The 57,325-nt window shown below is 56.3% G+C and carries 53 protein-coding genes and 1 CRISPR repeat array (1 of these 54 cut by a window edge); of the genes, 28 read left to right on the top strand and 25 right to left on the bottom strand.

Translation table 11 applies throughout. The features are described from left to right. Window positions 1-98 precede the first annotated feature (98 nt). From ACED87_RS07885 to ACED87_RS07905, 5 genes are all read left to right on the top strand, one after another. On the top strand, window positions 99-1,829 hold the full coding sequence (locus ACED87_RS07885) for an McrB family protein (protein WP_449082424.1): 1,731 nt from the start codon (window positions 99-101) through the stop codon (window positions 1,827-1,829). Window positions 1,830-1,831: 2 nt separating this feature from the next. Further along, a complete protein-coding gene (locus tag ACED87_RS07890; protein ID WP_449082422.1) occupies window positions 1,832-3,397 on the top strand; it encodes a 5-methylcytosine restriction system specificity protein McrC in 1,566 nt (521 codons plus the stop codon). Between the two features lie 190 nt (window positions 3,398-3,587). Beyond that, window positions 3,588-4,319, top strand: coding sequence for a glycerophosphodiester phosphodiesterase family protein (locus tag ACED87_RS07895; RefSeq protein WP_449082420.1), 732 nt, complete (start codon window positions 3,588-3,590; stop codon window positions 4,317-4,319). 77 nt (window positions 4,320-4,396) lie between these two features. Then, window positions 4,397-5,890 (top strand): DUF1846 domain-containing protein, encoded by a 1,494-nt coding sequence (locus ACED87_RS07900; protein WP_449089857.1) that lies wholly within the window; start codon window positions 4,397-4,399, stop codon window positions 5,888-5,890. A 254-nt stretch (window positions 5,891-6,144) separates the two neighbouring features. Further along, window positions 6,145-7,311, top strand: coding sequence for a cytochrome P450 (locus tag ACED87_RS07905; RefSeq protein WP_449082416.1), 1,167 nt, complete (start codon window positions 6,145-6,147; stop codon window positions 7,309-7,311). Window positions 7,312-7,421: 110 nt separating this feature from the next. Here the strand turns inward: ACED87_RS07905 and ACED87_RS07910 are convergent, their stop codons facing one another. The 3 genes from ACED87_RS07910 to ACED87_RS07920 form a co-directional block, all read right to left on the bottom strand. Then, window positions 7,422-7,700, bottom strand: coding sequence for a cupin domain-containing protein (locus ACED87_RS07910; RefSeq protein ID WP_449082430.1), 279 nt, complete (start codon window positions 7,698-7,700; stop codon window positions 7,422-7,424). Between the two features lie 35 nt (window positions 7,701-7,735). Continuing rightward, window positions 7,736-8,353: a lytic transglycosylase domain-containing protein gene (locus tag ACED87_RS07915; protein ID WP_449089858.1), complete on the bottom strand. Its 618-nt coding sequence runs from the start codon at window positions 8,351-8,353 to the stop codon at window positions 7,736-7,738. Between the two features lie 103 nt (window positions 8,354-8,456). Next, complete coding sequence (locus tag ACED87_RS07920) at window positions 8,457-11,309, bottom strand: multicopper oxidase domain-containing protein (protein ID WP_449089859.1); 2,853 nt, start codon at window positions 11,307-11,309, stop codon at window positions 8,457-8,459. 96 nt (window positions 11,310-11,405) lie between these two features. Between ACED87_RS07920 and ACED87_RS07925 the strand changes: the two genes are divergently transcribed. From ACED87_RS07925 to ACED87_RS07945, 5 genes are all read left to right on the top strand, one after another. Further along, on the top strand, window positions 11,406-11,909 hold the full coding sequence (locus ACED87_RS07925; protein WP_449082411.1) for a DUF456 domain-containing protein: 504 nt from the start codon (window positions 11,406-11,408) through the stop codon (window positions 11,907-11,909). Window positions 11,910-11,927: 18 nt separating this feature from the next. Then, complete coding sequence (locus tag ACED87_RS07930; protein ID WP_449082410.1) at window positions 11,928-12,410, top strand: hypothetical protein; 483 nt, start codon at window positions 11,928-11,930, stop codon at window positions 12,408-12,410. Window positions 12,411-12,494: 84 nt separating this feature from the next. Beyond that, window positions 12,495-12,746: a hypothetical protein gene (locus tag ACED87_RS07935; RefSeq protein WP_449089860.1), complete on the top strand. Its 252-nt coding sequence runs from the start codon at window positions 12,495-12,497 to the stop codon at window positions 12,744-12,746. 14 nt (window positions 12,747-12,760) lie between these two features. Continuing rightward, entirely contained in the window at window positions 12,761-13,639 is an 879-nt protein-coding gene (locus ACED87_RS07940; RefSeq protein WP_449089861.1) for a CPBP family intramembrane glutamic endopeptidase, read from the top strand. Between the two features lie 10 nt (window positions 13,640-13,649). Beyond that, entirely contained in the window at window positions 13,650-14,954 is a 1,305-nt protein-coding gene (locus ACED87_RS07945; protein ID WP_449082407.1) for a M18 family aminopeptidase, read from the top strand. Between the two features lie 82 nt (window positions 14,955-15,036). Here ACED87_RS07945 and ACED87_RS07950 read toward each other — a convergent pair whose 3' ends face one another. Both ACED87_RS07950 and ACED87_RS07955 read right to left on the bottom strand, forming a co-directional pair. Next, window positions 15,037-15,402: a GNAT family N-acetyltransferase gene (locus tag ACED87_RS07950; protein WP_449082405.1), complete on the bottom strand. Its 366-nt coding sequence runs from the start codon at window positions 15,400-15,402 to the stop codon at window positions 15,037-15,039. A 95-nt stretch (window positions 15,403-15,497) separates the two neighbouring features. Continuing rightward, window positions 15,498-15,953 carry a carboxymuconolactone decarboxylase family protein gene (locus tag ACED87_RS07955; RefSeq protein ID WP_449082404.1) on the bottom strand — a complete coding sequence of 152 codons (456 nt, stop codon included), beginning with the start codon at window positions 15,951-15,953 and terminating at the stop codon, window positions 15,498-15,500. 94 nt (window positions 15,954-16,047) lie between these two features. Here ACED87_RS07955 and ACED87_RS07960 point away from each other — a divergent pair, with 94 nt between their 5' ends. Next, the gene (locus tag ACED87_RS07960) at window positions 16,048-16,692 is read left to right on the top strand and encodes a phosphatase PAP2 family protein (RefSeq protein ID WP_449082402.1); all 645 of its coding nucleotides are present in this window, start codon (window positions 16,048-16,050) and stop codon (window positions 16,690-16,692) included. On the opposite strand, the gene nadE is transcribed toward ACED87_RS07960, so the two are convergent. Further along, window positions 16,661-17,485, bottom strand: a complete 825-nt coding sequence (gene nadE, locus ACED87_RS07965) for an ammonia-dependent NAD(+) synthetase (protein ID WP_449082401.1) — start codon at window positions 17,483-17,485, stop codon at window positions 16,661-16,663. The genes ACED87_RS07960 and nadE overlap by 32 nt on opposite strands. A gap of 167 nt (window positions 17,486-17,652) precedes the next feature. Here nadE and ACED87_RS07970 point away from each other — a divergent pair, with 167 nt between their 5' ends. Beyond that, window positions 17,653-18,156, top strand: coding sequence for a DUF4870 domain-containing protein (locus ACED87_RS07970; protein WP_449089862.1), 504 nt, complete (start codon window positions 17,653-17,655; stop codon window positions 18,154-18,156). A gap of 529 nt (window positions 18,157-18,685) precedes the next feature. Next, the gene (locus tag ACED87_RS07975; protein ID WP_449089863.1) at window positions 18,686-19,504 is read left to right on the top strand and encodes a hypothetical protein; all 819 of its coding nucleotides are present in this window, start codon (window positions 18,686-18,688) and stop codon (window positions 19,502-19,504) included. A gap of 148 nt (window positions 19,505-19,652) precedes the next feature. Here ACED87_RS07975 and ACED87_RS07980 read toward each other — a convergent pair whose 3' ends face one another. Genes ACED87_RS07980 through vapB form a run of 3 tightly spaced genes read right to left on the bottom strand, consistent with a single transcriptional unit; the run spans window position 19,653 to window position 22,334 of the window. Next, window positions 19,653-21,629 (bottom strand): M13 family metallopeptidase, encoded by a 1,977-nt coding sequence (locus ACED87_RS07980; protein WP_449089864.1) that lies wholly within the window; start codon window positions 21,627-21,629, stop codon window positions 19,653-19,655. A gap of 10 nt (window positions 21,630-21,639) precedes the next feature. Further along, entirely contained in the window at window positions 21,640-22,098 is a 459-nt protein-coding gene (gene vapC / locus ACED87_RS07985) for a type II toxin-antitoxin system tRNA(fMet)-specific endonuclease VapC (RefSeq protein ID WP_449082394.1), read from the bottom strand. Next, a complete protein-coding gene (gene vapB / locus ACED87_RS07990) occupies window positions 22,098-22,334 on the bottom strand; it encodes a type II toxin-antitoxin system VapB family antitoxin (RefSeq protein WP_449089865.1) in 237 nt (78 codons plus the stop codon). Before vapB ends, vapC begins: the two co-directional genes overlap by 1 nt. Window positions 22,335-22,489: 155 nt before the next feature. Between vapB and ACED87_RS07995 the strand changes: the two genes are divergently transcribed. Then, window positions 22,490-23,368, top strand: coding sequence for a ChaB family protein (locus ACED87_RS07995; RefSeq protein ID WP_449089866.1), 879 nt, complete (start codon window positions 22,490-22,492; stop codon window positions 23,366-23,368). A 75-nt stretch (window positions 23,369-23,443) separates the two neighbouring features. After that, the gene (locus ACED87_RS08000; RefSeq protein ID WP_449089867.1) at window positions 23,444-24,439 is read left to right on the top strand and encodes an aldo/keto reductase; all 996 of its coding nucleotides are present in this window, start codon (window positions 23,444-23,446) and stop codon (window positions 24,437-24,439) included. A gap of 146 nt (window positions 24,440-24,585) precedes the next feature. Here ACED87_RS08000 and ACED87_RS08005 read toward each other — a convergent pair whose 3' ends face one another. Beyond that, window positions 24,586-25,023: a hypothetical protein gene (locus tag ACED87_RS08005; protein ID WP_449089868.1), complete on the bottom strand. Its 438-nt coding sequence runs from the start codon at window positions 25,021-25,023 to the stop codon at window positions 24,586-24,588. A gap of 241 nt (window positions 25,024-25,264) precedes the next feature. On the opposite strand from ACED87_RS08005, the gene ACED87_RS08010 reads away from it, so the two are divergent. Next, window positions 25,265-26,560: an adenylosuccinate synthase gene (locus ACED87_RS08010; protein ID WP_449082385.1), complete on the top strand. Its 1,296-nt coding sequence runs from the start codon at window positions 25,265-25,267 to the stop codon at window positions 26,558-26,560. A 113-nt stretch (window positions 26,561-26,673) separates the two neighbouring features. Here the strand turns inward: ACED87_RS08010 and ACED87_RS08015 are convergent, their stop codons facing one another. The 4 genes from ACED87_RS08015 to ACED87_RS08030 all read right to left on the bottom strand — a co-directional run bounded on the left by ACED87_RS08015 (window position 26,674) and on the right by ACED87_RS08030 (window position 31,085). Further along, window positions 26,674-27,807, bottom strand: coding sequence for an ABC transporter ATP-binding protein (locus tag ACED87_RS08015; protein WP_449089869.1), 1,134 nt, complete (start codon window positions 27,805-27,807; stop codon window positions 26,674-26,676). Between the two features lie 21 nt (window positions 27,808-27,828). Then, complete coding sequence (locus ACED87_RS08020; RefSeq protein WP_449089870.1) at window positions 27,829-29,130, bottom strand: ABC transporter substrate-binding protein; 1,302 nt, start codon at window positions 29,128-29,130, stop codon at window positions 27,829-27,831. 73 nt (window positions 29,131-29,203) lie between these two features. Next, the gene (locus ACED87_RS08025; protein ID WP_449089871.1) at window positions 29,204-30,148 is read right to left on the bottom strand and encodes a carbohydrate ABC transporter permease; all 945 of its coding nucleotides are present in this window, start codon (window positions 30,146-30,148) and stop codon (window positions 29,204-29,206) included. After that, on the bottom strand, window positions 30,138-31,085 hold the full coding sequence (locus ACED87_RS08030; RefSeq protein ID WP_449082377.1) for a carbohydrate ABC transporter permease: 948 nt from the start codon (window positions 31,083-31,085) through the stop codon (window positions 30,138-30,140). The genes ACED87_RS08025 and ACED87_RS08030 overlap by 11 nt, the downstream gene beginning before the upstream one ends. Before the next feature lie 139 nt (window positions 31,086-31,224). Between ACED87_RS08030 and ACED87_RS08035 the strand changes: the two genes are divergently transcribed. Continuing rightward, a complete protein-coding gene (locus ACED87_RS08035; RefSeq protein WP_449089872.1) occupies window positions 31,225-32,157 on the top strand; it encodes a dihydroorotate oxidase in 933 nt (310 codons plus the stop codon). Between the two features lie 17 nt (window positions 32,158-32,174). Here the strand turns inward: ACED87_RS08035 and ACED87_RS08040 are convergent, their stop codons facing one another. The 5 genes from ACED87_RS08040 to ACED87_RS08060 all read right to left on the bottom strand — a co-directional run bounded on the left by ACED87_RS08040 (window position 32,175) and on the right by ACED87_RS08060 (window position 36,736). Further along, on the bottom strand, window positions 32,175-33,728 hold the full coding sequence (locus ACED87_RS08040; protein ID WP_449089873.1) for an MFS transporter: 1,554 nt from the start codon (window positions 33,726-33,728) through the stop codon (window positions 32,175-32,177). Window positions 33,729-33,885: 157 nt separating this feature from the next. Continuing rightward, complete coding sequence (treR, locus tag ACED87_RS08045) at window positions 33,886-34,620, bottom strand: trehalose operon repressor (RefSeq protein ID WP_449082372.1); 735 nt, start codon at window positions 34,618-34,620, stop codon at window positions 33,886-33,888. Window positions 34,621-34,873: 253 nt separating this feature from the next. After that, complete coding sequence (locus ACED87_RS08050; protein WP_449089874.1) at window positions 34,874-35,680, bottom strand: methyltransferase domain-containing protein; 807 nt, start codon at window positions 35,678-35,680, stop codon at window positions 34,874-34,876. 154 nt (window positions 35,681-35,834) lie between these two features. Beyond that, entirely contained in the window at window positions 35,835-36,278 is a 444-nt protein-coding gene (locus ACED87_RS08055; RefSeq protein WP_449082368.1) for a DUF3021 domain-containing protein, read from the bottom strand. A gap of 20 nt (window positions 36,279-36,298) precedes the next feature. Then, the gene (locus tag ACED87_RS08060) at window positions 36,299-36,736 is read right to left on the bottom strand and encodes a LytTR family DNA-binding domain-containing protein (RefSeq protein ID WP_449082366.1); all 438 of its coding nucleotides are present in this window, start codon (window positions 36,734-36,736) and stop codon (window positions 36,299-36,301) included. A gap of 241 nt (window positions 36,737-36,977) precedes the next feature. Between ACED87_RS08060 and ACED87_RS08065 the strand changes: the two genes are divergently transcribed. Continuing rightward, window positions 36,978-38,183, top strand: coding sequence for an RNase H family protein (locus ACED87_RS08065; RefSeq protein WP_449089876.1), 1,206 nt, complete (start codon window positions 36,978-36,980; stop codon window positions 38,181-38,183). Between the two features lie 117 nt (window positions 38,184-38,300). Here ACED87_RS08065 and ACED87_RS08070 read toward each other — a convergent pair whose 3' ends face one another. From ACED87_RS08070 to cas6e, 5 genes are all read right to left on the bottom strand, one after another. Beyond that, on the bottom strand, window positions 38,301-38,927 hold the full coding sequence (locus ACED87_RS08070) for a DedA family protein (protein ID WP_449082362.1): 627 nt from the start codon (window positions 38,925-38,927) through the stop codon (window positions 38,301-38,303). Window positions 38,928-39,299: 372 nt separating this feature from the next. Further along, window positions 39,300-41,829: direct repeats of the CRISPR family, unit length 29 nt; unit sequence GGAAATACCCCCGCGAGTGCGGGGAAGAG. A gap of 21 nt (window positions 41,830-41,850) precedes the next feature. Further along, entirely contained in the window at window positions 41,851-42,162 is a 312-nt protein-coding gene (cas2e, locus tag ACED87_RS08075) for a type I-E CRISPR-associated endoribonuclease Cas2e (protein WP_449082360.1), read from the bottom strand. 2 nt (window positions 42,163-42,164) lie between these two features. Continuing rightward, window positions 42,165-43,103, bottom strand: coding sequence for a type I-E CRISPR-associated endonuclease Cas1e (gene cas1e / locus ACED87_RS08080; protein WP_449082358.1), 939 nt, complete (start codon window positions 43,101-43,103; stop codon window positions 42,165-42,167). Then, on the bottom strand, window positions 43,100-45,730 hold the full coding sequence (gene cas3 / locus ACED87_RS08085; RefSeq protein ID WP_449089877.1) for a CRISPR-associated helicase Cas3': 2,631 nt from the start codon (window positions 45,728-45,730) through the stop codon (window positions 43,100-43,102). The genes cas1e and cas3 overlap by 4 nt, the downstream gene beginning before the upstream one ends. A 9-nt stretch (window positions 45,731-45,739) precedes the next feature. After that, complete coding sequence (cas6e, locus tag ACED87_RS08090; RefSeq protein ID WP_449089878.1) at window positions 45,740-46,429, bottom strand: type I-E CRISPR-associated protein Cas6/Cse3/CasE; 690 nt, start codon at window positions 46,427-46,429, stop codon at window positions 45,740-45,742. Window positions 46,430-46,687: 258 nt separating this feature from the next. Here cas6e and ACED87_RS08095 point away from each other — a divergent pair, with 258 nt between their 5' ends. From ACED87_RS08095 to ACED87_RS08125, 7 genes are all read left to right on the top strand, one after another. Further along, window positions 46,688-48,313: a type I-E CRISPR-associated protein Cse1/CasA gene (locus ACED87_RS08095; RefSeq protein WP_449082352.1), complete on the top strand. Its 1,626-nt coding sequence runs from the start codon at window positions 46,688-46,690 to the stop codon at window positions 48,311-48,313. Further along, window positions 48,303-48,920: a type I-E CRISPR-associated protein Cse2/CasB gene (locus ACED87_RS08100; protein ID WP_449082351.1), complete on the top strand. Its 618-nt coding sequence runs from the start codon at window positions 48,303-48,305 to the stop codon at window positions 48,918-48,920. Before ACED87_RS08095 ends, ACED87_RS08100 begins: the two co-directional genes overlap by 11 nt. A 12-nt stretch (window positions 48,921-48,932) precedes the next feature. Further along, the gene (gene cas7e, locus ACED87_RS08105) at window positions 48,933-49,997 is read left to right on the top strand and encodes a type I-E CRISPR-associated protein Cas7/Cse4/CasC (protein ID WP_449082349.1); all 1,065 of its coding nucleotides are present in this window, start codon (window positions 48,933-48,935) and stop codon (window positions 49,995-49,997) included. Further along, a complete protein-coding gene (gene cas5e, locus ACED87_RS08110) occupies window positions 49,994-50,707 on the top strand; it encodes a type I-E CRISPR-associated protein Cas5/CasD (protein WP_449082347.1) in 714 nt (237 codons plus the stop codon). Before cas7e ends, cas5e begins: the two co-directional genes overlap by 4 nt. Before the next feature lie 156 nt (window positions 50,708-50,863). Beyond that, window positions 50,864-51,985 carry a pirin family protein gene (locus tag ACED87_RS08115; RefSeq protein WP_449082345.1) on the top strand — a complete coding sequence of 374 codons (1,122 nt, stop codon included), beginning with the start codon at window positions 50,864-50,866 and terminating at the stop codon, window positions 51,983-51,985. Between the two features lie 397 nt (window positions 51,986-52,382). Continuing rightward, a complete protein-coding gene (locus ACED87_RS08120) occupies window positions 52,383-53,222 on the top strand; it encodes an NlpC/P60 family protein (protein WP_449082343.1) in 840 nt (279 codons plus the stop codon). A gap of 237 nt (window positions 53,223-53,459) precedes the next feature. Beyond that, window positions 53,460-54,596 (top strand): trans-sulfuration enzyme family protein, encoded by a 1,137-nt coding sequence (locus tag ACED87_RS08125; RefSeq protein ID WP_449082341.1) that lies wholly within the window; start codon window positions 53,460-53,462, stop codon window positions 54,594-54,596. A 62-nt stretch (window positions 54,597-54,658) separates the two neighbouring features. On the opposite strand, the gene ACED87_RS08130 is transcribed toward ACED87_RS08125, so the two are convergent. Beyond that, window positions 54,659-55,180, bottom strand: a complete 522-nt coding sequence (locus tag ACED87_RS08130; protein ID WP_449082339.1) for a hypothetical protein — start codon at window positions 55,178-55,180, stop codon at window positions 54,659-54,661. A gap of 480 nt (window positions 55,181-55,660) precedes the next feature. Here ACED87_RS08130 and ACED87_RS08135 point away from each other — a divergent pair, with 480 nt between their 5' ends. The 3 genes in view from ACED87_RS08135 to ACED87_RS08145 are tightly spaced (at most 56 nt apart) and all read left to right on the top strand, a layout consistent with a single transcriptional unit that may run on beyond the window. Then, complete coding sequence (locus tag ACED87_RS08135; RefSeq protein WP_449082337.1) at window positions 55,661-56,479, top strand: transporter substrate-binding domain-containing protein; 819 nt, start codon at window positions 55,661-55,663, stop codon at window positions 56,477-56,479. Window positions 56,480-56,535: 56 nt separating this feature from the next. Beyond that, window positions 56,536-57,213, top strand: a complete 678-nt coding sequence (locus ACED87_RS08140; RefSeq protein ID WP_449082335.1) for an amino acid ABC transporter permease — start codon at window positions 56,536-56,538, stop codon at window positions 57,211-57,213. Further along, a protein-coding gene (locus ACED87_RS08145) for an amino acid ABC transporter ATP-binding protein (RefSeq protein WP_449082334.1) crosses the window boundary here: on the top strand, window positions 57,206-57,325 show its beginning. It continues 630 nt past the right edge of the window; the window shows 120 of its 750 coding nt (coding positions 1-120); it begins with the start codon at window positions 57,206-57,208; its stop codon lies beyond the right edge, outside the window. Before ACED87_RS08140 ends, ACED87_RS08145 begins: the two co-directional genes overlap by 8 nt.

The raw sequence follows: 57,325 nt of genomic DNA on the forward strand, positions 1-57,325 counted from the left end.
CATATTTTTGCCGCGGGTGGGGCCGTTGTCTAGTTGGTGGGTGTGGGGTGCGTGTCTACTTTTGAATAAGCCTCATTTTTAAGCAAAAGGAGAAATAGTTGAGAAAAGATTTTATATTTTGCAACAAAAATATAGATAACCATATGAAGGAGGGAAAAAGCCAGAAAAGTTATAAGCATCCAACAATTGATCAAGATCGAAGTTACTTTATAACAAAATTTCCTGCAGAGTCCCTTTCTGCGAAGGAGTTTATAAAGCGTTTTAATACCTTTCAGGATTCTGGGTCTGGCATGAAGAAGTACTGTATTCCGGAATATGATGAGTTTTCAATTAGGTTTTCTCACGAAATTCGGGAGTCTCTGGAAAACTTGAGAGAAGAGTATTCAGGTGCGTATTTATTCAGGGTATACGATGATATTCGTAAGGAATCGAATTTAGATATTCCCTATAGTTCGACTAACTCTGCCCCTGGTGTGGTCAAAAACCTTGTTCAAATGTTTGAAAACTACAGTCAATTCTCAGATAATTTGGATTCAATAATGATAAGTGCAAAATTAAAAACAGATGCTAATGGGAATCCTAAAGATGGGATTTTTAAAAGTGATCTAAAGACAGCGGGAAGACTCCCTGAGGAGGAAGAATCTGTGATGGAGATGGTTGATCTATTGAAATTCCAGAAAAATGCCATCGTGGAAGGTGTTGCCGGCTCTGGCAAGTCTCACATGCTTCAGAAACTGCGTGAAAGCGGGGAGTATGGTGAAAACGGCAGTCAGATTGAGGTTGTTGTCCTTCACCCCTCCACTTCTTATGAAGAGTTTGTTTCCGGTATTCGTCCGAACTTTACGAAAAAGGAAGGCGAAGGAGAATTTGTAACTCAAGAGGGCATCTTCGTACAGATGTGCAACAGAGCAGCCGCCAACCCAGATAAGAAATTCTTACTCTTCATTGACGAAATCAATCGCGCAAACACCTCCCGAGTCTTTGGCGACCTCATGCTGGTCATCGAAGATTCAAAACGTGTGGACTTCAGTAAATTCACCACTAAATCTCCTGAAGATGAAAATTTTGAAACAGAAAATAAACCTAAAGTAACTTCTTTGGGTGCTGACGAATCAGCAGACGGACAAGTTGCTAAGAGCGAAAAATATCCTTTGAAAGCTTACCAATATGGTGCTCTCTTCTCCTCAGAGACAACGATTCCATCCACCGAAGATGGGAAGTCTGCCGAATATGTCCGCCTGCAAAATCCTATTATTAAGCAGGGAATTGAGTTTAGTAAACTCGCGGTCCCTTCTAACCTGCACGTCCTGGGCACCATGAACACCACTGACCGTTCCGTGGGCACCATTGACCTGGCTCTGCGTCGTCGCTTCCATTGGATTACCCAGGAGCCCATGAATGATAGGGATAAACTGCTCACGGCTTTGGAGCTTTCAGGTGATAAGGGTAAATCAGTTGATTTAGTGGCTGATTGGTTCATACATGCAAATGAAGTTTTAGGCTCAAAGGTTGGCCCTGACGCCCGCCTGGGACACGCCTACTTCTTCGGTAAAGACGGCGACGCGAAAGCTATCGCCAAAGCTCTCATTACCCAGCTCCTAGAGATTATCTTTACCTTCAATGTCAAGGAAGATGTCCTAGAAAAGATTGGACTTCCAAAACTTAAGGCGTACAACGACAAGAAACTTGACTATGAAGGTAAGGGGCTGGGTCGCCGTCCCATCGTTAAAGAAGATAAAGGTAAATCTCCAACACTCGACGGGGGCAGTGACTCTGAGAACGAGGTTTCTGACAACACTGATTCTGAAAATAGCCAGGGCGACCAGTAGTCATGACCGCCTACCGCTATTTCCGTGTGAGCGGGAAGGGCAACGGTGTCGGAATCACCGTGCTGAGGCTGGTGGGGGAAGAAAACCCCACCGGCCCAACCACCCTTACCCTGCACGTCCTCCCCAAAATCTGGTCAGACTATAAGCTCCTACGCACCCTCCCAGACCTCAGCACCTCAGAGCACGAGGGGAAAGATACTTGGCACAGCTATCTCTACGAGATGGACACCCTCCAACTTCCGGACGAGTGGGCTAAATGCCTAGCTGCCGCCACCCCAAACTCAACTGAATTTGAAGAAGAAACCCAAGAAACTGAGCTTGTATCAGAAGTAAAACAACACGGTGAGGAAGACGACAGGGAAGACGGCGAGGTAGACCCTCTCTGGCAGGAAGTCACGCAACCCGGAAAAGACCATCACAAAGTCGAACTCAAGCCCTTAGAGGACGACCACGCCAAGCTTATGTGGGACATGCTCTCCCACTACGACCAGCACCCCAGCAGGGTTGCCGGTCACCGCGACTTCCCACCAGCAGGTACAGAACTCTTCCCCCATATTCCTGCTATGCGTGAAGTCTTTTACGCCCAGTTCGTCCGTTACGCCCTTGAAGCTGTTCGCCACCGTAAACCCACCTTCTTACCTATTCAGGAAGAGCTGGGGTTTGTGCGGGGACGCATGGTGCCAAGAGGGCTCGTTGACCGTAAAGTCCAGCGACGCATGCCTATCCTGTGTGAGTTTGATGCTCTCACAACCGATAGTTACATCTGGCAGGTCATTCGCGCCGCCACCCAGCTTGCTGCCACCAGCAACAACCAAAGAACCCTGGACGCCGCTGTTGAAGTTGATGCCCACATTCGAGACGTCCGCCTGGTTCAGCCGTCAACACTCCTGACGAGCGGCATCGCCGCTAATGACCTAGCTCGCTTGAGCGCAGACTTGAAGAAGGCTTATTTCCTGGGGCGGGCAATGATCAGCGAGAACTTCGGGATCGGCGTTGAAGAACCCCTCACGGAGGGGGGTGTCATCGCCAACATCAAATACACCACCAGCGACCTGTGGGAAAAGATTGTTGCTGGTTACATGCGGCAAAGCGTCGATGAGGCTACGGTGGATGAGCAAAAGAAACTCTATCTCTACTACGACGGTAAGAAGAGCGCTTTCGTTACCCCCAAAACACCTGACCTAATCGTTACTGCCCAGCAGAAGACCACGGTGTTTGACGCCAAGTATAAGTTCCCTAAGGAGTCTATTACTCAGGCCAGTATGAGTGACCAGTACCAGCTCACTACCTACTCCTACCGGATGGGGTGCAGCGCATTCTTGGTCTATCCAGAGCTGGAGGTCGAGCAAAAGACGTCCGGCGGAGGATCTCAGTGCAACAAGGTTTCCTCTCTCTTCCTGGCACCTCCGGGTTATGGCATCAAGGGAATAGAGGGGCAGCCCCAAAAGTCCGAGGGCTGGAGCCGCATCGGCGTCCTTTCCCTGCCCTTTCCTAGTCCTGGTGCTGCTGACTTCAGCTTGGCTGAGGTATATCGGGAACGTATTCGTGAGATCTTTAGTGGCTCTTAGCCAGCTGTTCTCCTGAGAGCCGTATCCGACCTGTGCAGGCTTCTGAGCCTGTGTGCACAGTTTTCCCTGCACACAGCCCAAGGAACCCTGCACAGCCTCACGCTAGCGCCGGGGGAACTTTGCCCAGTGGGAACCTCCCGTTAACCCCCTGGCCCCATGCTGGTTAACCTCCCTGCCCCATACTGGTGCCATGCGTATTTTTGCTCACCGCGGGGCGTCCGGAACTTACCCTGAAAACACGCTTGCCGTTTTCGCCGCAGCCGCAGATTCTGGGGCGACCTGGGTTGAAACTGATGTTGATGTGGCAGCCTGCGGCACCCCCGTCCTGCTGCACGATACGCAGCTGCGGCGCACCACTAACCTGGCCGGGTCCGTCTACGATTACACTGCCGTGCAGTTGCAGGGTGCGGACGCCGGCGCCTGGTTTTCAGCCGCAACAGCAGGTCAGGCGGTGCCGACCTTGCGGCAGCTTGTCGATTTGGCGAATGAGCGGGGTTTGAACCTGAATGTGGAGCTGAAAACGAATGAGCAGGGTGCGGTGCGCTCGCGTCTTCTGGTGAGCCGGGTGATTGAGGAGCTGGAACGGCTGCACCCGGGCCGTGAGGTGATTGTTTCTTCTTTTAATCACCTCTTGCTGGCTGAGTTTAAGCGTCTGGCTCCGCAGTATGTGGTGGGTGCTTTGTTTGAGCGCCGCATGTTTCAGCCGGGGTGGCGGTCCATGCTTGAGCTGATGCAGGCGTCTGCGGCGCACCTGTCTGATGCTGATGCGACCTGCCAGCGGGTGCGTGATGTGCGCGATGCCGGGTACGAGGTTAATATTTGGACGGTCAATAGCCCCGCCCGCGCCAATGAGCTGAAGAACTGGGGCGCCACTGGTATCTTTACTGATTACCCTGAGCGGCTACTTCATCTAGAACACTAAAGCGTGCCCGCTCTCACCGCCGCCACGCGGTCGAGGCGCGAGCGCTTGCACACATGGTCTTGATAGGCTTGAATTCCATGGTGAACAAAATTGGTTTTGACCGTGAGAAGTACATCGAGATGCAGTCTCGACACATTCAGGAGCGCCGCGAAGAAATCGGCGGCAAGCTTTACCTCGAAATGGGTGGCAAGCTTTTTGACGACATGCACGCCTCCCGTGTGCTGCCAGGCTTCACGCCCGATAATAAGATTGCGATGCTGGAGCAAATCCGCGACGAAGTGGAGATCCTGATCTGCCTGAACGCCAAGGACCTGCAGCGCAATAAAATCCGTGCTGACCTGGGCATCACTTACGAGGACGACGTCCTGCGCCTGGTCGATGTTTTCCGTGACCGCGGCTTCCTGGTCGAGCATGTGGTGCTCACCCAGATGGAGGACGACAACACCAAGGCTGTTGCCTTCAAGCAACGCCTGGAGCGCCTGGGTCTAAAAGTTTCGCGTCATCGCGTTATTTCGGGTTATCCCACCAACACTGACCTGATTGTCAGCGAAGAGGGCCTGGGCCGCAACGAGTTCGCTGAAACTACCCGTGACCTGGTGGTGGTGACGGCCCCCGGCCCCGGTTCAGGTAAGCTGGCAACTGCCCTGTCGCAGGTCTACCACGAGAACAAGCGCGGTGTGAAGGCAGGCTACGCTAAGTTTGAGACCTTCCCCATCTGGAACCTGCCCTTGGAGCACCCCGTTAACCTGGCCTATGAGGCCGCTACCGTTGATCTTGATGACGCTAACGTCATTGACCACTTCCACCTGACTGCTTACGGTGAATCTACCGTCAACTACAACCGTGACGTTGAGGCCTTTCCCCTGCTGAAGGTGCTCTTGCAGAAGATGACCGGCACCACCCCTTACCAGTCGCCCACTGATATGGGTGTGAACATGGCCGGTAACTGTATTACTGATGATGCTGCCTGCCGTTATGCTTCTGAGCAGGAGATTATTCGCCGCTATTTCAAGGCCCTGGTGGATGAGGCCCGCGGCGGGCTGGATTCTACCCAGTCAGATCGTGCTGCTGTGGTCATGGCTAAGGCTGGTATTAAGGAAACTGACCGCCCGGTGGTTACCCCCGCCCGCCTGCGCGAAGAGACCACCGGTGCCCCCGGTGCGGCTATTGAGCTAGCTGATGGCACTATTATTACCGGCAAGACCACTGATTTGCTGGGCTGCTCGGCTGTTGCCCTGCTGAATGCGCTCAAGCACCTGGCTGGTCTGGACGACGCCAAGCACCTGCTCTCTAAAGAGGCCCTGGAACCTATCCAGCACCTGAAAACCCTGCATCTGGGCAGTCAGAACCCCCGCCTGCATACTGACGAGGTGCTGATTGCCCTCTCAACTTCGGCGGCACATGATGAGGACGCCCGCGCTGCCCTTGAGCAGATTAAGAACTTGCGTGGGGCGGACGTCCACACCACCACGATCTTAGGTTCAGTTGATGAGGGAATTTTCCGTTCCCTGGGCATGCTGGTCACTTCTGACCCTAAGTTCCAGAAGAAGGCCCTCTACCAGAAGCGCTAGACTGCCCGCCGTCCTGAGGTCCAAGATCCACTTAACCCCGCACTTAACTGCGGGGTTTTACGTTTAACTGCGGGGGAAACCCGGGGTGCTCGAAACCCGCCCCCTGTGAAGCCCCTGTTTATGCTCCTGCCCACGCACCTGTGTGGTTGAGTAGACGGGCGAGGTAGGTGCGCTTGCTGTATGACTTCTGATAGGTTCAAAACAGCAGTAATTTGCATACCTAATACCAATGACCGTTATGTCAGGGGAGAATCATGGCTCAACACGTTGACGAAACACACTACGACTGGAACTCCCGCTCGCCCGAAGTGCAAGAAGACCAGATCGCAGCCTACGATTCTATGCGCGCTCGGTGCCCTGTTGCTCACGATGAATTTATGGGCTACACCCTCTTCAAAAATGAGGATGTCCGGTATGCCCTTGAACATCCTGAACTGTTCTCTAACCGGGTGTCGACCCGCCACATAGCGGTGCCCAACGGAATGGACGCACCCGAACACACTGCTTTCAGAGCGATCAACGATAAGTACTTTACCCCAGAACGTATGCAGGCTTTTGAACCTCGAATCCGTAAGGTGGTGCACCAGCTCGTCTGCGATATTCCGCGCGGTGAAACGGTCGATATCATGGAAGAATTTGCCACCCGCTACGCCATGCGCGTGCAAAATGCTTTCATGGGGTGGCCAGAGAGTCTTGAAGAAGCTTTGATTGCCTGGATGAACAAGAATCGGTCTGCCACCCTCAAACGTGACCGGGCTGAGATTGCCTCGGTTGCTGTGGAATTTGACGGCTATATTCGGACTCTTCTGAACGAGCGGCGGATGAACCCTACGCTTCAGGACGTCACCGCCGAGCTCCTGCACGATCGTGTGGAGTTGCCGGGGCAGGAACCTCGCGTCATGACGGATGAAGAAATTGTCTCTCTTATTCGAAACTGGACGGTCGGGGAGCTGTCAACGGTTTCAGCTATCGTGGGAGTCATTGTGAACTTTTTGGGCGAGCACCAGGGTGAGGCTGACCGCTTGCGGCAGCATCCCGAATATATTGGTCACGCGGTGGAAGAGATTTTGCGTTTGCAAGATCCCCTCGTTGCTAACCGCCGTGTAACAACTGCAGATGTTGAAGTCGGCGGTCGTACGATTCCTGCTGGATGCCCGGTGACCATCAACTGGACGTCGGCTAACCGTGATGAGGACGCTTTTGAGGATGCCCTGGACTACCGTCCTGATCGTAATCAGTCGATGAACCTGACCTATGGCGCGGGAATTCACGCGTGCCCCGGGGCTCCTCTAGCTCGGTTGGAGCTGCGCGTACTGGTTGAAGAGTTGCTTGCAGCGACGGAGTCAATCACGGTGGAGTCTACCGTGAATGCTCAGTTCCCGGTGGCAGGTTATTCCTCGGTGAAGGTCGTCGTGAGGTAGGTGAGTGCGGCGGCGTCCGCAATGTGTCGGTGTCCTGTCGCTCCAGCGTCCACTTAACCCCGCACTTAACTGCGGGGTTTTACGCTTAACTGCGGGTGCCCCCCGGGGTGCTAGACGGTGTAGGTGGCGTCGTCAACGGGTGCACCCCAGTTGACGAACTTCCCGTCCTTGTTGAAGGGGATGACGGCGATGTGGGTCATGGGGCCATCGCTGGTGGCTCCGTGCCAGTGGTTAATGCCTGGTTCGAAGAAGGCCTCACCGGGTGTGAGGGTCTGGGGTTCCTGGCCTTCGAGCTGGTAAATGCAGATGCCGGAGGTCACCACAATAAGCTGGCCGACGTCGTGGGTATGCCAGTTAGTGCGGGCTTCGGCCTCGAAGGTAACAGCCAGGGACTGTAGCTGGCTGCTGGGTGCCTACGACTCCCCTAGCGCACCAGGGTAGCCTGCTTGAAGCTGGGGTCAGGCACACAGGTCACCGCGTATTTAGTGGAGGCTAGCTCATCAATTTTGATCACGTAGTTCTGGGTCTCAAAGTAAGGTGGGATGCCGCCAAATTCCTCCACGGCACCGGGCCCAGCATTATAGCCGGCCAAAACAATATCTTGTAGGGAGGCCTCATCTGAGACGTAGGGTGCTAGGTACTCTGAGAGGTAGGCCAGGTAGCGGCCCTGGGCGGCGATGGAGTCTTCGGGGCTGTTAATATCGCCCTTGCCCCAGATGTCCCAGGTGTCCTGGGTGAACTGGGCTAGGCCGTGGGCGCCTGCGTGTGACTGGGCGGTGGTGACCCAGCCGGATTCGGTTTCTAGCTGGGCGGCTAAGAGGCCTGCCCGGAACCCAGATACTTCTGCGGCGGCTTCAATATCGTCCCATAGTTGTGGGGGAGCGTAGGTGAGGTCGGTCTGCCCGCAGTAGTCCTCGTAGGTGGCAGAAAGCCCCACCACACCGGCTGACATTAGCACCGCTGATGCCACAATCTGCCAGTGCGCTACCAGGCCTGCGCCGAGGCGCAGGGCAAGGCTGGGCTTAGTACGTTCACTTGTCATCAGGTCAAGATTACTGGAAAACCCTCCTGCCCGTCAGGTGCGCGCCCGCCGCACACACCCAAAGGTGACGCACCCAACCTGGGCACGTCACCCTCAGAGGAGGCTACTGGCTTACCTGGATCCGCCCGCGGGCGCCACGCTCTGCGGCAGCGAAATCATGGTTGACGAAGGTGTAGGTGCCTGGCTCAACAAAGACCATTTCTACGAACCCGCCTTGTGAGGCTGAGAAATCAACGGCCTGGGACCCACCTGTTGCCTGCCCGAAGGGGTCACGGCCTTCTTGGACCAGGTAGCCACCTTCCTTATAGACGGTGTCGAACTGGGTGCCAACGATGTGGAAACTCAGCTCACCGCCAGGGCCAGCATTCAGAACCCAGATGCGCACGCGCTCACCCACGCGAGCAGTGAGAGGGCTGTGCATGTACTGGGTGGCGTGCCCGTTGAAGAGGGTGAGGGTAGGTGCAGGGGCCTGGTTGGCTGGCAGAATATCGGTCAGGACGCTCCCCCCGGCCTTCTGCTCTTGCTCTTCAGCGGTGGTGCTCTCGGTGTTACCTTCAGCGGCTGGGGTGAGGGCCATCTCTGACTGAACCAGCAGGTATTCGCGGTCTACCGGGGGCAGGCCAGGTGGGTCAATGACCACGGCGCCGAACATGCCTGCACCCATGTGGGCACTGACCGGTGCGGTGCCGCAGTGGTAGAGCCAGATACCTGAGCGTACTGCTTCAAAACGGTAGACCAGTTCTTCCCCCGGTGCAATGGTGCGCATGGGCTCATTGGGGGCGACAATACCTGCGTGGAAGTCGACCGAGTGCCCCATGGTGCCATTGTTGACTAGGGTTATTTCGAAGATGTCCCCGACCTGCCCGTGCAGGGTGGGGCCCATGTAGGAGCCGTTGTAGGTCCAGGTGTTCAAATCAACTCCTGGGGCGATTTCACGGGGTAGCTCTTGCACATCTAGGGTCTGGCGGTGAACGGTGCGGCCATCAACGACGTCACCCTCAGGGACGGGGGCTAAGACCGCGTCACGGGTCTGATAGTCAGGTGAGATCTCGCCTTGGAAGTCAATATCACCGGGTGTCAATGCTAGGGTGCCGGTGCTACCACCTGCCGCAGTAGCAGGGTGAGAGCCGTGGCCCAGGTTGCCGGTGGCTGTAGCTTCTTCACCGCTTGCTTTCACGGTAAAGACCATGCCCATGGCCTGGTGGCCAATAATGGAGCACCAGCCCTCAAGATCACCGGTGATAAGACCAGCATCTACGGTTTTAGTTTCCCCCGGTGCGATACGGCCGGTAGTGGTTCCGTTAGCGAAGGTCAAATCGTGGGCGTTGGTGGCATCAGCGTTCGTGACCTCAACGATGAGGCGGTTACCTACTGGCACCTCTACAAGGTCGGGGGTGAAGCGCATGTCGGCGGTTGCTTCTACTGCCACGGTGGTGGTCTGGCCGGTGGCCTGTGTGGCGGCGGTAGGTGCGGTGAGGCGTCCGCGCGCAGCCGGATCAGCAAGAACCCCTAGCCCCACTACCAGGGCCACGGCGAGCGCACCGATGAGGGCGTTGCGCAGGTGGGGGAGGGGTGTGGGGGTGAGGGCTTGTGGGTCGGGGGTGGGGGCTTCGCCGCGGGCTCTGGCTTGTACCATGGCTTTGCGGATGGCTACTGATTTTTTGACTCCGCGGAGCATGAGGGGGATGAAGGCGAAGAGGATGAAGGCTCCTACCAGGGAGGCGCCGGTGCGGACCCAGGAGCCTGTCCAGGAGACGGGCAGGATGAAGATGAGCAGTGATAGGTTGACCATGACGGCGCGGCCTGCGGCGAAACGGTTGAATTCGTGGTTGGCTGCGCGTACGGCTTTGGGCCCGCCGCCCATGCGGGCGGGGAGTAGATAGGTCATGGCCCCTAGGAGTACTTGGGCGAGGAAGCCGACGGTAAAGATGGGGGTGATGGGGCGCAGGGTGAGGGAGGCGAAGGGGGTGGTGGCTACCAGGTAGGCGGCCATGAGCACACCGATCAGTAGCCAGATCATGCTGGCTGCTACTGAGAAGGTGCCGTAGTCGGCGGGTTTTTTGGCGGTGGTGGTGCGCACCATGAGGATAAGGACGAGCACTAGGGCCCCGGCGTAGATGAGCAGGCCGGCGGTAGCTAGCCAGGTGAGCCCGGTCAGGGCCCCGGCTACGGTGAGGGTTAGGCCTGCGCAGAGGCCGGTGAGGGCGCGCAGGGAGCGGGTGACGGCGTCTGGGGCCATGATAGTGCGTAGCATGGTGGGCCAGAGGGTCATGAGGGTGCCTACTACTGTGATGCCTACAAAGCCCAGTATGTTAGTTGCTTCGTGGGCAAGGAGTAGGCGGCCGTACCAGGTGGCGTTGATTCCCTCGTGGGCTAGTAGGGCGCCGAAGGTGGCCCCTACTGGTAGGAGCCAGGATGCTGCGATGTAGTAGCGGACGGTGGCCCCAAAGCGGGCGGGTAGGGCGGTGCGCATCTGCTGGAGGAGAGCGATTCCGTGCCAGGTGACTGTTGCCCCTAGGCCGATGGCACCTAGGAGGGTGAGGGGGTAGAGGGTGAAGACTATTCCGACCATCAGCACCACTATGGAGGTGTTGAGGGTGTAGATGCGGGCTAGTTGTAGGGGGCGGGCGGTGTCGGGGAGCCGGTTTTTTAGGAGGGCTTCGGTGAAGTGTTGGGACCAGATCAGGATGGAGTTGGTGATGAGGCCAAGGGCTACCATGTGTACCATGAGCCAGAGGGATTCGGGTACCCAGCGGTGGGTCATGAGGAGGATGAAGAGGGCGAACATCCATAGGGAGACTGGTTTGGAGGCTTTGCGGTGCCAGGTGTGGCGGCCGCTGGCGATGTCGCGGGCTTGTTTGTCGGTGACGGGGGAGCCGGGGGCATCGAGCGGACGCGCCCCTAGGGTAAGTTGCTCGCGGTGGCCGGGCCGGGGTGCGGCGTCCTTTTCAGTCATCACTACTCCAAAACTTGTATAGGTCATGCCGATTATAGCAAGGGTAGTTTCACCCACGCTGGGAGAAGTAACAGAGCGACAAGTAGACTAAAAACCATGACCCTAGCCATCATTATCACCCTCCTAGCCGCTACCCTCATCGCCCTCGGTATCGTAGGCATCGTCTACCCTATTCTGCCTGGCTCCCTTGCAGTGCTGGGTGGCACCCTACTGTGGGGCCTGACCCTGCGCGGGCCTGAAGGCTGGTGGCTACTTGGCCTAGGCCTACCCATCATCATCGCAGGAATGGTCGCCCAAGCCGTCCTTACCGGCAAAACCCTCAAGCAGCGAGCCATCCCCAACCGCTCTATCCTCTGGGGCGTGCTCGGTGCAGTCATTGGCATGTTCGTTATCCCCATAGTAGGTCTCTTCGTGGGTTTTGCCCTTGCCCTACTCCTGAGCGAAACCCTACGCAGTCAAGGGGACATCGCCACCTCCACACGCAGCACCCTAGCCGCCCTCAAATCCATGGGCCTGGGCATACTCATTGAACTAGCCGCCGCCCTGACCACCGGCACCATCTTCACCATCTGCGCCATCACCTACTTCGCTACTGCCTAACCGGTAGACTAGTTCCCCATGAAAACTCTGCCAGCCTCCCTGCTCCTTGCCGCCACCGCCATCGTCCAGGCCCTCGGCATCTTCCGCTACACCGAAGACACCATGGCTCTTTCCGGCCACATCTTCTTCCCCGTCCTCTTTGCGCTCATGGCCATCTACATCACCTGGCGCAACACTGAGAACAACGGCGCCTTCCCCCTGGCTCACATCATCATTGCCGCCCTAGCTGTCGTTGCCCTGGGTGCCACCATCGCCGGCTGGAACGCCAGCCTCTACTACTTCTACCCCTCCTACTACGTCTTCTACGCAGCGCTGGCCCTGCTCGCGATTGAACTAGCCCTGCGCATCGCCGCCCTGCCCAAGAAGCCCACCGCTGAATCCTCCGAGAAGGTCGGCCACCGCCTGCCCGGTCGCGCCAAGACTAAGCGCGGTACCAACCTGGTCGCCGTCCGCAAGACCCCAGAGCAGCAGGCAACGGCCCCAACCCCCACCGAAAAGTAACCCCCAGTGCACCTTGTGAGACTCGGTACTGGCCTATCTGCCCACCTTCACACGCAGCGAGGCGGCTTTCGCTAGGGTAGAGGTATGAGTACTCCGAAGGACCCCCGCATCCCCTGGCAGACCCCTGCCCAGAATTCACCGCAGGCTGCGGCACCTACCCCCGCCCGAGCGTCCGCCCACCTACCAGACCAGGTGCCCTCACCTGCCTTACACCCGGTGCCAATGCCCCTGCCGCCGGTCGGCTGGCGCCCCGGCTACCAGCAAGAGCAACAGAAACTGGGCTACCACCGGCTTTCTCTGGCTGACCCCAAACACCGCTGGTACACGCCCTGCTAGAAGCCCTGATTGGGGTGCCAATCTACCTGGTGCTCTCTGTGCTGCTGGCTCTTGCTTTCTTTTTCGTTCTCTTAACAGAACTTGACCCCTGGCTGCTTACTGATGCCACCTCCTTCTTGCATGCTATGGATGCAGAAGCTCTTGAAGATGGGGCCCTGCAAAGCCCCTCCACTTTCATCTTTCTCTTTGGGTCTATAGCACTCATGTTCCCTGTCCTCTGGCTTGCCCGAATCATTGTGGGCCCTAAGCCCTGGGGGCTGATTCACTCGGTCGCCGGGCGGATGCGCTGGGGCTGGCTAGCAACCTGCTGTGGTTTAGCGGCTCTGCTCATTGTGGCCCTGCCGCTAGCCTTCGATTTCGCTCTAGGGGCACGCTATGTTCCTAGCCCCACCCTACCTACCGGCGGTCTGATCGCCATACTGGTAGCCATTATTCTGGTGGTACCGGTGCAGGCCTACGCCGAAGAGCTGGTCTTCCGCGGCTACCTCATGCAGAGTATCGGCCGCTGGCTCAAACACCCGGCCTGGGCAATTATTATTCCCGCCCCGCTCTTTATGCTGGGGCACCTCTACGATGTGTGGGGCCAACTTTCCGTGCTGGTCATGGGCCTGGCTGCCGGGTACATTACCTGGCGCACCGGTGGGCTCGAAGCGGCTATTGCTCTGCACGTGGTCAATAATCTGCTGGCTATGAGCTTTGGTGTGCTGGGCATGGCAGACCCCTTCTTGCAGCAGGGCTCTACCGCGGGCATGTTTATCTCGGCACTGGTATCGAACGGCCTGTTCGTGCTGGTAGTTATCTGGGTGGCCCGTAAGAAGGGCATAGAACGCACCCGTACTGCCCAGGTATGGGTCAAGGGCGGCCACCCTGAGGGCGCACAGCCTGTCCGGTAAAATGTGGTCTATGACTCTTTCACAGACTTTCGATGCCCGAGCTAATATTGATGATTTAGCTGCCTTTGTGACCGCCTCCCCCACCTCCTTCCACGCGGCGGCCGAGGTTGCCCGACGCCTGACCGCCGCCGGCTTCACCGAGCTGAGCGAGCAGGACGTCTGGGGCAGCTCAGCAGCGACCGGCAAGCACTTCGTGGTGCGCGATGGTGCCATCATCGCCTGGGCCGGTAGCGCTCAGCATGAAAGCTACCGGGTGCTGGGGGCCCACACCGATTCCCCCGGCTTCAAGGTCAAGCCCAAACCCTCAGTGCGCACCCTCACCTGGAACCAGGTGGGGGTCGAAGTCTACGGCGGGCCCCTGCTCAACTCCTGGCTGGACCGCGAACTGCGCCTGGCCGGTCGCCTGACTGCGCTGGTGGACGGGACGCTGGAAACCCGCCTGGTTGCCACCGGACCCATTGCCCGCATCCCCCAGCTCGCCATCCACCTGGACCGTACCGCCAACGAGGGCCTCAAACTCGATAAACAAGAGAACATCTACCCCATCTGGGGCTTTAGTGACTCCACCGGCGATGTGCTGGCCTACCTGGCTGAACGCACCCAGGGCGGGCCGGTTAGCCCTGAAAGCATCGTGGGCTACGACCTCATGTTCGCTGACACCCAAGAACCCCGCGTCCTAGGTGAAAATGGTGAGCTTTTTGCCTCCGGGCGCCTAGATAACCTCAGCTCCGTTCATGCAGGCCTCACCGCCCTGATTCGCTACGCCGACTCAGGGGAAGAAACCGCCCATACTGCTATGCTGGCTGCCTTCGACCACGAAGAAATCGGCTCCGGCACGCGCTCTGGGGCCGCCGGGCCCTTCCTTGAGGACGTCCTGGTGCGGCTCTCTGAAGCCCGCGGCGACTCCGCCGAAGCCTACCGCCGCTCCATCGCAGAGTCGGTCTGCCTCTCATCCGACGCCGGCCACCTAGTCCACCCCAACTACGCAGGGCACCACGACCCAGCCGTCCGCCCCCTACCCGGCGGTGGGCCCCTGCTCAAAATCAACGCCAACCAGCGCTACGCCACCGACGCCATCGGCGCCGGAATCTTCGCCCAGGCCTGCGCCCTAGCCGGTGTGCCCTACCAGGAGTTCGTCTCCAATAACAAGGTGCCCTGCGGCTCAACCATCGGCCCCATCACCGCAACCCGCTTAGGTATGCGCACCGTAGACGTGGGAGTGGGACTGCTCTCCATGCACTCAGCCCGCGAACTCACCACCGTAGCCGACATGGCCTACCTAACCCGCGCTATTGAGGGGTTCTACCGGGTCTAAGGCGGAAAGAAGCGACGAAGGGTGCGGGCAGACGGCACTCCGCCTGCCCCTCGCGCCTGACCAGTTCTGAAGGGGCTAAGTTTTAGCCGCGCATAGCCTGTGCCAAAAAGCGCAGGTGGGCAGGTTCGGGCTTGCGGGTCTTCTCGGCGTAGTCGGGGTGCTTCTCCACCCAGGCCTTGATGTAGGGGCAGACAATGACCGGCTCGTACCCGGCCTCAATGGCCTGGTCGAGGGCGCTCTTGACGAGCTTGGAGGCCAGCCCGTGCCCGCCGAATTCTTCCTTCACCACCGTGTGGGGGAAGATACGCTGGTTGCCCCCGCCCTCTGTGTAAGTGAAGAACTCGGTGAAGCCCGCTGGGGTACCGGAGCTATCGGCAAAGATTTCGTAGGAGCCGCGGCCACTTTCTTCGCGTTCGGTAATAACCGGGTTCTCAAGGGTTGCGTTCATGGGAAAGTCCTTTCATGAGACTTATCTAAAAAGCTAGGTGAAGCAGGCTCACAGCGAGCGTGAGCCTGTGTAACCTGCTGAATAAGGGCGGGCGGTTAGGCCGGGTGCTGGGACATGATAGAGATACGGTTAGCTGCGTTCATTGAAATCGCCAGCCACTGCACAGCACTGTACTGCTCATCGGTCAGCACGCCCCGGGCGTAGATGCGGGCAAAATCGCGGTCCTCGGGGCAGGGTAGCTTGGTCACCGTCTCAGCCAAAAAGAGGGCAGCCTTTTCGGTCAGACTATATTCACTGCTTTCCTCCCAGACGCCCACCAGGGCCCGGCGGTTCTCGCTCAGCCCGGCCTTAATAGCGCGTTTGGTGTGCACCTTCAGGCAGTAGGCACAGCCATTAATCTGTGAAACGCGCAGACAGACCAGCTCAATCAGCTGATCATCAAGCCCCGCTGCGCGGGCTGAAGCACCAGCCTGCTTGCTCAGGGCACCAAAAGCTGCCCAAGCTGCCGGGTCGGACTTATCAAGATAAAACTCTTTAGGGATATCAGACATAGCACCAGCTTACTGGCCCGGCCCGGATACAGGCTGGGAAGCCCAGTCGGGCCAACCGGTATCCTAGAGGGTGCTCCTGTCAAGAGAGGTACCCGTGAACCACAGCCCCCAACAGCCCCACCTAGCCCGCACCGGCCTAGCGGGTCTACTGGTGTTTGTGTCGATGTGGCTGGTCAACGCCCAAGCCCTCACCAACCCTGTCGATGATGCCATCTGGCAGACCTCACTGACCTGGCGCACAGGACCGCTCGATACCTTTTTCTCGGCGCTCACCCAGGCTTTCAATACCCTGCCCATGACAATTTATGTGCTGATCGCCTTGGGACTCTTCACCTGGCGCTACCGGCACCCCTGGCCCCTGGCGACCCTAGGGGGAACCATGATTCTTGCCCCGCTAGCCGTCACCCTCATCAAAAATCTTGTGGACCGCCCGCGCCCCTCCCTTACCCACCGCCTGGTGGAGGAACTAACTTTCTCTTTCCCCTCAGGCCACTCCACCAGCACCGCTGCCTTCTGCGCTGCCCTCTTCCTCACCGCCTACCCTGCCCTCACACAGGGCGGACGCCGCGCCCTGGGGGTAGGGCTCGGCGTCCTTACAATGATTGTGGGGTTCTCCCGCATCTACGTGGGGGTGCACTGGGCAAGCGACGTGCTAGGCGGCCTGGGCCTGGGAATAGCTATCGCCGCCCTAGTGCACCTGGTAGTGCTTACCGTTTGTACCAGGAATCAAAAATTGTGACCGGGGTAGTGCGCTTATGACGGGAACGTAAAAACTTCCCCTCAATATTCTCAGCGGCCACCGGGTCAATCTCTTTACCCTCTAGATAATCATCAATCTGATCATAGGTGACCCCCAGCTCGTCCTCGTCGGTACGCCCCGGCTTACCATCAAGCAAATCAGCAGTAGGAACCTTCTCCCACAGGTGGGTATCAGCGCCCAACACCTTAAGCAGGGCCCGGTTCTGGCGCTTGTTCAAACCAAAGAGGGGGGTGACGTCCGCCCCGCCATCACCGAACTTGGTGAAGAAACCGGTCACAGCCTCTGCCCCGTGGTCGGTGCCCACCACCAGCAGATTCTTCTCACCAGCCAGGGCATACTGGGCGATCATGCGGGCACGAGCCTTCACATTGCCCTTATTGAAGTCAGCGATAGGGCGGCCGGTTGCTGTCTCAAAAGCTGATTCGAAACCGTCCACCGCCTCTGCGATATTGTAGGTGACAGTCTGCTGGGGCATGATGAAACGCAGGGCAGCCTGGGCGTCCTCCTCATCGGCCTGCACCTTATAAGGTAGGCGGACGGCAATAAATTCAGCCTCAACACCCTCTAGCTCTAGCTGGTCCACAGCTAGCTGGCACAGGCGTCCGGCCAAGGTGGAATCCAAGCCGCCGGAAATGCCCAGCACAAAGCCGCGGGTGCCGGTGGCTTTCAGATAATCCACCAGGAACTGGACGCGCTTGCGCACCTCCTCAGCCGGGTCGATGGAGGGCTTTACGCCTAATTCTTCAATAATGTGAGCCTGTAAATCGCGCATGACTCTATGCTACTGCCCGGCACACCCCAGTCCACCGTGAGGACGTAACAGGGCGGTTAACTCTCCACCCAGAGTATGAAATTGCAGGGAACACACCTACCCTCTCGCGCCCTCACCCGCCCCGGACTAAAGTGAAAGGTAGATAACTGGTATTTAGGAGAGCGGATATGACTGAACACAACCAGAACCCCTACGGTAACTACAATCAGCAGGGTCAGAATGGCCCCTCACACGCGCAACAAGACCAGCCCTATCAGCAGCCCGGCTTTGATGCCCCCACCTATGATGCCTACGGCAACCCTATCCCCGCAGACGCTAAGAGCATGGCCACGTTCGCCCACCTCTCGGGCCTACTAGGGCTAGTGTTCACCGCATCTTTTGCCAGTTTTGTGGGGCCTCTCATCTTCTGGGTTATCTATAAGGACAAGCCGGGGTACGGGTTCGTGCGCAGGGCTGCCGCCGGTGCCTTTAACTTCAGTTTCACCCTCTGGCTAGTGAATATTGCCGCCTGGGTACTGACATTTGTGACCTTGGGGATAGCAGGCCTATTTACCTGGCTCGTCTTTATCGCGGTATGGGTTGCCCTAATTGTCGTGCACATTCTTGCAGCAGTGAAAACCAATAACGGTGAAGTTTTCACCTACCCCATGACCTTGAAGGTGTTGAACTAGCTTTAGCGGCTATTTTCCCGTAATCTTCAGAGTTCTTCGACAGGAGCGATAGCTTTCCCCGCGCTCCTTGAGCTGAGCGTAATCGGTACTGAAGGCATCTGGAGCAAGTGCGCGGGGAAAAGCAGATGTAGCACGGTGCTTTACTCGGTTTCTACCATGACCGGGTCCATAGCGAACAGACGGGTTTCGGGGGCCGGGGCCTATGCGATGGCGATGATTGGGTTTCATACCCCTTACCTTTCACAGTTTGGTATCGGTGGTACAGATAAATGACGCATCACCATTGAGCGAATTACGCTAAATAACAAATAACTGAAGAATATGGTGTTTGTGGTGATAAATGAGGCTGTATTACCCTGGGCCTCTCTTTGTCAGATGTAACATCCATTATTAAAGATAGATTCAGAGGTGTTAACTTGCAATCATTAGTCCCAGACGCGGAGAATTTTTACACAGGTAGCCACTAAATTTGATTGTTTAGAGTGCTAGAAAGATTTCCTCACCCGCTGCGCCCACCCCTGGAGGCCCCATGCACCGCCTTATCCGGCTGTCACTGACAGCTTTGACCAGCAGCCTGCTACTTACAGGCTGCATCAGCATCACCGTACCTAATAATCATGCGGCAGAACCTAGTGAACCCACGTCCGCCCCGAGCGTCACAACCACCAGTAGCGCCCCATCTCCCAGCCCCACTGAAGACACCCCCGAACCTGAGCAAACGATTCTAGCTCAACCCGAGCAGGCCCCCGTGGTGGTTACACCAGCCCCTACCGAAACACCCGTTCAGGCTATCCAACCCCCGCAGGAAGCTAACCAGGCACCTGAGGTAGATAACCCCTGCCTGACAGACCCTGAATGCAAGGAAACCGGCTACATCGATGTTAATCACGCTACCCTGGGCCCGGTGCGGTTGGTGAGCTACTACAAATATATGACGCCGTATGCGGTCCCTGGTGGCGGTTACGGTTACTATGCGGTCTTCCAGAATGGGCGAACTATAGGGTTCGTTAAGTCCCCTGGCTATGCTCTGGGCAGTTTTAGCATGTCGGGTGTTTTTACTCCCAATATGACGGAGCGCCCTCAGGGGTGGAATATTGACCGTTACGGCCACATTTTTATGAACAGCGGAGGTGCCCTGACTATCATCACCCAAAAAGATTGGGGCTTTGATTCTCAGGGAACTATGCCGGGAGCCTCCGAAGGGTGGCATAACGATGTCACAAATATAACTATCGACAGCCAGGGCAACCCCTATATCTACACGCATCAGCTCGATGAGACAATTAGCCGGTACGTTGATGGCCCCACCTACACCTTCAACGGCACCGACTGGGTACCTGTCGGCTAATATCATCTACCCTCTCGGCCGTTCCTGCTATGTCCTAGCCCTCGGATACGCAAAAGGACGCCGGTAAGTAGCTCACCGGCGTCCTTTTAGTTGAGGCATGGGTGCAGTCGCCTTCCGGGGAAAGCCCCTGCACCTTATATAGCTTCTTCTACCAGATGCGCACGCGCTCTTCTGGTGCCAGGTAGAGGTCGTTCTCAGGTTGCACATCGAAGGCAGTGTAGAACTCGTCAATGTTGCGTACCACGCCGTTGACACGGAACTCCTCGGGGGAGTGCGGGTCAATCGCCAGGAACATTTCCGCTGTCTGCGGGCGGGTCTTCATGCGCCAGCCCTGGGCCCAGGAGATAAAGACACGCTGGGCGGCAGTCAGCCCATCAATGACGGGGGCGGTCTCAAGGGTCAGGCCCTGGCGTTCCAGGTAAATCTGGTAGGCCTTGAGTGCGATGGAGAGGCCGCCCAAATCACCAATGTTTTCGCCCAGGGTCAGCTCGCCGTTGACGGTGAACTTCTCGGGGTCTAGACCGGTGGGGGTGTAACCGTTGTACTGCTCTACCAGGGCCTTTGTGCGGGCGGTGAATTCCTCGCGGTCGGCGTCCGTCCACCAGTTGTTGAGGGCACCGGTGCCATCGTACTTGGAGCCTTGGTCATCGAAGCCGTGGCCGATTTCGTGGCCGATCACACCGCCGATAGCGCCGTAGTTGACGGCGGGGTCGGCGTCCACATCGAAGTAGGGGGCCTGCAGGATCGCTGCGGGGAAGACGATCTCGTTGGCCGGGGGCATGTAGTAGGCGTTGACGGTCTGCGGGGTCATGAGCCACTCGGTCTTATCAACTGGCTCATTGATACGGGAAATCTGGAACTCGTGCTCAAAGACGCCAGAGCGGCGCAGGTTCTCGAAGAGATCATCGGTGAGTTCGAGGCCGGAGTAGTCGCGCCACTTATCGGGGTAGCCAATCTTGGTGACGAACTTACTAAGTTTCTCTAGGGCCAGGGCGCGGGTTTCGTCGGTCATCCAGTCTAGGTCTGTGATGGAGCGGCGGTAGGCCTCTAGGAGATCATCAACGAGTTCCAGCATCTTAGCCTTGTGGGTGGGCGGGAAATGAATAGCAACGTATTCCTTGCCCAGCTCTTCCCCCAGTGAGCCTTCGACTAGGCCGACGCCGCGCTTCCAGCGGTCGCGTAGTTCTTCGGACCCTGAGAGGGTGCGGCCGTAGAAATCGAAGTTTTCTTCAACGATGTCCTGGTTCAGGTAGGGGGCGCGGGAGTGGGCCATGTGCCAGATGTACCAGAGCTTCCAGATGAAGAGGGGGGCAGTGGCCCACATCTGGGCGGCGGCCTCAAAGTAGGAGGGCTGGTTGACCACAACGGTGCCAGCTTTCTCGGTGCTGATGCCCATGCCTGCTAGCCAGGTGGTGAAGGGGAAACCGGGGAACTTCTCGTCAAGTTCGGCAGCTTCTACCGGGTTGTAGCGGGCGTCGGCGTCGCGGGTCTTGACGTTATCCCAGTGGTGGGAGGCAATCTCAGTTTCGTGGGCGAAGACGGCGCGGGCAGCATCGGCCGGTTCTAGGCCGAAGTTCTCTGCTAGGCCGGTCAGTTCAAACATGCGCTCAATGTGGGCTACGTAGGCTTCGCGGAGCTGGGCGTATTTCTCGTCGCGGTAGTAGGACTCATCGGGCAGGCCCAGGCCGGTCTGGGCCAGGTAGAGCACATACTTTTCAGGGTTCTTGGCATCGATGCTGGTGTACCAGCCGAAGGGCCCACCGTGGCCCTTGCAGTCGAGTTCTGCCATGACCTGCACGAAGTCATCGGGGGTGATGGCGTTGAGCACCGGCTGCACCTCTTCAAGTAGCGGGCCGGGGCCGTCCGCCTCAATTTTTTCGGTGTTCATGAAGGATGAGTAGAGGGCACCAATGCGTGAGGAGGGCTGCTCGGCGGCAAATTTCTCTACGATTTCGCGGACGTGCTCTTCGGCGGCGTCACGCAGGAAGTACATGCCACCATCGCGGGAGCGGTCGGCGGGGATGACGTGGGAGTCGTACCAGGTGCCGTTGACGTAACGGAAGAAGTCGTCAGCTGGGCTGGTTGCGGGGTCTAGAAAGCTAGTGTCGATACCTGAGTTAGTCATACCAGCTAGTTTAGGGGTGCGGACGCCGCCCGTCAGCTGCCTCACTCAGGTTCGGCTCAGAGCGTGAGGGGTTCACCCAGTTCACCACTCGCAGGGCCTCAACCCGCTCGAACTCCCTCTCATTATTCGTTACTATCACTAGCCCTCGGCTGCGCGCATGGGCTGCGATATGCAGGTCGTTCTCGCCGATTACGCGTCCGGCCTTTTGCAAGGTTGCTTTGATGTCGCCAAACTGGGCTGCGGCGTCCATGCCGTAGGGGAGGACGGTGAGCCGTGATAGAAAGTCTTCGACCACCCGCAGGTTTTGCTCAGGCTTAGCGCTTTTTGCTGCACCAAAGAACAGCTCGGCTGCGGTGATACTGCTGACGCATAAGCGGCTAGCGTTCTGGTTGAAAATATCGAGAATCTCAGGTGGGCGCCGTTTTATCACATAGATGACGATGTTTGTGTCAAGCATGTAGGTCAGCATTAGAGTTCCTCACGTTCAGGCTGGGTGCCAGCGTGGCGGGAATTCATAAAATCATCCGTTACGGTGGGGGAGTCGGGGGCGAAGAAGCTATCCCACACTGCGCCCTCGGGGGCTACGATGCGTTCTGAGCCTACTTTGCGTACATTAACTTTTTTGATGTTTTCGCTAAAGCGCATCTCTGCGGGTAGGCGAACCGCTTGAGTTCTGTTGTTCATAAAAACTGTTGACCGTGTCATAGATAACCTCCTGCTATATACCTTAAGTATATACCCGTATTGGCAGGCTGAGTAGGGCACCAGGAGCATAAATAAGCCGTGCCGCGCTTGGGGTAGGGCGTGACCGGGACTACGCTTAGAAGGTAAGAACACTGAACAACTAGAAGGTGAGTACCATGAGCAAGAAGCCAGAACTCAGCAAGGAACTCAAGCGTTCCAGCGACAAAGCACAAAAACGCTACATCAAGGCCTACACTAAAGCCCTAGAAAAGCACGGCGACGAAAAGAAAGCCCGCAAAAAAGCCCAAAAGAAGCTCGAAAAGAAATACGAGCTGGTAGGTAAGAAATACGAAAAAATTACTGACCAGCCGGTAAAGAAGGCCGAGTCTAAGAAACCTGAACCCAAGAAAGCCGAGAAGAAGACTCCACAGAAGAAGGCCGACAAGAAAGAAGAAACCAAGAAAAAAGAGCCCAAGAAAACCGAAAAGAAGGCTGAGAAGAAAAACCCAAAGGCTAAAAAATCCACACAGCCCAAAAAGTCCAAGAAAAGCGCAGCCCAGAAAGAAGCTGAACTCATCCTGGCCGAGACTCTAGAAAACTCAGACGAAACCGTCACCTACGAAGACATCCTCGATGCAGAAAGCGTAGAACCTGGCGACATTGAGGCCTTCGAAAACGAGGAACTGGGCTTTGACCTAGACACCCCCGATGCCATCACCAACGTCGGTGAAGATGAGGGCCTAGCCCCTGAAGAAGCCGACGAACCAGACGAAGCAGAAGAGCTCTACGAGCAAACCTTCGCTAGCAGTAACCTCACTGACTTCGATGAAGGCCTCACCACCGAGCCCCTGGCAGAAGCCCCCGCCCAGGAGGACGCCGCCTCCGCACCTGACCTCACTGACGATAAGGAGCAGACCTTCCTGGTGGCAGAAGCCCGCCCCCTCGCTGACCTCACCCGCGCTGAACTATACGAGCTGGCCAAGCAGCTTGAGGTGCCGGGCCGCTCACGCATGAACAAAGCCGACCTTCTCACTGCGGTGCGAGCAGCCCAGTAGTAAATGCTCTCAGGTGGATGGCTCTGTGTACCTTTTTGACTCTGTGACGGGTGTGTTGAGACACATGACAGTAATATGACGAGTATGAGCATTGAATACCGTCAACTGGGAAAAAGCGGACTAACCGTTTCGAATGTGGGCTTAGGCTGTAACAACCTGGGCCGCGCTAAAACCGCCACCGAGAGCCAGGCTGGCACCAACGCCGTCCTCACCGCCGCGGTGCAAGCAGGCATCACTCTGTTTGATGTGGCCGATATTTACGGGGCTGAACCGGGTGTCTCTGAGACCATGTTTGGGCGTGCCCTGCGCGAGACCGGTATAGACCGCGACGAGATCGTGATTGTGTCAAAGTTTGGTATGGACATGGGTGGTGCCAACGGCACCGACCACGGGGTGCGAGGCTCCCGCCGGTACATTATGCGGGCAGTTGAGGCCTCCTTGAACCGCCTGGGCACCGACTATATTGACCTCTACTTCCACCACACCCCCGACCCTGCCACCCCCATGGAAGAAACCCTCTCAGCCCTGGGCACCCTGATTGAGCAGGGCAAGGTGCGCTACATCGGCTCATCCAACCACACCGGCTGGCAGATTGCCCATGCTGAGCACCTGGGCCGGGCACTGGGGCACCGCTACATTGCAGCGGAGAACCACTACAACCTACTGGACCGCCGCGCTGAACTCGAGGTGCTCCCTGCCACCCGCGAGTTCGGGCTGGGAGTGCTGCCCTACTTCCCCCTGGCTAACGGGCTGCTGACGGGCAAGTACTCGCGGACGTCCGCCCCGGCAGACGGGCGCCTAACCCGCATCAAACCTGAGATTTTGGAGGGCGCTAACTGGGAGCAGCTTGAGGCCTTCTCAGCTTTCGCCGCCGAGCGCGGTATGAGTGAGGTGCAGGTGGCTTTCTCCTGGCTGGCCCAGCAAGAGCCGGTTGCCTCTGTGATTGCTGGTGCTACTACCGAGCAGCAGGTGCGCGCGAACGCGGCTGCCGTCGTCCGCCGATTTGATGCGGACGAGCTCACCCACCTGGACGAGATTTTCCCGGCACCGCCGAAGGTGGCGCTCTTCTAAAGTGCTAATGCAAATGTAAAGCCCGCCCTGCCTCCCAGTTTCAAAGAGGGGGGGGCAGGGCGGGCTTGTCATCTATTTTTCTAGTTTTTAGAGATTATCGATTGCTTACTTCGGCAAGAGCACGGGTGCCATCGCAGGGCACCTCATTACCAGTTCTTATACATATCGACCAGCATGTTGGTCATGGTGAGGGCAGATACGATGAGGAAGATCATTGAGCCGAGTACCGACACAACGATTGCGATGATTGAGGTGGCCTTTTCCTGATTTTTCTGGAAAAGACCAATGATGCCCAGGATGAGGGCTGCAAGGAGCAGCATCCAGCTAAAGGACATGAATATGATGCTGGGTATGGCCCCAAGAACGAAGCCAGGGAGGCCTAGGCCCAAGGCTGTTGCACCAATCCCATTTATAGGTTTTTTACCCTGAGGCTGCTGGGGTTGCTGGGGTTTCTGGGGTTCCCTGTAATGGTGCTGGTAGGGCTGCTGGCCAAGTGCGGGGTAGGGGCCTGCAGAAAATGAAGATGCCCCCTGCTGGGCAGAGGCGGGAAAAGCTGAGTGTGGGATGTTTGGGTTTTCGCTCATGTATATCAGCTTAAAGTATCGGGGGAAACCTAGATGTATATCAGGTTATTCCGTGAACATTTCTCTATAGAAGCCCTAGGTGAGTGTGCCATTGTGAGAGATTCAGCTGCGACAAGGCCCACCGTCCTTGCTATCCTTAAGAATGGTGTGCCCTGCGTCCGAGCCGTCCGCACAGGCCGAGCAGCCCCACCCCACCGCCGTGAAACCCGGCAGGTGACCACCCTATTCAGGAGTAAGACTTATGCCAGCAATTGTGATTGTAGGCGCCCAGTGGGGCGACGAAGGTAAGGGCAAGGCAACCGACCTGCTCGGTGGCCGCGTCGACTACGTCGTCAAGCCCAACGGCGGTAACAACGCCGGCCACACCGTCGTCGTCAACGGCCAGAAGTTCGAGCTTAAGCTCCTTCCCGCCGGCATCCTCTCAGAAAACGCTGTACCCGTCATCGGTAACGGCGTCGTCGTCAACCCCGAAGCCCTCTTCGAAGAAATCGACGGCCTCGAAGCCCGCGGCGCAGACACCTCCAAACTCAAAATCTCCGCCAACGCCCACCTGGTAGCGCCCTACCACCAGACCATGGATAAGGTCACCGAACGCTTCCTGGGCAAGCGCGCCATCGGCACCACCGGCCGCGGTATCGGCCCCACCTACATGGACAAAATTGGGCGTCTAGGTATTCGCGTCCAAGACATTCTGGACGAGTCCATCCTGCGCCAGAAGGTTGAAGGTGCCCTGCGCCAGAAGAACGAACTGCTGGTCAAGGTCTACAACCGCCGCCACGTGGAGGTTGAAGAAATCGTTGACTACTTCATGAGCTTCGCCGACCGCCTAGCCCCCATGATTGTCGAATCAACCCAGCTACTTAACAAGGCCCTAGACGAGGGTAAAACCCTGCTCATGGAAGGCGGCCAGGCTACCTTCCTCGACGTTGACCACGGCACCTACCCTTTCGTCACCTCCTCCAATCCCACCGCAGGCGGCGCCTCAGTCGGCTCCGGTGTGGGCCCCACCCGCATCTCCCGCGTCATCGGTATTCAGAAGGCCTACACCACCCGCGTGGGCGCTGGCCCCTTCCCCACTGAGCTCTTTGACGAAATGGGCGACTTCCTGCAAAAGACCGGTGGCGAGTTCGGTGTGAACACCGGCCGCCCCCGCCGCTGCGGCTGGTATGACGCAGTGCTGGCCCGTCAGGCTGTGCGCATCAACGGTTTTACTGACCTCTTCATCACCAAGCTAGACGTCCTCACCGGGCTAGAGCAGATCCCTGTCTGTGTGGCCTACGATGTGGACGGGGTGCGCCACGATGAGATGCCCATGACCCAGTCAGACTTCCACCACGCCAAGCCCATCTACGAATACTTCGACGGCTGGACCGAGGACATCACCGAAGCTAAGACCCTAGATGAGCTACCTGAGAATGCTCGTAAGTACCTTGAGAAGCTAGAAGAAATCTCCGGCTGCCGCATCTCAGCTATCGGTGTTGGCCCCGGCCGCGAACAGACCATCGTGGTACGCGACCTCATCGAGGACGAGAAGTAAGGGCGGACGTCCGCACGTCCTTCTCCTAGTTCGGGTAGGTACCCATCTACGTCAGAAAAACCCACCAAGAGTTTGGTGGGTTTTTCTGACTGAGATGGTACCTCCACCGAGGGCTAGACCAGGTATTCCAGGTTGATTTCGGTCTCGGGGTCGAAGAAGGACGCCCGGGTGGGGGTTAGTCGTAGTTCGTCGCCAGCTGCCACCTTGTGCTCACCCAGCAGGCGAACTGCGATAGTGGGTGAGCGTACCTCTAGGCCTGTTGCGGGGCTGACGTAGGCAAAGGCCTCAGCTCCTAGCTGCTCCACATGCGTCACTGTACCCCGTAGCCCGCGTATTTCTTCGCCTTCCCCTACATGTTCAACCTCCCAGTCTTCGGGGCGTACCCCTAGGATAATTTTGCCGGTCAGTACCGGGTTGAATTCGGTGGGGATGGGTAGGCGGCAGAGGGGCCCTAGGAAGGCGTGGGCCTGGGGTTGTGGTATCCCGTCGATTTCTCGGCTGACTTCTACCTCATTGATGAGTGCCATGGAGGGTGAACCAATAAAACCTGCTACGAAGGTGTTGCCGGGGTGGCGGTAGAGGTGCATGGGCTCGTCTACCTGTTGCAGGATTCCGTCTTTGAGTACTGCTACGCGGTCGCCCATGGTCATGGCTTCGGTCTGGTCGTGGGTGACATAGACCGTAGTGATGCCTAGTTCCCGCTGGAGCTGGGCGATTTGTGCGCGGGTTGAGACGCGCAGGCGGGCGTCCAGGTTTGAGAGGGGCTCGTCCATGAGGAAGACCTTGGGTTCTCGCACGATAGCCCGGCCCATGGAGACGCGCTGACGCTGGCCGCCTGACATGTTGGCGGGTTTGACGTCTAGCAGGTGCTCTAGTTCAAGGATGTGGGCTGCCCGATCTACTCGCTCTGCAATTTCAGCCTTGGGTAGTTTGGCGTTTTCCAGGGCGAAGGCCATGTTTTGGCGGGCGGTCATGTTGGGGTAGAGGGCGTAGGACTGGAAGACCATGGCCACGTCGCGGTCGCGGGCTGGTTTTTCGGTGACGTCTACCCCGTCAATGAGGATGGTGCCCTCATTGACGGGTTCTAGGCCTGCCAGCATGCGCAGGCAGGTGGATTTGCCCGATCCTGATGGCCCTACCAGGGTGAGAAATTCCCCGTCGCGCACTGTGATATTGACCCGGTTAACGGCGCGGGGCCGCTTGGGGCCGTAGATACGGGAAATGTCTTGCAGGTGGACTTCAACCATGAGGATCGGGCTTTCTGGGGGTTAGAGGTTGGGTTTGATGTCGCGGTCGTAGGTGGCCTGAAGTTCGTCCTGCAGGGCGGTAAAGACGGTTGTGACGTCCTGGCCTGCCACGATTTTGTCCAGGGCCCCGCCGATGGCCTTGCCGCCGCCGTTGATGAAGACACGGGCGTAGTCCTGGGACTTGGTGTTCTCATTGAGCTGGCGGATGGCGGTGGCCGCGTTGGGGTTTTCCTTCATGTAGGCGGCCTGTTCGGGGACGTCCGCGGCGTTGGTACGCACGGGCATGTAGCCGGTGGCCTGGGTGAAGGTGATGGTGTTGGCGGTGTTGGTGAGGAAGTCGATGAACTTGACGGCAATCTTCTTACGCTCATCGGAGATACCTGCCGGGATGGCTAGGCCTGCGCCACCGGTGGTAGTGCCGGGCTTGGGGCCAGGCAGGTAGGTGGTGATGAAGTCGCCGGTGGCTGATTCTTTCAGGCCACCTAGTGAGCCGGTGGATTCGAGCAGGCCGGCGGCGTTGCCGATGCCGAACTCGTTGGCGGAGTCTTTGACCACGGAGATGTAGCCGTCTTTGACCATGGTTTGCAGGAAGGTGGCTGCTTCAATGGTCTTGGGGTCGGTGAATTTGAGGTCCCATTCCTTGGAGTAGGCTCCACCGAAGGTCCAGAAGGCGCCCTGGAAGTACCAGTCCAGGTAGTTGGAGCCGTCTGCGACGGTGAGGGCGGGCTTGCCGGTGGCTTCTTTGAGCTTGGGCGCCCAGGTTTCGGCGAATTCCTTCCAGGTGGCGGGGCCGGTGCCGTCGGTGGGGAGGCCTGCCTTTTTGAGGTCGGCGGTGTACCAGTACATGAGCGGGGTGGAGCGGGAGTAGGGCACACCGTAGTTTTTACCATCGTAGGTGTAGTCGGTGAGCAGGGTTTCTACGTAGGTGGAGGTGTCGATGCCTTCTGATTCCCAGAGGTCGTTGAGGGGAGTGGTGGCGCCGGTGAAGGCGAAGTTGAACCAGGTGACGTCTGAGGCGACGATGACGTCGGGCAGGCCGCCGCCGGAGAGAGCTGCGTTGAATTTCTGGCCCAGTTCTTCGTAGTTTTTACCGCCGTCGATGAGTTCTGCGGGGGTGTCGGGGTTGGCTGCGTTCCAGGCGTCGATGAGTTTTTGTTCTATGTCGCGGGAGGAGCCGGGGTGGTTGGACCAGAATTGCAGGGTGCCGTTGCCTTCCTGCTGGGTGGTTGCGGTTCCGGTGCCGGTTCCTGCGCAGGCTGAGAGGGCTGCGGTGGTGGCGGCTAGACCGGCCAGGGAGAGGACAGAGCGGCGGGTGATATTCATGGGTTTTTCCTTGGGGTAGGAGGGTTGGTAGGAGGTCGTGGGTTGGGTGAGGCTGGCCGGTGGGGGCTGTGGGTTAGCCCTTGACGGCTCCTGCGGTGAGGCCCTTAATCATGGAGCGTTGCAGGAAGAGGAAGAGAATAATCATGGGGATGGTCGCTAGTACGGTTCCTGCCATGACTGGCCCCCAGTTGGTGAGCCCTTCGTTGGCTTGGAGCATGGTCAGCCCGATTTGTAGGGGTGCTACTCGACCGGTGTCTGAGATGAGGAAGGGCCAGAGGTACTGGTTCCATTCGGTGACGGCGGTGATGAGGATGAAGGCCATGAGGGTTGGCCAGCTCATGGGCAGTACTACTTTGAAGAGGGTACGGAAGAAGCCGGTGCCGTCGAGGGTGGCTGCTTCGATAATTTCGGTGGGTAGGGAGAGGAAGTGGTTGCGCATGAGGAAGGTTCCGAAGGCAACCCCAGCTAGGGGGACGATGATGCCGGTGAAGGTGTCTCGCCAGCCTAGCTGTGCGACCAGGGCATAGTTGGAGATAATCGTGATTTCGTTGGGCACCATGAGGGTTCCGATGACCAAGTAGAAGAGGATATTTGAGCCTGGGAATCTGTAGAAGGCGAAGGCGTAGGCGCTGAGCACGCCCAGGGTTACTTTCACGATCACTAGGGTCACGGTGATGATGATGGAGTTGAGGAAGTAGCGGGAAAAATCTAGGGTTTCCCACACGTAGGTGTAGTTTTGAGGGGCGAAGATGTGGGGTACCCAGGTGATGGGGTTGGAGTAGATTTCAGGGCGTAGTTTCAGGGAGGTGATCACCACGAAGTAGAGGGGCACGGCGATAAGCAACCCGGCCAGAATCATGCCTATGTAGCCGAAGGTTTTGCCTGTGGCTGAGGCGCCGGGGGCTGTGTTTGCCTTGCGCCTGGGGGTGGTGGGGGCGTCCTGAAGCTGCTGCTCAGCCAAGACCGAGCCGGGCTTAGCTGCGGGCAGGGAACGGGCGCGGGTGGTGTCAACGGTCATTGTTTTTCTCCTGCATACGAACCTGCACGACGGTAATGACGAGTACGGCCAGGAACATGATGGTGGCAACTGCGGCACCGTAGCCTGCGCGGGAGTTGACGAAGGTTTCCTGGTAGACCTGGTAGACCAGGGTTGTGGTTGAGATGCCCAGGGGGCCACCGGCGGTCATGACGTTGATGATGTCAAAGACTTGGAGGGAGTTCAGTAGCACCGTGATGGAGAGGAAGAAGGTGGTGGGGCGTAGCTGGGGTAGGGTGACGCGCCAGAATTTTCGGGCGGGCGGGGTGCGGTCGATTTCGGCGGCTTCATCGAGGTCTTTGCGTAGACCCTGTAGGGCGGCTAGGTAGATGACGAAGGTGTAACCCAGGTTCTTCCAAATGTAGGTTGCGGTCACCATGAAGAGGGCCCAGCCGGGGCTGGTATAGAAGGCAGGGGAGTCGAGGCCGACCTTACCCAGCAGGTCTTGAATCAGCCCGTAGCCGGGGTCGAAGACGAATTGGAAGGCCACACCGATGGCTGCACCGGAGATGACGTAGGGGGCGAAGATGAGGGAGCGTACCCCGTTGCGTCCTTTGAGGGGTTTATCGAGCAGCAGGGCCAATGCTAGGCCGAGTACCATGGACCCGAAGACTGCGAAGAAGGTGAAAATGGCGGTTTGCCAGACGATTTGCCAGCTTTCGGGCTTGGAGGCCCATTCGATGTAGTTGTCGAGGCCGATGAAGGTTGCTGGCCGGGTGGAGGCAATGTTCCAGTTGTAGAAGGAGAGCCTGATGTTGTCGATCAGGGGCCGGTAGGTGAACACTAGGAGCAGAGCTAGGTTGGGTAGCAGCAGGGCTGTGCCGATGAGCGCAGTTTTAGCGCTGGCGCGTACTCGGCGGACGCGGGGTTCACGGGTCAGGTCTGTCTCTTCTAGACCGGGAATTGTTGGGGCAGTCACAAATATTTATCTTATAGGGCTGAGGTGAATAGAAGTTGAAGTTAGGGTTGCTAGGGGTTAGTAAGTAGCTTTATGACGCGGGGCAGGGGCTGAAAATGGTAAAATGAGGTGAAAAATCTATAAAAAGAAGTAGGGCATAATGGCTTCACTGCATACAAAAATCGGCTCCGTTGAATTTGATAACTGCCTGATGAACGCTGCTGGCGTTTACTGCATGACGCGAGAAGAACTGGCCCTGGTAGAGAACTCCTCTGCTGGCTCATTCGTCACCAAAACAGGCACCCTTGAAGAACGAGCAGGTAACCCTGAACCCCGCTATGTAGACACAGAGCTAGGTTCCATTAACTCCATGGGCCTACCCAACAAGGGCTACCAGTACTACCTTGACTACCTGATAGAACTACAAAACCAGCCCAACTCTAAGCCCCACTTCCTCTCCCTGGTGGGCATGTCCCCTGACGAGACTCACACTATTCTCAAAGCGGTTCAGGCCTCTGACTACCAGGGTCTGGTAGAGCTTAACCTCTCCTGCCCTAACGTGCCGGGCAAACCTCAAATCGCCTACGATTTTGAAACCACCGAAACAATTCTCACCGAAGTATTCTCCTATTTCACCAAGCCCCTGGGCGTAAAACTTCCCCCCTATTTCGATATTGTTCACTTTGACCAGGCCGCAGAAATCTTTAACAAGTTCCCCCTGGTCTTTGTCAACTGCATCAATTCCATCGGCAACGGCCTTGTTGTTAACGATGAGAGCGTGGTCATTAAACCCAAGAACGGTTTCGGTGGCCTAGGCGGGGACTACGTCAAGCCCACCGCCCTGGCCAACGTGCACGCCTTCTACCAGCGACTCAACCCCTCCATCCAGATCATTGGTACCGGTGGCATCAAGAATGGGCGTGACGCCTTCGAGCACATTCTCTGCGGCGCCAGCATGGTACAAATCGGTACCGCCTTGCACCAAGAAGGCCCCGCCATCTTTGACCGCATCTCCCAGGAGCTAACAGCCATCATGGAAGAAAAGGGCTACCAGAGCCTTGAGGACTTCCGCGGTAAGCTCCAGTACCTCTAATACGTAGATTGCGGGCCCTAGGCGGTAACTCCGCGTAGGGTCCGCACTACCATGATCGCGCTCATGAGCATGAGCACCACCCCAATCGCCGAGGTATAGACCACCCCTGAGTCAAAGGCCTGCTGGGCTGAGGTGAGCAAGGCAGCACCCGTTTCCCCACCCAGGCGCTCAGCGATTTCAGTGGCCCCGCCCAGGGTCTCACGGGCGGCGTCCGCATCCGCAGCACTTACGCCCTCAGGCACTACCAGGTGCGCCAGGTAGGCCGCGTTGAGAATCGAACCTAGAATCGCAGTGCCCAGCACCGAACCAGTCTCGTAGGCGGTCTCTGAAATGGCGGAAGCCGCACCGGCCTTATGTGGCGGAACAGCGGCTAAAATAATGTCGTTGGTGAGGGTTTCAGCAAACCCAATTCCTGCACCCAGGAGGGAAAAAGCCACCAGAATACCGGCATCAGAGCCTGAACCGGCAGTGAAGAACACCAGGGCGAAGGCTGCCGCGTTCATGAGCAAGGCACCAGAAATCACCACCCACGGCTTGATGACCTTCACCAGGTGCACCACAGCCAGGCCCGCCAGCACCGTCAGTGCCAGGCCAGGCAAAAGCATCAGGGCCGCGTTCAAGGGGGAGTGCCCGCTCACCAGCTGTAGGTGCTGGGAGATGAAATAGAGGAAGCCCACCAGCGAGAAAATAGCCATGAGGTTAGTCAGCACCGCCCCAGTGAACTGCTTATTAGTAAAGAGCCGGACATCCAGCATAGGGTTAGTGCGCTTTAGCTGACGGCGGGTGAAAGCAAGACCGCAGAGGGCAGCAAGAACCAGAAGGACGCCAGCGAGCAGGTCCAAACCACTATGGGCACAGTGCTTAATGGCGTACACAAACGGGACCATAGTTGCCATGATCAGGCCGATACTGGCGAAGTCAATACTGCCAGGGTGAGGGTCCTTAGAATTAGGAATCAGCCAGGGCCCAAGGATGAGCAAGGGCAACAAGGCTGGGATAGCCAAGAGAAAGACCGAACCCCAGTAGAAGTGCTCCAGCAGAAACCCGCCCACAATAGGCCCGAGGGCGGCCCCACCGGCAAAACCTGAAGCCCAGATAGCAATAGCGGTGCGGCGCTCAGTAGCGTCGGAGAACATGTTGCGGATGATAGAGAGCGTTGCAGGCATCAGTAAGGCCCCAAAAATACCCATACCGGCGCGGGCTGTGATTAGCCAGGCGGCGCTAGGAGCCAGAGCTGCAGCCGCAGAAATAACCGTGAAGCCCAAGCCGCCCAGAAGGAGCATAGTGCGCCGGCCATAACGGTCACCCATACTCCCTGCCGGGATCAGCAGACCTGAAAGAATTAGCGGGTAGATATCGTTGATCCAGAGCAACTGGGTGCCGCTAGGAGAAAGTTGAGCTGAAATCTCGGGTAGGGCGAAGGAGAGCACAGTGTTATCAACCGAGACCAGCAGCACTGGCAGCATGAGCACTGCCAGGGCCGCCCAGCGGCGGGGGTAAGGCACGTAGATGTGGTTGCTGCTTGCGATTTCGGCTGCAACAGCTCTCATCTGACCAGTTGCGGGCTGCATATCTACTCTTTCGTTAGGACGACTACCTGCGGTAAGGTGCCCGGCATCGGGCTGGGCCGGGGGTAAAGAAAAGAAGCGCACCCCTTAATACGGGATACGCTCCTAACCTTACCTATCTCACAGGTACTTTGGTGCTTGGTGCAACCAATCTGCACCTTTAACCAGAAATCGGGATTTCCTGGCGACGGTGGGCAAAATCCAGGTATCGGAACTTATCGGCACGGTGGCGGGAGATAGTGTACTGGAAGGCGGTGCCGTCCTTAAGCACGGTAATTGAAGTAGTCACCGCAACATACTCACCAGCGTGCAGGTTCAGATACTTAGCATCGTTAGGGGTAGCCTGCTCGATAGTAATCTGCTTGGCAGAGGAAGCAAGATTAAGACCCAAATCGTTCTCAAAGTAGTAGTAGAGGGAGTCCTCTGCAGCCTCACGAGGAACCTTAGGAACCACACTTTTGACGATGTAATCATAGTCAATAATGGCCGGTGCGCCGTCCATGTGGCGCACGCGCATAACGTAAGTGACAGGAACCTGCTCAACCGAACCATTGGTCAGAGCCTGAAAAGGCACAGGGGGTAGCATGGCATCTTCGAGCTCAATCAGCTCAGTTTGAGTTTCGCCGCTTACTGACTCAGCGAATTCTTTATAGCTCACCAGTGAAGACACAGGGATAGAGTAGCGCTTATGCTCAATCACCAGAGAGCCCTTACCCATGATGCGCTGAATATAGCCGCGATCAGTGAGAATGGCTAGAGCCTTGCGGGCGGTCTCGCGAGAGACACTATACTTTTCGGTCAGCTTCTTTTCGCTGGGCAGTAAGTCGCCTACGACGTACTTACCTTCATCAATATCACGCGCAAGGTCGTGATAGATCTGTTCAAACTTTCCCATGTGGTTCCCTTAGATATACAGGCGCTCACGCGCCCTGATGTGAGGTGGAGTCAGTTTACATGTTATGTAATTATGTGCCTCTATATTTTAATGCCGAACTCCCAGATTGGCGAGGGCGCAGACCACACATAAACATTACATATTAACTATTTGAGAGTGTTTCCCCTTACCATTTTTACTCCACCTCAGCTCAAACTTGCTTACCAGGGCAGTAAACAAGCCGCGCAATCGTCCTCCCAGATAGTAAAGAACCTTAGCGAGTAGAAGATTCCCCAGCCCTCTGGGCAACCACAAAAATACGGCGGAAAGGCAGAATAGTGCCCACCGAACTAGCCGGGTAGGCCTCACGCAAAGCAGCCCGGTAACGCTGCTCAAACTCCTGACGCACACCCTCAGGCAAACTGGTCAGTACAGGGCGAGCACCTGCCCCAGCCAGCCAATCATAAACAGGGTCTTCCCCCTGCAAAACATGCTGATAGGTGGTCTCCCAGGCATCAACCTCCCAGCCCTCACCCGAAAGCACCTCAAGGTAGGTAGCAGCCGGGGTCACCGAATCAATGAGCTTAGTTGAGATAAAAGGGGCGAACTGCGACTCAGCAGCAAGCTGCCGCAAAAGAGCATGAGTGGGCTCCAAAAAATTCCCCGCCACCTGAAAAGCAAAACTGCCGCCAGGGGCCAAGGTCTGAGCAATACGAGGCATCAGCTCCACATGGTTCTCAATCCAGTGAAAGACCGCATTAGAAACAATAAGATCGGGGGCCTGGCCACCCTTCTCAGCATCAGCTAGCCACTTTTCAATAGTCTGATGCCGGTAGCCCACCAGCGGGTTACTATTAGCTGCTTGGGCCGCCGCAATCATCTCGGCACTCCCGTCCACACCCACAATGCGGGCCTGAGGCCACCGTTCATGCAAAAGAGCAGTGCTATTACCTGGCCCGCACCCCAAATCAACAATCAGAGACGGCCCCTGCTGCGGGACATGAGCTAACAAATCTATGAAAGGGCGGGTCCGCTCAGAGTTATAACGCAGATATTGGGTCGGGTTCCAGGTGGTGTTCACGGGGTCTTATTCCTTTCACGAACACAGAAAGTACAGTAGATGGACTCACGAGGTGCAGGGCCCAAGCCCTGCACCTCCTAGCGAAATCACTGTATGTCAGAGGCACTCTGACCAGGTGATTCCGCCACCCCCGCCGTCATGTGGGGTAACAGTTTTAGTCGTCCATTTTCCCTAAGGCCGCATTGATGGTGCGGGTTTCACGGAGGCTCACCCAGAAGGAGATTACCCATACCAGGGCATATATGAGCAGTGCTACCAGCAAGAAGCCCATAAAAGCACCCATGGTCAGGGGGAACCAGTGCAGGTAGGCTCCAGCCAGAAGGACGCTGGTAAGCACGATAGCTGCGTGCACCAGGGTGGCCAGAGCCAGCGGCCACCTCTCGTTCTTATAAAGGTCAGCGGCGCAGTAGTGGACTGCCCCTAGCCCCGCATAAATAAGACGTTCTACCAGAACAGCTGTGTTCTGCTGGTCAAACTGGGCTAGGTAGCTGGGCACCCCAGGCACATAGGTGCTGCCCATGAGTGCTGAAAATAGAAGTTCCATGGTGCAACCAATAGCGATTCCAATCAGGGCACCGATAAGGATTTTGCGAGTCATTATTCTTCTCCTGTCAGTTGCTAGAGGCCGAGAGCTTGCTTGACGTTCGTGAGGGAGCGCCGAGAGACGAAGCAGCGAGTGCCGTCCTTCAGCACTACCCCGATAGTGGTGGTGAGGGAGACGTCAAAGCGTTCCACCCAGTGAATGTTGATGAGCTCCCCCTGGTTTATTCTGATGAAGCTCTGGGGCAGCCTGGCTTCAAGCTCTTTCATGCGCTGCTTGACCTGCCAGGTGCCCTTGGCCGTGTGGGCGTACACATTCTTATCTGAGGTGAAAAACCGTAGAGTTTGGCTCAACGATAGGGGGATGGCACTGCCTTGGGCGTAGGCCAGAAGAGGGGTTGTGGTTTTACCTGCAAGGTAGGTTTGTAGCTCTTCTATCTCAGTCGTGAGCTCTGGGGCGGTGACATCGAGGCGGGTCTCTTTGTATTTAGGGTCAAGAGTGAGCGTGAACTTCATGGTTTCTCCTCCCAAGGGGAGTAGCTGGTGTGGACATTTCTAGTAAAGCTGCTGCCGCGGTACCTGAACAAGGGTGGGAGGATATGCGGTAGCTGCTGGCCGATAAGCGGGGAGGACGCTGGTTGGGCGTTCACTAGGAGAGTGAATGGGGTGCTTCTCTGAGCTCATCTCTTGGCAAAACGATATTGAGTTGGTATAGCTTTAAAGAGTAAGCAACACAACTATAGACACCCCTTAGGAGATGAATAATGTGGAAATTACGCCTGCACATATTAAAAAATGTGAACTGACCTGGGAACCGCCTGACTACACCAGCTCCTACCCAGACGGGTTCACCGAACAAGGCGTGGCCGTCATCGTGGTCATCATGGAGCAGGTTCGAGCTGCCGGTGACTGCCATGTGGGGCTGACGTCCTTCGCCTTCATCTCACGAGAAAACGGGGAGAGGGAAGTCATCGAGAGCGAACCGGTGGCAGAGTCGCTAACTCACAGTCTCATGGACCCCTGCGACACCGTACACACAGACATGCTGGGCCGGGCCATCCTAGCCAGCATGGACCTGATCCCAGAGGACTATAAGACCAACCTCATCACCGTCGCCGCCGACAAACACTACCTCAAACTCCTCTTCCGAAAATTTACGGCCTTCCGCGATTTTCTGGAATATCGCTCCATTGACAAGGTCATGAACCCCTACGAATCCCACTCGCTCGGGGAAATCCACGTCAAGCTCATGGGCACCCCGGCAGGTGAACTCATGCCGGACTTTATAGACCAAGCCACCAACCTAGCCCACCAGGAACTTGAACAAAATACGGCCCAGCTGCCGGTAGAACAGCTAGAAAAGTACAGTGTCTTCACTGACTGCTCCTATAGGTCAACGAATAACAAAAAGTATTTAAAAGGCGGACGCATGGGCATTGGTGGGGTGAGCGAAGACGGCTTCTTCTTTCACTCCCACTACGATGCAACCAACATTATGACCGGGGAACTCTCGGCCATGCTCGCTGCCTTTAACATCTTCTATCACGGTGGCCGCCAGCTCATTATTCACACTGACTCGCTAGGGGCCCTCACCTTTGTGCTGCGCCTGGCGCACAGCCGCTGGGTCTACAAAACCTGGGTGAATGAAGGGGTGCAAAACCAGCGGGTCTTAGAGGAGATGGAGCGGCTAACTGAGGCCATTCGGGAACGGCGGGTGCTGGTCAAACATATCCCTGGCCACAGTGGGCACGGGTTGCAGGAGTCATCAGATTCGGTGTCAAAAATGCACCGGCACTTCCCTGGGCAGGTTGTCGATAGGGGGCATGTCTCCGAGTTCAATAAGCGCTGCGAGTCGATTATTACTGCCCTATCGGGGTGTGAGAAGGCCCTGCGTCTGCCCTGTGCTGATTGGATCCAGATTCGCCCGTCGGTGGTGCACGCCCGCAACCGCCTGTGGAAGTAACGTCAGAACCACTAGCAAAAAGGCCACATAAGTAAAGGGACCGCATACGATGCGGTCCCTTTAAGATTGTATGGCCCTAGTGGAATAAGGGAATAGGGGAGTGAGGAGGCCTGCCCCTTAGGCTACGTCGTGCTTCTCCTGGCGGGCGCGGCGCAGCAGCCAGATGAAGACGGCCACCAGGGCCAGGGCTACCAGGGCGTAGACCACCTTGGAGTACTGGTCGATGACGCCTTCAACAGCAGTCCAATTCTCACCCAGAACCCAGCCACAGTAGATGAGCAGGGCGTTCCAGATAGAAGAACCAATCAGAGTGTAAAAACCAAAAGTCAGCGGGTTCATGCGGTCGATGCCGGCGGGAATCGAGATGAGTGAACGAATACCAGGGATCACACGGCCAATGAGGATGGAGGCCTTACCGTACTTGTCGAACCAGGCTAGGGCGTTGTCGACGTCCTCAACCTTGACCAGCCACATCCAGGCTGCGATCTTGCGCAGGCGGTGAGCGCCGATGGCTGCACCCAGGTAGTAGAGGAAGTAGGCGCCGGCGAGCGAGCCGACGGTCGCCCAGATAAAGGCGGCCACTACGTTGATGGAGCCCTGGGAGGCGGTGAAGCCAGCCAGCGGCAGGATAACCTCGGAGGGAATGGGTGGGAAGACGTTCTCAAGGAAAACAGCCAGGCCAACACCAGGGGAGCCGATGGCCTCCATGATAGAGATAACCCAGTCGATAATGTTCTGGAGCACAAGCGCCCTTTCTTCTATACGGAATATGGGCAACGGCCCAGTGACAAAACTTCCTCTATTCTCCCCTAGAACCCTGCATTTTCCTATGAGCCAAAGGCAAGGACGCTGGGGGGTTTTGGTCACGTTAGGGGAGGCGCATGTTCGCTTGCGCCACCGCACATAAGCAACGCCTAAATCAGAAATGATTATCTAGGTGGGAGGCCACTCTGGCTCAGGCGGTTTCCCAAGAATGGGAAGAAGAACTATAAGCTGCTACTACACCTAAGGAACCTATAGATATTCTTTTTCTAGTAGGAAATTTGAATAGGTAAAAGTGCCACCTTACATGGGTTGAGAAAACTGCTCAATCTTCACTCACCGATTTATTATCACGGAGATACCCCCGTATGTGCGGGGAAGGGTCTCAGTCTTGGGACTCTCCTAGGTAGGTCTAGGAAATACCTCCGCGAGTGCGGGGAAGAGCAGGGTGCTTTGTCTATGACTAGTTCTATCTTGGAAATACCCCCGCGAGTGCGGGGAAGAGCGGGTGCTCCGGGGGCAAGGCGCATAGCGGCGGGAAATACCCCCGCGAGTGCGGGGAAGAGCAGAGTATGTGCCCCGACTTTCTTATTTTCTGTGAAATACCCCCGCGAGTGCGGGGAAGAGTCACTGTGACCATGGGTGTAGCCATTTAGGCGGGAAATACCCCCGCGAGTGCGGGGAAGAGCAGGTAGCGGGGTTCATTAACCAGCTTGACCCGGAAATACCCCCGCGAGTGCGGGGAAGAGAATTTCCCACCCTGCACGACAATTGCCCTCATGGAAATACCCCCGCGAGTGCGGGGAAGAGCACCGGAAGATAGCCCCAAAGGTTGTGGTCTGGGAAATACCCCCGCGAGTGCGGGGAAGAGTGATTCCCTGGAAGGCTTCTTCGACGATGGCGGGAAATACCCCCGCGAGTGCGGGGAAGAGATCTCCCCGGCCCGGTTCGGCGCAATGTACCAGGAAATACCCCCGCGAGTGCGGGGAAGAGATCTTGCCAGCGCAGGGCGCGCACCTCGGACGGGAAATACCCCCGCGAGTGCGGGGAAGAGGGTGAGGGCCTACAATTCCCCGCGCTCTATTAGGAAATACCCCCGCGAGTGCGGGGAAGAGTGGCGGGCGTCGGTGCCTGCTGCTGGGTGGCCGGAAATACCCCCGCGAGTGCGGGGAAGAGATGCGATGAACGCTCCGGCTGCGATGCTGAGGGGAAATACCCCCGCGAGTGCGGGGAAGAGAAGGCCTTTAGCCGCTCTTCGACCTCCAGCACGGAAATACCCCCGCGAGTGCGGGGAAGAGCTACGTCTTTACTGGTAAGGGTCATGGTTATTGGAAATACCCCCGCGAGTGCGGGGAAGAGCCCAGGCCCTCCCACAGGGTTCGCGGTGGTGTGGAAATACCCCCGCGAGTGCGGGGAAGAGCTTCTGACGCCACGGAGGCGATACCCCGGCCCGGAAATACCCCCGCGAGTGCGGGGAAGAGAGCATATCGCCGGTGAGACCGTAGCCGAGCACAGAAATACCCCCGCGAGTGCGGGGAAGAGCCTTCGACAGAGGATCTTGTCTTTGAACGCTGGGAAATACCCCCGCGAGTGCGGGGAAGAGAAGCCTGCTGCCGTCCAAGTTGCCAGGGCTACAGAAATACCCCCGCGAGTGCGGGGAAGAGGAATACGCCCCAGGGCAAGCAGTCGGTGACCAGGAAATACCCCCGCGAGTGCGGGGAAGAGCTAGCAACGAGCTTTGGTGTGCTGGGCATGGCAGAAATACCCCCGCGAGTGCGGGGAAGAGGTTCATCGAAGTTCTCAGCCTTAGACGCTGAGGGAAATACCCCCGCGAGTGCGGGGAAGAGTTACGGGGGTTTTTGCGTCGATTTGGGTCATGGGAAATACCCCCGCGAGTGCGGGGAAGAGCGCGACACCCTCCTGCGTAGCGCACTCTTTTGGGAAATACCCCCGCGAGTGCGGGGAAGAGGCGATGTGATGCGGTGGCCGGGGCTTGCCGCAGGAAATACCCCCGCGAGTGCGGGGAAGAGGAGGATGCGGCATCAGCTTTGAAGGTGACTTGGGAAATACCCCCGCGAGTGCGGGGAAGAGTATCCCCGGCAGGCAGCTCATGCGCGGTAGCCGGAAATACCCCCGCGAGTGCGGGGAAGAGGAGGTAATCTTCACCCCACGGTTCGCCGCCGCGGAAATACCCCCGCGAGTGCGGGGAAGAGAGAGTAGGGAGCCTTTGAGAACCTGCTTGATAGGAAATACCCCCGCGAGTGCGGGGAAGAGCTGCCGGTGCGCTAGAACCCCCTTGGCGAAGTCGAAATACCCCCGCGAGTGCGGGGAAGAGCCGCTGGTGCCCCGTACCCTGTTGCTGGGTATGGAAATACCCCCGCGAGTGCGGGGAAGAGTCAGCGTAGCTTCGCTGAGCCGTATTGTAGGCGGAAATACCCCCGCGAGTGCGGGGAAGAGTTTGGAAATCGCGGGGTAAACACCATCAACGAGGAAATACCCCCGCGAGTGCGGGGAAGAGCACTTGTGGTTTACCACCATGCCGGAGGGGATGGAAATACCCCCGCGAGTGCGGGGAAGAGCAGCCGGGCTAGCTTTCCTCGGCGGTTATCTGGGAAATACCCCCGCGAGTGCGGGGAAGAGATTCCATCGATGGACCCTTGCCACCATGAGCCGGAAATACCCCCGCGAGTGCGGGGAAGAGGTCAGCATGGTGAGGATTATTTCTCGTCCTATGGAAATACCCCCGCGAGTGCGGGGAAGAGCATCTGAAGAAATCTCGGATGGTCCTGATACTGGAAATACCCCCGCGAGTGCGGGGAAGAGTTTCTCAGCAAAAGATTTCTAATTATAAGTTTGGAAATACCCCCGCGAGTGCGGGGAAGAGACCATCTGACTTGCGATTTTATCAGCTTAAACCTGAATTTTCGCTATTTTTGGGTACCGGAAGGTAGGCGAGAGAAAGCCCATCTAGTTCAATAACAGGGCGACTCTGGGCACCTACCGATTGAATAGTAAAACCCTGTTCCGACTGTCGGTCGCTGGTAACCATAGTGAATGATCCTTCTTTCGCGGCGAGCACACATCTTGCCCAAAGGTTTTCTCGTACTCGTTTTGACACATTACCGACGTATAGACCTGTCGATGCTTCTGACAAGAACCTGCTGAGATACCCACGCAGATGTTCAGGGATAGCAGTAGCCGAGAGAACTATAAACATACCTATTGTTCACCTCCGTACTGGGTGTGCCCTTCAACTTCTTCGCCGCGGTCGCTGATAAGCCGGTCGTCGTCTCTATTAGGTAAATGTGGGGTGAGCACTTCCATTAAAGTCTGAAGCATACCTTTGAGAACCTGCTGTTTAACAAGTTCCTTTCGAACTCCCGTCCTAACGTCTTCGGCAAGATTAATACTGCTATGACATGCGAAAGCAACGGGGATTGATAGCGAGGGCTTGTAAAGGTCAGCAAGATCAAAAAGAAGAGAGCGGGCGTCACCTCGATGAATAACTCCTAAAGCAGGGTTTACTCCGATAGCAGCACAGGCTGCTGCAGCACACCCGTAGAGGATAGAGTTAGCGATATTAAGCGCCATATTTACATTATCGTCGGCATCGACTTGCCTACGGAAGCCTATAATTTTGTGTTTTTTTGCTGTGTCGCGGTAGAGGTTTCTGATAGTCCGCCCCTCTAGTCCACGCATAGTGGCGATAGTTCCCCCGGGCATATGTTCAATACCAAGTTGCTTTTTATATAGGACGAGAGCCGCTGTGCGTTGATTCTTTTCTTGTGAAACGAGACGCGCTTGGGCGATTGCCCAACGAGCAGATGAGGTCAGCGGAGTTGCATGAGAGTAGGCTGGGACCCCACCGCCACCCGTGAACATGACTGTTGTTCCGGCACGGGTGCAAGAAATTATCGCGGGCTGGGTAATACTTGTTCCGGGACCAAGCATGAGCACTGAGAGTCCACTAACAGGTAACTGAACTCTTTTGCCAGCTATAACGCCTTTATCTGTATCTCCACCGTAAGCGATGACCCCTGTTTTATCTTGCCGGATAACGCAATATTCAAGGTAGAGGAAGGATACACGGTCTTCTAATCTGACTTGGTGGTCAGTGGGGATAGTTGAGAAGGCGAGAGCTTCTTCTGAGTAACTCATTGTTCACCGGTTCCTGTAAAGCCAAGGACAGGGTCGTAAACACTATTGTGGGGTATCTGCATGTAGTAGTAACGATTGAGAAGAGTCTTAGAGCTATCTAGCGAGGGTAGGGAATTGAGGTACTCTCGATTATCTTTTGATACAACAATGGGTAAGGACGCCCGTAGTGCCTTTTGGATTTCTGTTTGGTCATGCGCGGTGAGAGCGCACAGATCTTCTAAAGTTCCTTCCCAAGCACCGGGTATTTGCTCAGGACTTCCACCTACAATAACTTGACGGATTTCGCTATTGATAAGGCGGGTAAAGGCGCCATCATCTGAGTCGTTAAAATTTTTATCCGTCATGTCGCTAAACTCTTTGATGGTACTTAGAGGGTGCAGGGCATTGGCTAGTTTCTCAGATTTATCTTTACCTTTACGAAGGGCGGCAGAGTTTTCAGCGAACTGGTCTAGGTCTTCTGAAGTGAGAATAGAGTCAAGGGTTACAGCGGCAGCATCTACGAAGTCTTGGTTCATAGTTGGACATTCGAAGGTAGGGTTATCTTGTAGAAAACCCCAGGTACGTTGGAGCTCAGCTGGGTAGTATGGCTTAAGCATCCATGTTTCAGGCATATTGGGTTTGACAACTTGAATCGGTAGATTCGTAATTCCAGGGATTCGATTCTTTCTGTCGATATCTTCTCGTCTCCATACGCGTCCTGCTCGTTGAATCAAGGATGGTGCGGGGCAGAGATCCGTAGAGAGCAAATCAAGGTCGATATCGAGAGAGGCCTCAATCGTTTGGGTACCAACAACAGTTAATGCCGTTCCTTGACCATTAGAGCCAATTGTTTGTTCAAGAAGTTCAGCATTACGTTTGCGGTGTTCAGCAGTCATGCGAGAATGCAACAGGATAACCGTTTCGCCCAGGTCTGATAGCTTCTGCGCAATGGCTTGAGCCCTTTTGACCGTATTACAGATAATGCCCAGTCTTGCTGAGGGAAATTCGTGTCGGTGCTCGATAGCCCATTGAATATGAGTTGACTCCAAATCAGGGTAGTCAGGCTCTGCGAAAGTAAAGTCAATAGTGTAAGTGGGAACGCTAAGTACGGTTTGGCTAGTCATGAAGTTTTCGACGTCAGCTGACTCGGCTGAAGGGAAAATCCCTTCCTTCTCTGGTTTGTGGCCCGTATACGCTGTGAGGAAGCGCTCGCGTTGCCATTGAGGAAAAGTCGCGGATAGAAAGGTTACCCGAGTGCGAGTGAGACCTAGCCAGGTTAATAGGGGTACTAGTAGTTCACTTTGGTAATGGTCGAGAGTATGAATCTCATCGATGACTACATGGGCGTTCGCGAGTGCTAGTAATCGTAGGTGAGTCCATTTCATGGGGATAGAGGCCATGAGTGGCTGATCGATAGTGCCAACACAAACGGGCGCAAGTAAGCGAGGAGCGCCTGATTTGACGAACTCGGTTGGATAGAGGCCCCCACTATCTTGACCATTACAGGTATCTGAGAAAACAGTGACGGGCCTGGTGTAGAAGTCTTCGATGGAAGATAGCCCATGTGCTAGAGAGGCAACGTTAGGGGTAGTGGAATATGCTTTTTGGACGCGTCGCATGAGAGCGTTAGTTGTGGCTTGGGTGGGAAGAAGGAAAATGAGCCGTTCATCTTTGAGCGAGTGCCGGAGCAGAGCTGCTTCAGTTTTTCCATTGCCAGTTGGTGCCATTGCATTCCAAATGCCTTCGCTTGCCGTGAGCGCTTCTTGTTGCAATGGTCTAGGTGCGTAGTTACCTAGGATAGAGGATTGAGCTGTTTCTGCATTTTCCCAACCGTGGTAAAGGCCTACAGTATCTTTGACGCGTTCTAGGGCACGGTCAGTACAAGCCTCAATCCAAGCTGCAGGTTCTTTAAAGGAAAGCTTCCCTTCCGCCAAAAGTTCTTGGTTCTGTGCTACCCAGTCAGTTCCCGAGGCAATACGGTCGGCAAGAATAACGAGTCCTGAAAGCAAGATGGTGACGGTCGGTGATACTTCTTCAGGAAAATCATCAGGTGAGATTCCAAGGGCTTCAGAGAGAACTTCGAGTAGGTCAGTTTGAGCGTCAGACCAGCCTGCTGCAAGTGCTTGTTGGAACCTTCGCTGGGTGACTTTGTTATTTCCCCGATCGGGGAAAGTGAAAGCGCCGTGATGCCCTAGCGCCGGAAGAGCAAACCAAAAATCTGACGTGCAATCATTACTATCAATTAGCTCTTCCTTAGCGAGGAAAAAAGCTCCAACTTGTTCATGCCGGGCAAGAAATCTATTACCACTTCGAGCTATATCAGCTAGAGTTCTCTCATCTAGGAAGAGACAGTCAGGCTCATGAACAGATATAGACTTGCGTATCTGATCCCATTCAAGGCCTTTTCGACGAGGCTGAGCCTGGAATATGGGTGAAGCCTTACCTATATCGTGAGAACCAGCAACCCACTGAACGATGCGTTCGCTTTCATCCCCTAGCTCGGAGGAGATAATATTACGTAGTCCCGGGCGAAGCCAATATCTGTAGAGTGCTTGAGCTACCGCTGCAGTATCTAGGAGATGCGCTAAGAGAGGATAAGCCTGATTAAGACCATTTTGCTTGGACCATAGATAAGGGTGAGTCTTCATTGTTTCTCCCTACTCAGCTAGTGGACGAATAGAGAGCAAACCACACCCATATGATTTTGCTCGACCGATGCCTTTCAACAGTATTTCTTCCAGATGTGCGGGATCTTCAACACGGGCAAAACCATCGACCGTATCAACTTGCACTACAAAAGGGCTCCCTTGTGCTCGTCCTGATCGGTCAGATCCCAGAACTTGTCGCTGATGGTTCATGATTGTTACATCACTAAGAGCGGGTGAGAGCTTATCAGCTAACCATTCGCTCATACGGGGAAGGGCCTTGTCGGCTTCTACGTCCCCGTCAAAGGGAATCTGAACGATTCCTTGGCCTCGTTTACCGTTGCTTCCTGGTTTGTTGCCCTTTCTCTTAACCGCGTTGAGAGCTAAGCGGAAAGATATATATGTTCCTGCAGGAGGTGAAACCAGTTCAACCTGTTTTGCTTCTACCGGGTGCCCCTCATTAGGGGCCAGATTAGACTGAATGAGGAAGTATGGGGCACTTCCTGCAATAGCATCGAGGCGAAAGAGGATGCTAGAGTCTGCGCGCGGGGTGTCGCCCATAAGTTCTGGAAAAAGGTGCATGATGGCACGATGGCGGAAAATAGGGGAGTTGACATCCCATCCACGTTGTGGTTTGTTGGGGTGATCTACCATGAGAGCTTCATGAACAGGATATTTGGTGAGGAACACTGTGCGAGACACTATTGCTTGCCTTCTTTCTGGCTGTATCAGCTGGGGTTGGTAAAGTTATTCTTGGCTCGGGTTCCTGCTACGTTTTCTGACGAGTGGCGGGGTAGTTCAATATAGTTGTAATGTCCGAGGCCTTCCCCGTAGTTACGGGGGAATCTGTTTCCAGTGTACTTACCTGGGAACAGAAGGGCAATAATTTTCTGGACATATAATTGTATTGTCTGTTCTTATGATTTACTCTGGAGATACAGATACCGAAGGAGGTAGTCGTTGCTATCTAATGCTTTGACTGACATTCCCTGGATTCGTCTTGAGACGGATAAGGGCATGTCTAGTGTCACTATAAGGGATGCGCTCTTATCTTCCCATCAAGAAGAAACAGCCCTTGATAAAAAAATCCCTGGGTACCTTTTAGGAGCCCAGAAACGGATTCTCCGAGACGTACTTGCTATAGTACTACGTCATGAAGAAGGCTATGAACCTCGAAAAGAAAAGAAACTAGCGAAAAAGATTCTTGAGCAGGGATTAAGCGAATCAGCCGTGGATCAAGGGCTTAAACAACTAGAGGACGGCGCAGATGTTTTTTCATCTACCTTCCCCTTCTTACAGCGTCCACCACTAGAGCCCGCCTCTTCCAAAGACTCCGCTCGTCTGCTCGCTCCTGGCAAGCAACCTGTCAAAAAATTGCTCCCTGCTATGCCAGCAGATCAAGGTGAGGACTTCTGGAACCTATCAGTAGCCCAGCAAACTAGCTTGAATCTTGTGGAAGCAGTGCAGAATCTTGCAGTGCATCACCATTACTCAATGGCTGGAAACAACACCTATGACGGTGAAAAGTGCGCTATGGGTTCTCCAGGGATTCGTTTTCTTGGAAAAGGGAACACCTCTACAGAAATTTTTTGGGAAGAGGATAGCCTGCTAGCAACTCTCCTGCAGTCTCTGCCCAAGACCTGGGTACAAGGAGAGGGCCTGCCAGCCTGGTGCGATAGATTGGGGACTACAGCCCTACTAGGTGATGGCACAGAACACCCCCTATGGGCAGGTACCTGGAGCTCCAATACTGCAGCCTGCCTCTGGGAAAGCGACCGCCTAGTCGGCGTGCGTATTGGCGGTATTCCTCAGGAATGGTATCTGCCTACTATGGGACAGGATAAAAATACGCGAAAGAACTGGTGGGACCAGCGCAATACCCACGATCCTTTTTATCTCTATATGGAGAACGAACAAGGCGACCCCAAGGCACAGCGACTTGATTTAGGCCGAGATGCTACAGATCTTGCTGTTGAATGGGCCGCGGCACATAAATCCGTAGCAGCTAAAAGCCAACGAGATGATTGTTTCTACTCATCCACTAAATCCAGGTTAGCTTTTATCCGACATCAGATTGAAGGAACTGCATCATCGCCCAGCATCCGTGCTTCACAGGTTTATACCCCTGACCCCGAGCGTTGGGTCTTTGGGCAAAGTGAAGACATACAAGACCTCATTAGAGAACAGGCTCGCGTCATACAACAGATGCACGCTATCGTCTGTTCACCTTTTAGGCGAAAAAATACGGGAGATGAAAAACGTGCTCAAGAAGGATACGCACCTGTCGTTCTTGATGATTTGGAGCAACTAAAGCCTGACGCTTCTGCTAACTATTGGAGAGCTATCACTCCGGTCTACATAGATTTCCTTCAACACGACTGTAAAGAACAGGGTTATCTGCCAAACTCTCTCCTCGAAGAGGCAATACATGCAGCAATAGGCGCATATGATGCGACCGTTTTGCCTTATCGCAACCAAAACGTGGCCCGCACCGAGTATGTGCGCGGACAACTTTATATGCGTCTTCGAAAAGCGATGAACATTATCAAGGAAACCCCTAACCAGGAGGAAACCGATGACAAATAATCAGCCAGAGACGTGGTATCACCTCATCAAAAAGGTGAACCGGATGGCAGCGCAAGAAAGCGGTCATGCCAAAGAAATTTCTGCCTTGCGCCGCGGAAATAGCCCCGTAACTGAACACTACGCTTACCCTTATGTTCTGCCCTACACAGCAGATTTTAAGTCTAAAGAACAGCAGACGGCTCTTTTAAGGGCTGTTGCGATGCTTGCCGAATATAAGGATATTCCAACATTCAGTAGAGACAATGGGGCGGGGTACCGCTCTTTTGGGTCCTGGTGTTATCACCTCTCCAAGCATCTAGCAGACGGAAAGCAAACGATTCTTAACCCCGATAAGCCTGATGTTGTGGGGCAGCGTCTTGCCTACCTTCATACGCAGCCACTTGAAGAGGCAGTCTTGAGCGTTAGGCGATTACTGGCTCTTGCTAATGGTTTGCAAAACCCACCGGCTCTCGATAAATACAACCTAGCAAAAACCATCATTTACTGGGGTAACGGACTCTCTCCGGCCTCGCAAGATATTCGTCGCCAGGTGCTGCGAGACTACTACTCTTCATTCAACTACACCCTTTCACAGGCCGAGGAAAACTCACCGGCCGACGACCAGTAAGGACAACTGACCATGTCAAACCATCTCACTATTAGCATCCTGACCTCCGTCCCCTACTCCAACCTCAACCGAGATGATAATGGAACACCCAAGCGTGTTACCGTTGGTGGCGCTCTACGTGCCCTCCACTCGTCCCAGTCAGTTAAGCGCGGTATTCGCGTTGCGTACGAAAAATCCTCTCTTGACCGTTCCGTGCGCTCAGGGGACCTTGCTAGTGAAGTCGTGGCTAAGGCTCTAGAAATTTCTCCCGATGCAGATGAAAAAGCTCTCTTGAAAGCGGCTAAAGGTATTGTCGGAACCCTTACTAAGGGAAGCGGTAAAGAGGAAGACAACGAAAGTGGTTCTGCACGTTCATCGTGGCTAAGCGAAGAAGAGATTACTACTGCCGCAACAACTATCCTGGATAAAACTAACTCTGATTTTATTCAGGAAGGTAAGACTGGCTCCCTCGCAATAGCCAGTTTCGGCCGCATGTTTGCCAACGCCCCACAGAAGAACACTGAGGCAGCTTTAAGCGTCTCACCTGGGGTGACAACCCATGCAGCTACTATCGAAACCGACTACTTCTCAACGGTAGACGATGTGAAAGAACGTAGGGGTGAAACTGGTGCAACCTTCCTGGGCGTGGCCCAGTACACCAATGGGATCTTCTACCGCACAATTAGCATTGATAAGGCCCAGCTCAAAGAATCCTGGACTGGCTTTGGCCAAGAGCGTTCAGAAGGTAACCTCCGCGACCTCATTACCGCAATTATTTACGGCCTGCCCCGCGGCAAGGAAAACAGCACTGCCCCCTATATCCAGCCTGCTCTCGTCCTCGCAGAGGAACAGCAGTACCGCACTGCCTATGACTTTGAAACCCCAGTGCTTAACGGCAAAGAGGGGGGCTACCTAGCTCCCAGTATTGAACGCCTTGCCAAGCAGTACCGCCAGGCCCGCAACTTTGACCCTGATAATTTCGGCCCTGTTGAAGCGCTGACTGGAACCTATGAGGGGCTCGACGGCCAGTTCGGCAACCTTAAAGCCACCTCCCTCAATGAATTCATCGATACTGTTGTTGAATGGATCCAGCAGTGAGTGATTCCATTTACATCCGGCTTGCCGGTCCCCTGCAGTCTTGGGCTGGGGCCACAGTAACCGGCAATATTGTTCATACTGAAGAAGTACCATCACCGCGGAGTCTTCGAGGTCTTCTTGCAGGGGCTATGGGATACAAGCGTGATGATGAAATGCCAATCTGGCTTGAAAGTATCCATTTCACTGTACGACAAGAACGCAGAGCGATTTTTGTAGATGACTTTCACACCATCAATCAACGTACTGGTGAAGAGAAATTTCGTCGTCGGTTGCTCTTGGCTCAGGGGATGAAAGCTAGTAGCGCTAAAAATCTAGTTTTTACTCCTGACGCTCAGGGCGGCACATCTATCGTCAACCGCACCTACCTGGCAGACGCGGAATTTATTGTCCGTATTACAGCCGAAGGTCGTACCGAAGAAATCGATCAGGCTCTGCGTAGCCCACGATTCTCCACTTATCTCGGACGAAAAGCCTTCCCTGCGGTTTTTCCCTTCTACCTGGGCGTAGGTAACTCAGAGCTGCTCTATCAGCTTCCTACAGTTGCCACGAGAAAAGGTCAGGAAAAAGCGTTGGTCACTATCCATGAGTTCGTGCAGAATCAGGCTATAGCCCCCTTCACTACGGAAGTCCCTGCGGTTTCTAATCGTGGGACTTGGCTGAAGGACGTTGGCACTCAGCTAAAGCGTCGCAAGACCGTCCTCTCTGCCTAGGGCGCACCGCCGAACGCGACTCTTTTTCCCCACAGGACGTTAAAACAACGCCCGCTCGGGAAAAGGAGTCGCATTCGGCGTATCTGCCATCTGCCGTCCGCTTGCCCCGGCCGTCCGGTCACCCCACCCCCGTCCGCCCCGGCGTACACTAAACCTATGAAACTCATTGAGCCTCGCCCCGTGCCCCTGGGTGGGTTGCGCGCCATGACCGTCCGCCGCCTGCTGCCCTCTCGCGACCGCCGTATGGTCGGTGCCTGGTGCTTCATCGACCACTATGGCCCCGATGACGTCGCCGTCACCGGCGGTATGCGCGTCGCCCCGCACCCTCACACCGGCCTGCAAACTGCCAGCTGGATCTTCACCGGCACTATCGAACACCGCGACTCCCTTGGCACCGTCGCCGACGTCCGCCCCGGCGAGCTCAACCTCATGACCGCCGGCTACGGCATCAATCACTCCGAATACTCCACGCCAGACACCACTGTGCTGCACGGCATCCAGCTCTGGATCGCCCTGCCCCGCGACGATATGAACACCGCCCCCGCCTTCGAAAACTTCGTGCCCGAGGCCCTCACTTTCGGCGGGCAGGGGAGCGGGCAGAACGCGTCCGCCCCGGCTGGAGTGCAGGCCCGCGTCTTCCTGGGGGAGCTGGGTGTGACTGTCGATGAGGAAACCAAGACCGCCTCGTCCCCCGTCACCACCTTCTCGCCCCTGCTGGGCGCTGAAATCCTGGTGGGTGCCCCCGGCTCAGACCCTCGGGCCGACAAGAACCCGGCAGAAGATGCCCCGCGCCGAACCCTCACCCTGACCCTTAACCCCGAGTTTGAGCACGGCTTTGTGGTCGATACCGGTGCCCTCCTTATTAAGGGCCAGCGCGTTGCCGCCGACGAGATGCTCTTCATCGAGCCCGGCACCGAAGAGCTGACCATTGGGGCCATCGGGGACACCCGCCTGATCCTGCTCGGCGGCACCCCCTTTGGCGAAAAAATCACCATGTGGTGGAACTTCATCGGCCGCACCCATGAAGACATCGTTGAGGCCCGCGCCGCCTGGAACGCCCAGGCCGGCAGCTTCGAGGCCGTTACCGCACCGGCGGGTGCCTCTGGTGCTGACATCGTGACCGGTGGCGCCCTTGCCGCCGGTCAGGGCGCTACCGCCGATCACCCCCGCTTCGGCGGGGTGGTGCTACTGCCCGGTGAATACGACGAAAAGCCCCGCACCTCCGTCATTCCCGCCCCGGAGCTACCTAACGTCCGACTGAAGCTGCGCGGCGACTAGCCCCCGTGCAGGGGGCGGACGTCCGCCCTTACCCCCACCAGCAGTTAAGGTGTAGTCTGTGTCACTGTTTTGTGATGAAACCGTGACTCACCCGCTATTGTGGCGCATATTATGCCAGTTTGCTCCAACTAGGCAGGTTGCTGCCCATTAATCCGCGGTGACCAGGGTTAACGGAAAGCACCCGCCGCCTCTCACACCCCCGCAAGAGGGTGATATATGCCCGAAAAACCAACTTTCTATAACGATTCGGTATACATCGTTACCAAACCGTTATAGGCTGTTCAGAGTCCAATCAGCTTCCGAGGGAAGCATGGGAGCCCACAACCCCACGTACGGGCCACCCAGCAGTAGCAGCAACCCGGCTGCGAAATCTCAAGAAGAGACGAAAGGTACAACATTGCGTCGTTCACTCTCCGTAGGTGCGGTAGGCATCATCCTGTCCGGTGCTGTTCTAGCAGCAGCAAACGCATCAGATAATGAAGCACCGCAGACCACCGTAGACAACGGTGCAACCGTTTCAACCCCCCTACTCAAGTCATTCGCCGTTGCCGGTGAAGGCAAGGTCGTTGACTGGGGCGTACCCGAATACGTCGTGGCCCCCGAAAAGCCCGTTGAAGCAACCCCCGTCATCGAAGAAGCTCCCGCAGCTGAAGAGGCACCCGTAGAGGAAGCCCCCGCTGTTGAAGAAGCACCGGTTGTTGAAGAAGCTCCCGTTGTAGAAACCCTCGTCACTGTTCAGGCAGAAACCATCGAGGTTGTAGAAGCAGCTCCCGCTCCTGCCCCCGTTGAAGAAGTTGCAGCCCCCGCACCCGTTGAGACTGTAGCTCCCGTAGCAGCCCAGGCACCCGCCGCACCCGCTGCAACCCCCACTCTTTCCACCGCCACCAACCAGGCCAAGCGTGACGCTGTTGTAGCAGCCGCCCTCGGCGCTGCCGCAGTCAACGCACAGACCGACTGCACCATGCTGGCAACCAACTCACTGCGCGCCGCAGGCATCAACTTCCACGGCTGGCCCATGGACTACATGTCACTCGGCACCGTTACCGCCAACCCCCAGCCCGGCGACCTGGTCCTCTACCAGTCCAACGGCTTCGGTCAGCAGCACATCGCCGTTTATATCGGCAACGGCCAGGCCGTACACGGTGGCTGGAACGGCATCGGCACCACCGTATTCTCGGTCAACCTGCCCACCGCGTCCGCACCGATCTTCGTATCACCTGCTGGTTACAACAACTAAACCAGCCGCCTCGCGCGTCTTTACGTAAGAAAACCCTCGAACCCACTAGGGATCGGGGGTTTTCTGCTACCTAACTAACCTGCAACAAACATGACGAGCAGGCCTTCCTACACCCCTGGCCTGTACCCCGGTGAACACCCCAGCAGAATGTCATAAAGGCGTAACCTTAATTCCCTGCCTCGCAGATAAGAGGTATAGGCTCTATAGGTAGGATTTTTGATATTGAAGGGAATCACCGTGGCAGGCTTCACCACCCGCGCAATCCACGCCGTGCACACCAACGAAGAGCAAGCCGTGGTGCCCCCCGTCTACACAGCCACCACTTTCGGCCAACCCACAGACGGCACCGAAGGCCCCTTCGAATACCAGCGCGGTGGCAACCCCACCCGCTCCAAGACAGAAACCACCCTCGCCGCCATTGAGGGTGCCCAATACGCCTACCTCTACGCCTCCGGTATGGGTGCCACCGCCGCAGCCATGGGAATCCTCGAACACGGCCAAACCCTTATCATGGGCATGCCCGTCTACGGCGGCAACTACCGTTTTGCCACCATCGAACTGCCCAAGCGCGGCGTCAACCATGAACTAATCTACGACCCCTCCGCCCTCTGCGACGCTCACTTTGAAGGGAAAAACGTGGGCATGGTCTTCATTGAGACGCCCTCCAACCCCACCCTGCGCGTCACCGACATCAAAAAAGTGGCCGACCTAGCCCACCGCCACGGGGCCCTGCTAGTTGTCGACAACACCCTCATGACCCCTTACCTACAAAAACCCCTCGACCTGGGCGCAGACATCGTGGTGCAGTCCGCCACCAAGTACCTGGCCGGGCACGGTGACCTGCTCGCGGGCGTCGCCAGCACCAATAAGGCAGAGTTAGCTGACAAGCTTTTTAAGGCCCAGCTGATCTCTGGCGGTGTGCTCTCACCCATCGACTCCTACCGTCTGCTGCAGAACGTCAAAACCCTGGCCCTGCGCATGGAGCGCCAGCAGGCCAACGCCGCCACCCTGATTGAGGCTGTCGCTGCTCACCCCGCCGTTGACACCGTCTATTTCCCCGGCTCCTACAGCGCCGAAGAAGCTGAAATTCAGGCCGAACAGGCCACCGGCAAGGGCGCCCTCTTCTCCTTCACCCTCAAAGAAGGCCGCGACATCAAGGCCTTCCTCGATGCCCTGCAGGTCTTCACCTTCGCCGTCTCCCTCGGCGGCATTGAGTCCCTGGTCTGCCTGCCCACCACCATGACCCAGGGCGCCTACTCCCCAGAAGACCGCGACGACGCCGGCCTCACCACCCGCCTGGTGCGCGTTGCTGTTGGTATTGAAGATATCGATGACCTGCTGGAGGATATGACCTTTGCCTTGGATGCTGCCTAGGGCGGGGTAAAGATACGAAGGGTGGGCTTCTGCGGTAGAAGCCCACCCTTCTGTGTGAGGGGTCAGTTGAGCGGTTTAGCGGCGAACCCTCGAGGTATCATCTTGATTGAGGTTTTCTCAATGAGACCGTCGACTTGAACGCGGTCAAGTTCTTGACCGGTTGAGCGGTCGTAACGAATCATCTGGATTTCTTCGTCTTGGTTATAAGAGAAGACAACGATATCGTCTTCCCTGAAAACAACCTGTGAGTTGGACAGCCCTTTTTTAGTTGCGGAGATATCGAAGAGTTCTTTGGTGACGCCGGTGGCAACATCGGTCTCATAGATAGTGTTCCCCAGGTACCAGGACAGTTTGCCATCTTTGATAGCTTCATTATCTATGGCTTGAGCATGTGCTACTCCAGTGCCGTCTTCATGGGTAAGAGGTAGCGGGGCTCCTTCTTCATCCGTCACAGGGACCGCTAAGAACTCTCTTGTTTCAAGGTCGAAGGTGAGCACATCGCCGTACTGATAGCTACCGTATTCATTCTCTTCAGGCAGTGTACCCAGGGCAAATACTTTTCCGTCCCACCCTGATGGTTTCATAGGTTCCATCAGCTTTAATGAGGGCAAGATAGCTACGGTCAACGGGGGTCGAACCAACTACTGAAGGGCTGAGGTAGAGCACGTATTCAACGTCCTCTAAGTTATTCCCGGCAAGTTTTGCCTCGGGCCATCCGTCTAAAGCTGGGGGAGGGGTGCAGGCAGTAAGGAGGAAGGCGGCTGTGAGTGCGATAAGGCTTCTTTTTTTCATGGTAATCTCCTTACTTAGCTCACAGTATAGTAAATTTCGGTGTGTTCGGAGTCCTTAATGTTGTAGGGGCTCAGTTCTACAAGCTCGGCGATAGGGTCGTCGCTACTTGCTGAAGCAGCGGTGGCGGTCCCTGCATTGGTAGTGTTTTATGCCGCCTCCAAACTCTCTTGAAAAATTTTCCTCATCATCGCGTAACAATAATTCTTTGCAGGGGCTCCACCTGTTATAAGCTTGCGCCGTTACCCAAAGTGCCACCACCGAAAGGCAAACCCATGCAGAACATCACCCGCCGCACCGCACTCTCCCTCACCGGCGCGTCCGCCCTCGCCCTGGCCCTGGCCGCCTGCAGCTCATCAGACAAGACCGCAAGCACCGCAGCTGCTGACAAACTCCAAGCTATTAAGGACGCCGGAAAAATCCGCATTGGCTTCGAAGGCACCTTCGCCCCCTGGAACTACCACAACGAAACCGGCGAACTAGTCGGCATGGAAAAAGAAATCGGCGACCTCATCGCCGCCGACCTGGGCGTCACAGCCGAATACATCGAAACCCAGTGGGATTCCCTCCTAGCCGGTGTAGACGCTGACCGCTACGACATCGTCATCAACAACGTCTCACCCACCGAAGAACGCCAGAAAAAATACGACTTCTCCACCCCCTACGTCGCCTCACAAGGCAAGGTAGCCGTACTAAAAGACTCACCCCTACAGACCATCGCCGACCTCAACGGCGCCACCGCAGCATCCTCTGAAACCTCCGTCTTCCGCACCCTGCTCGAAGAAGCCGGCGCAAAAATGACCATCGTCACCGGCTTCGACGAAGCCATCGAACAGGTACTCACCGGCCGTGTGGACGCCTGCGGCAACGACGCTGTCACCTTCGCCTACTACCAGGAACAGCACCCCGACGCCCCCATCCGCCTACTCGATGGGCTACTAGGCGAACCCTCAGAATCAGCAATCCTGATGCCCAAGGGCGCCACCAGCCTACAGGCCGCCATCAACGACTCCATCGACAAGCACATAGCCAACGGCGACTTCAAAGCCATCTACGAAAAGTACGTTGGCATCGACCTGACCCCCAAGGCCTAACCGGCCCCGGCAAGCCGCCCACCGGCGTCCGAACCGAAAGTAACCCGTAGAAGACTATGGACCGCTACCTAGAACTCTGGGCACAATCCCTGCCCTCCCTGCTGCTGGCCACCGCCCAAGTGACCATCCCCCTGACCCTCATCTCCTTCGCACTGGCGCTGGTACTGGGTCTGCTGGCCACCGCCGCCCGCAACCTCAGCCGCTACAACCCGCTCAACTGGCTAGCAACAGCCTTCGTCTGGTTCTTCCGCGGCACCCCGCTTCTGGTGCAGCTCTTCCTAGTCTTCTACGGGCTACCCCGCATAGGTATCACCCTCGACACCTGGCCCGCCGCCATCATCGCCCTGAGCCTCAACACCGGCGCCTACGTGGCCGAAACCTTCCGCTCCGCCTACGCATCCATCCCCCGCGGCCAGTTCGAGGCCGCCCGCACCCTCAACTTCACTAAGATGCAAACCCTGCGCCACGTCGTCATCCCGCAGGCCACCCGCATCGCCCTACCCCCGCTAGGTAACGACCTGATCGACCTGGTCAAGGGCACCTCCCTGGTGTCGGTCATCTCCATGATTGACCTCTTCCAAGCTGGCAAGCAGGTCGCCGCCCGCACCTTCGAGCCCCTTGCCATGTACCTTGAAGTAGCCGCCATCTACCTGGTCATCTTCACCCTGCTCTCCATGGCCCAGCGCGCTCTAGAGAAGCACACCAGCCGTTACATAAGGACAGCCAATGCTTAGCCTGAAGAACCTCACCAAAAGCTTCGGCGAGAACACCATTCTGCGTGACATCTCCCTAGACCTAGAACACGGCGAAACCACCGTCATCCTCGGGCCCTCAGGCTCCGGCAAA

This window comes from Rothia sp. 32237D007AR (assembly GCF_053544675.1).

Coding starts and splice junctions, on each gene's coding strand:
- ACED87_RS07890 (WP_449082422.1), top strand. CDS start 1,832: ATGACCGCCTACCGCTATTTCCGTGTGAGCGGGAAGGGCAACGGTGTC.
- ACED87_RS07895 (WP_449082420.1), top strand. CDS start 3,588: ATGCGTATTTTTGCTCACCGCGGGGCGTCCGGAACTTACCCTGAAAAC.
- ACED87_RS07900 (WP_449089857.1), top strand. CDS start 4,397: ATGGTGAACAAAATTGGTTTTGACCGTGAGAAGTACATCGAGATGCAG.
- ACED87_RS07905 (WP_449082416.1), top strand. CDS start 6,145: ATGGCTCAACACGTTGACGAAACACACTACGACTGGAACTCCCGCTCG.
- ACED87_RS07915 (WP_449089858.1), bottom strand. CDS start 8,353: ATGACAAGTGAACGTACTAAGCCCAGCCTTGCCCTGCGCCTCGGCGCA.
- ACED87_RS07920 (WP_449089859.1), bottom strand. CDS start 11,309: ATGACTGAAAAGGACGCCGCACCCCGGCCCGGCCACCGCGAGCAACTT.
- ACED87_RS07925 (WP_449082411.1), top strand. CDS start 11,406: ATGACCCTAGCCATCATTATCACCCTCCTAGCCGCTACCCTCATCGCC.
- ACED87_RS07930 (WP_449082410.1), top strand. CDS start 11,928: ATGAAAACTCTGCCAGCCTCCCTGCTCCTTGCCGCCACCGCCATCGTC.
- ACED87_RS07935 (WP_449089860.1), top strand. CDS start 12,495: ATGAGTACTCCGAAGGACCCCCGCATCCCCTGGCAGACCCCTGCCCAG.
- ACED87_RS07945 (WP_449082407.1), top strand. CDS start 13,650: ATGACTCTTTCACAGACTTTCGATGCCCGAGCTAATATTGATGATTTA.
- ACED87_RS07950 (WP_449082405.1), bottom strand. CDS start 15,402: ATGAACGCAACCCTTGAGAACCCGGTTATTACCGAACGCGAAGAAAGT.
- ACED87_RS07955 (WP_449082404.1), bottom strand. CDS start 15,953: ATGTCTGATATCCCTAAAGAGTTTTATCTTGATAAGTCCGACCCGGCA.
- nadE (WP_449082401.1), bottom strand. CDS start 17,485: ATGCGCGATTTACAGGCTCACATTATTGAAGAATTAGGCGTAAAGCCC.
- ACED87_RS07970 (WP_449089862.1), top strand. CDS start 17,653: ATGACTGAACACAACCAGAACCCCTACGGTAACTACAATCAGCAGGGT.
- ACED87_RS07975 (WP_449089863.1), top strand. CDS start 18,686: ATGCACCGCCTTATCCGGCTGTCACTGACAGCTTTGACCAGCAGCCTG.
- ACED87_RS07980 (WP_449089864.1), bottom strand. CDS start 21,629: ATGACTAACTCAGGTATCGACACTAGCTTTCTAGACCCCGCAACCAGC.
- vapC (WP_449082394.1), bottom strand. CDS start 22,098: ATGCTGACCTACATGCTTGACACAAACATCGTCATCTATGTGATAAAA.
- vapB (WP_449089865.1), bottom strand. CDS start 22,334: ATGACACGGTCAACAGTTTTTATGAACAACAGAACTCAAGCGGTTCGC.
- ACED87_RS07995 (WP_449089866.1), top strand. CDS start 22,490: ATGAGCAAGAAGCCAGAACTCAGCAAGGAACTCAAGCGTTCCAGCGAC.
- ACED87_RS08000 (WP_449089867.1), top strand. CDS start 23,444: ATGACGAGTATGAGCATTGAATACCGTCAACTGGGAAAAAGCGGACTA.
- ACED87_RS08005 (WP_449089868.1), bottom strand. CDS start 25,023: ATGAGCGAAAACCCAAACATCCCACACTCAGCTTTTCCCGCCTCTGCC.
- ACED87_RS08010 (WP_449082385.1), top strand. CDS start 25,265: ATGCCAGCAATTGTGATTGTAGGCGCCCAGTGGGGCGACGAAGGTAAG.
- ACED87_RS08015 (WP_449089869.1), bottom strand. CDS start 27,807: ATGGTTGAAGTCCACCTGCAAGACATTTCCCGTATCTACGGCCCCAAG.
- ACED87_RS08020 (WP_449089870.1), bottom strand. CDS start 29,130: ATGAATATCACCCGCCGCTCTGTCCTCTCCCTGGCCGGTCTAGCCGCC.
- ACED87_RS08025 (WP_449089871.1), bottom strand. CDS start 30,148: ATGACCGTTGACACCACCCGCGCCCGTTCCCTGCCCGCAGCTAAGCCC.
- ACED87_RS08035 (WP_449089872.1), top strand. CDS start 31,225: ATGGCTTCACTGCATACAAAAATCGGCTCCGTTGAATTTGATAACTGC.
- ACED87_RS08040 (WP_449089873.1), bottom strand. CDS start 33,728: ATGCAGCCCGCAACTGGTCAGATGAGAGCTGTTGCAGCCGAAATCGCA.
- treR (WP_449082372.1), bottom strand. CDS start 34,620: ATGGGAAAGTTTGAACAGATCTATCACGACCTTGCGCGTGATATTGAT.
- ACED87_RS08055 (WP_449082368.1), bottom strand. CDS start 36,278: ATGACTCGCAAAATCCTTATCGGTGCCCTGATTGGAATCGCTATTGGT.
- ACED87_RS08060 (WP_449082366.1), bottom strand. CDS start 36,736: ATGAAGTTCACGCTCACTCTTGACCCTAAATACAAAGAGACCCGCCTC.
- ACED87_RS08065 (WP_449089876.1), top strand. CDS start 36,978: ATGAATAATGTGGAAATTACGCCTGCACATATTAAAAAATGTGAACTG.
- cas2e (WP_449082360.1), bottom strand. CDS start 42,162: ATGTTTATAGTTCTCTCGGCTACTGCTATCCCTGAACATCTGCGTGGG.
- cas1e (WP_449082358.1), bottom strand. CDS start 43,103: ATGAGTTACTCAGAAGAAGCTCTCGCCTTCTCAACTATCCCCACTGAC.
- cas3 (WP_449089877.1), bottom strand. CDS start 45,730: ATGAAGACTCACCCTTATCTATGGTCCAAGCAAAATGGTCTTAATCAG.
- ACED87_RS08100 (WP_449082351.1), top strand. CDS start 48,303: ATGACAAATAATCAGCCAGAGACGTGGTATCACCTCATCAAAAAGGTG.
- cas7e (WP_449082349.1), top strand. CDS start 48,933: ATGTCAAACCATCTCACTATTAGCATCCTGACCTCCGTCCCCTACTCC.
- ACED87_RS08115 (WP_449082345.1), top strand. CDS start 50,864: ATGAAACTCATTGAGCCTCGCCCCGTGCCCCTGGGTGGGTTGCGCGCC.
- ACED87_RS08130 (WP_449082339.1), bottom strand. CDS start 55,180: ATGAAACCATCAGGGTGGGACGGAAAAGTATTTGCCCTGGGTACACTG.
- ACED87_RS08135 (WP_449082337.1), top strand. CDS start 55,661: ATGCAGAACATCACCCGCCGCACCGCACTCTCCCTCACCGGCGCGTCC.
- ACED87_RS08140 (WP_449082335.1), top strand. CDS start 56,536: ATGGACCGCTACCTAGAACTCTGGGCACAATCCCTGCCCTCCCTGCTG.